We start from the raw sequence: 56,680 nt of genomic DNA, 5'->3' as shown, positions 1-56,680 counted from the left end.
CTCGCGCCTGGGACGACGAGCGGGCCCGAGCACGCGCCAGATGACTCGGGGTCGAAATAACACCGACGGCGGTTGCTCGAGCATGAAGACGGTCCACATGCGATTCGATAACCAAACGTCGGTGTGGGCGCGGCGGGTCAGACGGTTCAAATACCAGTCGAAGATGGCCGTCCGTCGAGGAAGCGATCCCTCGGTTTGTGGAAACTCGAGGTCGGCTCCGATCGTCAGGTCCCACGCGATATCGACGACATCCGAAGCGGCCTCGAAAAAGCGGTGTGCCATCCCGTCGCGCTCGCCCCCCGCAAGGACATGGTGGAGTGCCAATGCCTCTAACGCAGCGACCGACATTCCCTGTCCGTTGACCGGATTAAAGCTGGCGATTGCATCGCCGATAACGATCAGCCCCTCGGGAAACCGCTCGAGAGCTTCGTACCGGTACCGGCGGTTCGACCGGAAGGGATAGAAGGCGATGTTCTCGTCCGTCATCGGGTGCTCGTCCAAGAGGTCCGTTACCGTCGTGGTCGGCAGGCTCGTCGAGAACTCCCTGAAGCCCTCGGGGTCCGTCGGCGGATAGTCGCCATGTACCCCGTGTAAGTTGAGCAGCCATCGATTACCTTCGACCGGAAAGACGAACGCGCCGCGAGTACGAGGTGTCTCGGCTTCCATAGAGATCCCGAGGTGGTCGTCCGCAGGGCGCTCGATGAACGTCGAGGCGTACCCGATGTCGATGGTAACCTCCTCGAGGGGCGGCGGATCGTATCCGCGCTTCTCGAGCCACGCGGGCGTTCGACTCGTCCGGCCAGTGGCATCGACAACGAGATCGGCCGCGAGAATCTCCCGCTCGGAGTGTTTATTTCGAATCACCACCCCTTTGACTGCCGTTGCGTCTTCGTTAGCGACGTAGTCGACGAACCGACAGGGTGATCGCAGGGAAACGTTGTCGAACGAGTCGACGTGTCGGCGGACCAGGTGTTCGTAGAGGGCGCGCGTGGAGAGGTGCAACGATTGGCGGTCCGTAGTCACGAGGGTGTCACCCTGGACGAAGACTTTGAACTCCTCCCCATTTGCAATCACGCCACCGGCATCCAATAACTCGTCACAAAATCCCGGAAACAGGTCCTCTATAGTCGCCCGGCCGCCTTCTAAAAGCACGTGTACGTGTTTTCCCTGTGGAACTCCGGGTCGCGTTTCGATCTCGGCCGTGAGCTGGTCGCGTTCGATCACCGTAACCTCGTCGAACGCATCCGCGAGGACGCGCGTTGTGAACAACCCGGCCATGCTCGCGCCGATTACGACCGCGTGGCCCTTCCGAGAGGCGATCCGATCACCGTCGTACCGCGGGACCGTTGCCAAGGTCATTGGAATCAGCCGTCATGTCGTCTACTTCCCGGAGGGCGTTAATTGTTACCAATTATCAATGAGTGGGGCTCGTACTGCACAAACGCTTTGGAGTCGACATTCCACACCCAATACCACTATTACGTGATGAAATAATCGACCGCTGATTAAGGCGGATTACTACCCGCATTGACCGGAGCACCCGGGTTCCCGTGATACATCACTCGCCACAGTCTGCTGGCGGTTCGAGCGATCAGCATTCCTACTGACTGCTCGAGGGACGGCAAGTCATGTGAAGTATAGAACATGATAAATACTAATTCGGTCTCCTATTAGAAATCTCGACGCGCCGCTCGCGGTGCATAATTCCTCCCGGAAATCGTCGGAGTTTGGTGACAAGTTCGTCCTCCGTTTCGTACGTTACAATCCGCAAATCCCACCGCACTTGCGCTGACCGGATCATCGCACTGATTACGTCATTTTCGTGAGCGAAGACAAGTCGATCGCCATACGTCTCCGAAAACGTCTCGAGAATGCTCCCTGCTTCTTCTCCGACGCCGAAGTTGTGGCCAAGAAAGGGGAGAACGAACGCCGTTGCATTACTGCATCGAGTATACGCTATGCTTTGCGTTGCGGCATCGACCTCCGTCGTATCAACTCCGAGATCCAAAGCCAAGAAGGCGTTCACACCTGGATCCGTCCGTAACGATCCTTGTACCCGTCGCAAGAGCGCTTTGGCCTCGTCGATTTCGTCTTTGCTCCGAAAAAGCTGACGCAGCGGACCGGGCAGGTCGTCGATGTCGATCCGTTCACGTTCCGTTTCGCTCAATACGTAGTTGAGGTTGAACGATTTATACGGGCCCATCAGATAAAGAAGGAACCGATCGTATTTCACGTTTCCAAGTTGACCGCGGATAAAATCGCGCATAATTTCTGTGGTCATACCTACTCATGACTCACTATCTTATAAAAAAGAGAGTTCTCAGTAGTCTTCGGCTTGACAAAATCTAAATGATTGATAGTCGCAGGACAACACAAGATGTCGACCGACAGCAAACGGCCAACCGAGGAGAAGGCCCCGGAGGACCTCCTCCCAGAACAAAGCGTCCTCACCCTTGAGGAGTACGTCTAGATGCACACCGCTGTCGGTCATCGAACCAGATGCGAGATTTGCTATCGGCTCGTCCACGGCGGCGATATGAGCCCCAAGCAACTCGAGGAGGCCCTCGACGTGGACGACAGCACGCTCCACTATCACCTAAACGAACTTCTCGACGTGGGTCTCGTCGAAAAACGACAGCGCACCGAACGGGACCAGGATGGGCTGTACACGTACTACCGGGCCACCGTGTTCGGCTCGGTGACCCTCACGGACGGCGTCGACGAGCTAATCCGGGGCGAACGAGAATTCGACTCGATGTACGATAGCTCGAGCGAGTCGTAGCCGTCCTCCGTCTTCGTATTCGTTCGCAATAGCTAACAGGTTCATCGGCCGGATTTCACGACCTTCTTAACGGTCGGGAGTAAGGAATGATCGATGAGTATTCCCTCGTTCGTCATCGCCATCGCCGGCGGAACCGGGGCCGGCAAGACGACGGTGTCCCGAGAAATCGCCGATGCCGTCGGCGAGGCCGTGACGCGCATTCCGCTCGACAACTACTACAAGGACCTTTCTCACCTCGAGTACGAGGAACGAAAATCGGTCAACTACGACCATCCGTCGGCGTTCGAATGGGAGCTGTTGCGGAGTCACCTCGACTCGCTCTCGATGGGGCAAGCGGTCGAAATGCCACAGTACGATTTCGACGTCCACAACCGGAAGGTGGAGACGACTACCGTCGAGCCGACGGACATCCTCATCCTCGAGGGAATCCTCGCATTGTACGACGAAGAGATCCTCGACATGCTGGATCTTCGGGTGTACGTGATGACCGATGCAGACGTTCGAATCCTCCGTCGGATTCAACGGGACGTGATCGAACGCGAACGGGAACTCGAGGGGGTTATCGATCAGTATCTAGGGACGGTTAAACCGATGCACGAACAGTTCGTCGAACCGACGAAATCCGACGCCGATATCATCATTCCGGAGGGAGCTAATCGGGTTGCGGTTGATCTCCTCACCGATAAGGTGCAGGCAGAACTCGAGACGGAAAACAGCGATCGGAGCAAAGCCGTATCCTTCGACTCCTTGGACGGTCATTCATCGGCCGTCGACACCGAACCCGACCACTCCGGCTGAAAGTCCCACCGCGATCAACCGGGTTAGAGGAGCGGTAGCTGACATGTAGGGGACCGCTATTCTCGCTAGGGGAACCGTTGACAGCGAAAGGGAGATACCACAGCGACTGTCACTCGATTTTCCCGGACAGACACGGATTTTCAACACTCAATTCGAGTAGGTAGTTGCTACAAATGACGGTCATCAGTTTCTAAAAAATGATTGATACGCCGCCTGACGGAGAGGGTCGTATGGTAGGGTTCGACCGGCGACGGTTTCTCACGGCGACAGCGTCCGCAGCAATTCTTTCGTCGATAACCGGATCGGCGATGGCTCGCGACCCAGCGAAAGAGACTGCGGACGCACCTGTATCGGGATGGGAATATCTCACTGCGCCGAGTAGTCTGTACGAAAATTCCCTGCGAGTTGACGACGGCTACCTGCTGGTCGGCGGGAGCGACGTTCCGGACGAGTTCGGAACACAGGGACTGGCGACCAAACTCGCCCAAACCGGAGAACTGGAGTGGGAGGAGACGTACCGATCGACCCCCCAACAGGAGGCTCGAGAGATGGAGCCGCCGACGGGGCCGATTCCCGAAGATTGGCTAACGCTTCCACTCGAAACCGGCGACGGATTCCTGCTGGTCGGCTGGACGTATTTCGACGGAGCCGCGGTATACGTCACTCGCATCTACGATGTGGACGAAGACGGAGCCGTCCAAAGCGAGCAGTCACTCGGCGAACTGGAGGACGCCTCCGCGTTTAGCTATCTTCGAGATGGCATCGAAACCGAAGACGGCTTTCTCTGCTGTGGGGCAGAATCGCCGGGTATCATGCTCGGGAGCGCAGGCTGGCTCGTCGAACTCGAAGGGGACGGATCAGTCGCAGGGTTCACCAGATATCCGGCGACGGAGCGCGACCTCGAGACCACGAGCAGGTCCGACGTGTTCAACGCTATCGCGCCGGCATCGGACGGCTACGTCGTCGCCGGCTCGTACGAACCGGATTCAGAAGCGCCGCCCCGGGGGTGGGTACTCGGTATCGGCGACGATCTGAACGAGCGGTGGGACGACCGCTTCGCTCTCGAGGAAGACGAACCCACGCTCGTCTACGATGTCGTACAAAGCGATGTGGAAAATTATGACTTTCTGGTTGTTGGCGTAAGCGGCGCGGTCGATCGGTTCGGACGCTCGGCGCTCCGCAATCCGGAAGGAACGGGTGATGGGTTTGTGGCGGCGTACACAGACGATGGAACCCAGCAGTGGCTCGAAACGCTGGAAGACACGCCGCTGTTCTGTGCACAACTGACCCCGTCGGGCGTCGTCGCCGGGGGCGCTCGGAACGGGAACGGCTGGGTCGGAACGCTCGATCGGACTGACTTCCAGGCCGATCAGTCGAGTGTCGTCGGCTCCCTCTCTCGAGGACACGACGGTGGAGTCGTCGCCGCCGGGAGACGGGTCGACGGTGAACAGCCTGCAGCTTGGGCGCGAACGGTTTCGGTTTTGGGTGAAGATAAACCGCCGAAAGAGCCTCCGAAAGATGAAACGATCGAGTATCTCGACTGCCAGCGGGTCCGTGTCGTCGGTGATTATACGGATGTTATTTTGAACATCACCTTCGACCCCGGTGACGGCCAGGTTGGGACGATTAGCGAACCGGTCGGCGGTGTCGACGGAGAACGCCGTATCGACGCCGTAGCGGAGTTCGGACTCGATCCTGACAACACCGTCCTCGCGTCCGTCGAACTCTTCACCACCGAGGAGCCCGCGACGCCGGGGCTCGGCGATGAGGTGGTAATAAACCCGGATCTCGAGGCCTGTCTCCAGGAACAGCTCGGACACCTCGATATCGATTCTGGAGAATAGGATCGAGTTGCAGCATGCAAATCTATTTACCCACAACAACGTCAGACGCATAGCTGACGAGCGTCATCGAAGGATCACCGATATTTATATAACCCAACGTGGCAGCGAATTATATGACACGCAAGGAACTGATGAGCCTCCAAGTGGTCGAGAAAATCGCAGATCGTGAGGGCGTGCCATCGACCGAGCTCTCCCCGCCGATTTACGACGTGATCGACACGGACGCTCTCGACTCGCTTTACGACTCGGTATCCTCGGACCGAGTACAGCCGACGCTCGAGTTCACATATAAAGACTACTTCATTCGAATCGACTCGACGGGGCAGGTTCACGTCGAGGAGACCGGCGCAGTCGTCGACCCGGATACGCACGGCCTGAGTTGCTAACGAGGAAAAGTCTCCCCGCTTCCTCCGCCGTCCGCTGCATCCACTGTTTGCCCAGCCTCAGGTGTGGTCGACCTCGGAATGTGCGCCAGTCCTAGAACGTGAGCCGGTTTGGTGACGTGCGACGGGACCCTAATCACCCGCCAGTTCCAACCGGCGGTCGCGTTCGGGCTACCTGATGACGGTCACCGGAACCGGGGCACGGCGAACGACGATTTCGGCGACGCTTCCGAGGTGAAGCTGTGACGCTCCGCCGCGGCCGTAGCTACCGATAACCACATGATCAGCATCGGATTCCTCCGCACACGCGACGATCGATTCCGCGGGGGAACCAACTGACGTTTCCCGTTCGATAGGGTTTGCAATGTCGTGACCCTCGAGTGCCCGGTCGAACAGTTCCGATGCGCGTCGCTGTTCGGTCTCGAGCCATTCGTCGGTCAACGGTTGGTCATCGATATCCTCGGGGTTCGGATCGAACGGGTCGATCGCGTGGAAACAGAGGATGGTGGCTTCAGGAAACCGTTCGAGAGCGTACTCGAGACCGCGTTCGGACTGCTCGGAGCCGTCGAGGGCGACGAGGACGCGTTCGTCGGCGTTCATAGCCAGTCCTTCGAGGAGGAGTACAATAAGGGCCAGCCCGATAGCGAACGGATGAGAATCCGGACGTTCGTAGCCGCTTGCCAAACCGTTATTTACTCCCTCTTTATACGAAAAACGTGATGGACGACAACTGCCAGACCACGGTGAACGCCTTTCTCGAGGAGCACGACCTCGAGAGCCCGCCTGAAAATCACGTTCTGGATCTGTCCGCGGAAGTGGGCGAAATCGCGGGAGCGATCAACGCGTCGACCGAGTACGGTTCGAAACCCGAACGGGCCCAGGTGCCGAGAGACGAACTCGGCGACGCGATGTTTTCGCTGCTCGCGGTCTGTGCGTCGCTCGATGTCGACGCGACCGCCGCGCTCGAGGAGTCGATTGAGAAGTACGAACGGCGGATCGAAGAGTCGGGGAATCCGGGCTCGAGTTGAGAGAGTCGATGCCTTCTCTCATCGACCGCTTCGGGGATAATTCTCCTGCTTTCAGGATATTTGATTCAACAGCAACTCCCCGAAATCCCTGATAACGGAACACCCACGGTATGGAAGCTGACTGGCTCTACTCGGGCTCTCGAAGTGCAGAGTACGGACGAAGAGACTGCTATCGTCCTTGCGGAAGAACGCAAACTGTCGCCACACGAAACCGGCGATCATGCTGTTCAAGAATCGGGAATCGTCGCGGTATGACAGAGGGGACAGGTATTCTCTCCATCGGGATCGAAGACACGTAGATTGCCTTTTTGCCCGAGTCATTCGGGGGGAGCACGGTTGAGCACCGTGATTGGGACTGATTCACTGTGAGGTGTGGTGTCGAACCGGAACCGGTTTTCCCTGCCGCGTCGGGAACGTCTTTTCCGGGGGGTCGTCTAGCCGGTACCGATTCCGTTGGCACGACGAATTCCGAACCCGTTCCGACAACTCATCCTCTGGATCGGACTCGCGCTCGCCCGCCTCGGTTTGATAGACCGCGAGCGAGCGCGCCGGACAACCGATCTTGCGTGGCCCCGAATCGTCACCGGGCTCGCACGAATGTCGAAAAACGCCGTCGACGTCGCGATGGTCGGCGTCGCCGTCGGTTCGGGTGCCATCGCCGGAGTCGGGTTCGCTGCCCCCTACTGGGGGCTCGCCTTCGCCCTCGGCGGCGGCGTCGCGGGCGGAACGATCGCACTGGTCTCACAGCGGTACGGAGCTGACCGCTTCGATCAGATGGGCCAGGCGGTCCGCTCGAGCGTCGTCTGCGTCCTCGCGGTAACGGTACCGGTTGCGGCCGTGTTCTGGGCCTACCCCGTCGAACTCATCTCGCTGATCAGTAACAACGAGGAGGCGATCGAATACGGAGCCGAGTACCTGCGAGTCGTTGCGCTGGGAATCCCCTTCGCGGGGCTGAACCTGATCGGCAGTCGCACGTTCGTCGGGATGGACGACTCATGGACCCCGATGGTCGTCCGAGCGGGCGGCGCGGTCGCGAACATCGTCCTCAACGCCGTTCTTATCTTCGGCCTCGGGATGGGCGTCGTCGGTGCCGCGCTGGGGACCGTCATCGCGAACGTCGTCGTGACCGGCACGTTTGGCGTCGGACTGATCACGGGACGGCTTCCGGGCCTCGAGCCGTTCGACGTCAGCATCAGTCCCGTCGGAAGCTACCTCGACGGGGAAACGATCTGGGACCTGACGACGATCGGACTCCCCGTGCTCGGATCGAAGCTCGTCTGGACGATCGCCGAGTTTCCGATGCTCGCCATCGTCGATATCTTCGGACAGGATACCGTCGCCGCCTACGTCATCGCCCGCCGGATCTGGGGCCTGATGAACACGCCCGGTTGGGGCTTCGGCCTCGCCGCCTCGAGTCTCGTCGGCCAGAACCTCGGGACGGGCGACGAGTACACCGCCGAGCGCTACGGCAGGGAAATCGTCTACTTTTCGACGGCGGTCTATCTGATCGCCGGAGCGATCGTCTTCGTCTTCGCGGAACCGATCGCGCTGGCGTTTACCAACGATCCGGCGGAGCTATCGATACCGACGGCAGTTGGGCTCATACGGGCGGCGTGCGGGGCGATCGTCTTCAAAGGAGTGTACACGGCGGCCGCGGGAGCACTCAACGGAAGCGGCGACACGCGGTGGCCGTTCTACAGCCAACTGCTCGGGATGTTCGGGCTCTCGATCCCCGTCGCGTATCTCGGCGCGACAGCCGTGTCGATCCCGAATATCGGTCCGACTCCGATCCTCGAGCTGACGATTTCGGGCGGAACGATACCCGCACTGGGACTTACCGGGCTCTATCTCACCTTCTTCGCGGAGGCGCTTACACCCGCAGTGATCAACTACTACCGGTTCTCGACCGGCAGATGGAAGGCGATCAGTCGAAGCTACCGCCCCGATAAAGCGCCTGCTGACGACTGAGACGGTCTGCTGTAACGATTTACCGGTGGTGAGTCGAACCGTGTGAGACGAGCCTCGGTGGAGGAGCGAAGCGAGTCAACCGTTGCAACCGCAGGGCGGTCGCGGTTGTACTGGCAATGACTTACAGCAGTCCGTATGATAAAAGCGTATCTACGGGATTCAACGGGTCCGAAGCGAGCGCGACCGGCGGCGCTAGAATCCAGGAACGCCGACGGCATCGAATCCGGTCACGCCGATCGCGGCAAGCGCATAGAGCACGATCAGGACCGTCAACCACGCGAGGAGTCCGATCATCGCGGCAGCCGTCCACTCTCCCGGGTAGCGGAAATTGATGACCGCGATGTACGCGAGAAGAGCTAACAACGGCCCCAGTAACGGAATCCAGCCGACCAGAAAGCCGACAACGCTCCAGATTATCGCACCGATCAGTGCTGTAACGATCGCGTGATCGTAGTCGCCGGCACCGACGATGACGCGAGCACCGACGTATATTCCGGCTGCACCGATCAGGAGGCTCACAACGAAGACGATTGCTGAGGCGACTACCATAGTCGAGGTGTCAACTGGGGGACCGAAGTGGATAATGCTTGCAAACGATGGAACAATGCCACGAGCGACGTCGGTGACTCTCGAGTCAACTATAGGGCCAGCCTACGGTACGTTTGCCGCCTGCACAAATCACGCCCGAATGGAGAGTATATCCGATACCGCTCGTAAATTCGAAACGATAGTCACGACTGTGGAACGATACCTGCGAACTCGAGACGGGAGTGAATGAGGTGGGATATCCTCGGATCAGCTTGCCGACTCGACGTAAGCAAGGAGCGGACTAAGAACGCAACTCGGAGACCGTTCGGGGCTACGTTGACGTATCTGGAGCGTCGAGAGTGCGTATGTTCGATACAATCTTGATCCCGACGGACGGCAGCGAATACGCCAGGGCTGCCGCACAAAAGGGACTCGAACTCGCACAAACCCACTCTGCCCGCGTACACATCGTTTCCGTGGCCGACGCTGGACCGCTCGGGGACATTCGATTACCGGGTGACGCCTCGAGCGCCGAAGACGCAATGAGCGGAAGAGCCACGGAGTACGTCGAAGAAATCGCTGAGAAAGCACAGGAGCACGATATCGAGGTGACGACTGCAGTCCGGACGGGATCGCCGGGAAAACAGATACTCGAGGCGGCCGACGAAGTCGATGCCGACGTGATCGTCATGGGAACCCGCGGCCGGGGCGGGGTACACCGAATGGCGGTCGGGAGCGTCACCGACCACGTCATTCGATTCGGTGACATCCCCGTTTTCGTCGCTAATTCGGGATCCGAACAGTAACGGCGGAGTCAACTCGAAATTCGGTTGATCGCTTTCGTTCGACGACCGATCGACCAGCCGAGCAATGCGAGACCGACATAAATACCGATCGCGGGGAGGACGAAGGCCTCGAGAACAGTTTCGGGAGTGAATCCCATCGAATCCATAAAGAGCGCGATCAGCAGGGAGACAAGAAAGAGACCCAAACCGATATCTGCGGACCGCATCGTCGGTAACTCTCCGGGCGTCGAGTAGATTCGGCCGGTAAGGTACCAGACGATCGCAAACGTGAGCCAGCCGACAACCAGCGTGAGCGCGGTCATGAAGAGATCACCGGGGTAATATCTCGGAAGCACCGAGAGGTGAACGAGGACTGTAACGAGCAACGCGACCCCCAAAAGCGCGTACAACATCGGCGACTGGCTACTCCGGTCCATTCGTATACGAGAATACGAGGTTCCTGGGTTAAAGCGTTCGGCCCGTCGGAAATACACGCTAGTTCGGAATAAACCGTTTCAGAGGGAGGCGCGATTCTCGATCAGTCGTTTCGTCGAACAACACGGACCCTCGAGCGGTCGGAATCTCGAGTTTCGATTATCGAATCGAACACTGATTCCGAAGTGACCATCTGATAGGGTCGGTTGTCAGTCATTTCCGGCCAGCCGCCACCCCGCTCTGGCGACAAACCGGTACACAGGGACAACCGACCCTATGAGACAAGAATCTATTCCGCCGCTGTCGGAGTGACGGATCGACCTGTGATCCGATCGTATTGGCGAGATTCCGTGGTAACGCGAGATTGCGAGTGTCTCGGCCGGGAACGACGACGAGCGGCTCTTCGTCGGCGTTCGTACCGAATCTGGGGAAGATGAGGGCCGTTTTCCATTTCGACGGGAAAACCGCACCATTTTCGCCGACATGAAGGTGATCGGTACAGCCGGAAAGGCCCACTGTAAAGGCCCCGAAAGTAGTACGAAGGGTATTTCTGCGGGAGGGCATACCTTCCCAAGGCTGATATTTACAATACAATTCCATTTTCAAACAGGACTAGTTGTCAGCGATTCAGATTTTGTCGATCGAGTGAACAAACCCACGTCGCCTATTTCGATTGGACAGCGTTTTTGAGCACCGGGCCATCTATCCCCGTACATGCACACGTATTCCGTCTGGTCCAGCGAACGGGGGCCTCAAACCACTGCCATCACCGCGAGCCTCGCTCGAGCCCAGGCCGAGCGAGGTGATCGGGTTCTTGTTGTCGATTTCACACCGCCGGGCGGCGGTCTGACGGAGTACTTCGGCCTCGAGACACAAGACAGATACGAGGAAAATATCGTCTCTCACTTGCTCGAAGAGGATACCGAGCCGTTCGACGAACTCATTCGATCGGCAGAGTCGGGCGTCGACATCGTACCGACCCACGACTATCTCGCGGAACTCGACTCCATCCTCGAACAAAACGCCGTCCTCTCAGAACAGTCCGCACCACGGATCGGCTACGAATACCCGAAAACGGAACAGCTCCACCGAGTTCTCTCTGATTCCAAAGTATTCTACCAATACGATATTATCCTGGTCGATTCTGGAACAGGAATCAATCAGTGCGCCTACAACGGCGTGTACGCCGCCCCAAATGTCCTGATTCCGTTCGAAGCGGGCACACAAGTCGAGACGCTCGAGAGCGAATTCGAAACGATCGAAGAGACGCTCGATTCGATCGAGGTGGACGTGCTCGGAACGGTTCCTACTGGCCTCGAGTCCGACGGGACGGGCGAGTATGCTAACAACATCGCCGACGTGTCAGCCGAACTCCCGGCGACGGGCATCGGAATCGATGACTGTCCGTCGCTATTCGAAGACGTTCGCGTCGCGAAGACGAGCTTCCACGAGTTCGAAGCGAACGAGGAGTACCGACAGCTCGAGGATCACGAACGGGATATCCTGGAATCGGTAGAGGAACTCGCCGAGTACGTCTCGACGGAGCTGAAGCCCCCGTATTGAGCAGGTGGTAGAATAACTGCGAGCGTGCCCGATCCCTTGTTCGAGTGGCGGCCGTTCACGGCGAATATAATTCGTTGGTGTATCACTCGTTGGGATATCGGATATGAGTTGTATATTTGGCAAGAGTTGTTCGAAAAACTATCATATTTCTCATATAATCAGGAAACGACGTCATCGGCCACAAAACGGTGTGCTATATCGGTCCCGAAGCGGGATCGAACCAGAGTGACTCAGTCCAATTCGCTATCCGGTTTGACGACGACCTTGCCGAACCCTTCACGATCCTGAAGCATTTCGTGTGCTCGAGCGGCGTCGCTCATCGGTAACACGTCTCGGATAGCCGGTTCGAACGTTCCGTCCCAGACGAGTTCCATTACGTCGTCGACCTCGCCGGGCGTCGCCATCGTCGAACCCAGGATGTTCAGTTGGTTCCAGAAAATGCGATTGATGTCCGTTTCGGGAGCGCCACCCGCAGTGCCGCCACAAGTGACGAGCCGGCCGCCCTTGGCGAGGCTCTTGATCGAGTCACGCCAGGTCGGTTCGCCGACGTGTTCGACGACGACGTCGACGCCGCGGCCGTCGGTCTCGTCGTGAATCCAGTCGGCGAAGTTCTCCTCCTCGTAATTGCACACGTGATCTGCACCGTGTTCGCGTGCGTACTCTAACTTCTCCGCACTGCTTCCGGTCGCGTAGATTTCCGCGCCGGCGTAGTCGGCGATCTGTAATGCCGCGTGACCGACGCCGCCGCTCGCACCGAGGACCAGCACCGTCTCGCCCGCCTTCAATTCGGCGCGTTCGATCAGCATCCGCCAGGCCGTCTGAAAGACCAGCGTCGCCGACCCCGCCGTCTCCCAGTCGACGTGATCCGGCACTCGGATCAGGTTTTCCGCCGGAATCGCGGCGTATTCACCGTGAACGCCCGTGACGTGTTCGCCGATGATGTGAAAGGTCTCACAGAGCGAGGCCTCGCCGTCGCGACAGAACTCACACTCGCCACAGGAGACCCCCGCGGAGAGGGCGACTCGATCCCCGCTCTCGTATTGGGTGACGTCTTCACCGACCGACTCGACGAGACCTGCCGCGTCGCTGCCCGGAACGTGTGGCAGGTCGAGGTCGAGTCCGGGAAGCCCGCGGCGCACCCAGATATCGAGATGGTTCAGCGCGCCGGCTTTTATGTCGACCAGTACCTCGTCCGGCGCTGGTTCCGGATCCGGAACCGCACCGTACTCGAGTTCCTCGATTCCACCGTGTTCCGTGACTTTGACGGCGTCCATACGCAGACTAGTTGTGTACGCGCGGAATAGTTCTGGTGAAACCGGCGGCGAACGGAACGCAATTTCACACCGCACCCGAAGATTGACTGTCTCAGGCGAGACTCACGGTCTCCTGATACGAGCCGTACGTCTCCTCGAAGACCTGCATGATCTCGCCCATCGTCGTGTAGACCTTCACGGCATCGACGATCGGCGGCATGACGTTTTCGTCTGCCTCTATACACCGCGATAGTTCCTCGAGCGCCGCCTCGACCTCGCCGTCGTCTCGCTCGTCTTTTACGCGCTCGAGTCGCTCGAGCTGGTTCTCGCGGGTTGTCTCGTCGACGTGGAGAATTTCCGGAGAGGTATCCTCCTCGATCGTGTACTCGTTGACGCCGACGACGACCTCCTCGCCGCGTTCGACGCGCTGTTGGTAGTCGTAGCTCGATTCCTGTATCTCGCGGTGGAAATAGCCCTCTTCGATCCCCTGAAGAATGCCGTCTCGGACCGATCCGTCGCCAATTTCTCTGATCTCCTCGAGGTAGGCCATGATCTCTGACTCCATCTCGTTCGTTAGCGCTTCGATCGCGAAGCTCCCGCCCATAGGGTCGACGATGTCCGCGGCACCGGACTCCTCGGCGATAATCTGTTGTGTCCGAAGCGCGACGCGAACCGCATCCTCGCTCGGCAAGGCGAGCGCCTCGTCGAAGCTGTTGGTGTGTAGCGATTGGGTTCCGCCCAGAACGCCCGCGAGCGCCTGAATCGTCACTCGGACGATATTGTTCAGCGGCTGCTGGGCCGTCAACGACTGTCCCGCGGTCTGCGTGTGAAACTTCAGGCGTTTCGATTCCGCCCTCTCGGCGTCGTACCAGTCCTCCATCACGCGGGCGTAGAGGCGACGCGACGCGCGAAACTTCGCGACCTCCTCGAAGATCGAGTTGTGCGAGTTGAAGAAAAACGAGAGGAGGGGTGCGAACTCGTCGACATCCAACCCCCGCTCGAGACAGTCCTCGACGTACGCGAAGCCGTCGGCCAGCGTGAACGCCGCCTCCTGGGCCGCCGTCGAGCCCGCTTCTCGAATGTGATAGCCCGAAATCGAGACCGGGTGGAACTTCGGCGTTTCGTCGACAGCGAACTCGATCGTATCTGTGACGATCGAAAGCGACGGCTCGGGCGGAATCACCCACTCTTTCTGGGCGATAAACTCCTTGAACATATCGTTCTGGAGGGTCCCGCGGAGTTCCGAGCGGGGAACGCCCTGCCGGTCGGCGAGCGCGACGTACATCGCATAGATCACGGCGGCCGAGGGGTTGATCGTAAACGAGGTGGATATCTCGTCGATATCGATCCCTTCGAAGAGAATTTCGAAGTCAGCCAGCGTGTCGACCGCAACGCCTTCCTTCCCGACCTCGCCCTCGCTCATCGGATCGTCGGAATCGATTCCCATCAGCGTCGGCATATCGAACGCGACCGACAACCCGGTTTGACCCTGGTCGATCAGGTATCGAAACCGCTCGTTTGTCTCCTCAGCGGTCCCGAATCCGGCGAACTGTCGCATCGTCCACGTCCGACCGCGGTACATCGTCGGATAGGGGCCGCGCGTGTAGGGCGGTTCGCCCGGAAAGCCGAGATCCGACTCGTACTCCATGTCGGCAACGTCCTCGGGCGTATACAGACGATCGACCTCGTGGTTCGACACGGTCGCGAATCGATCCTTTCGCTCACCGCCCTCGAGTGACTGCTCGAGGGCACCCTCCTCCCAGCGCTTGCGGTGATTGCGAACCGTCTCGAGGTCGTCCGGGTCGTACATGGTCGTCAATGATGGTGTCGATATCCTAAACTCTTGTTCTCGTTCGCTTACAGTTTGCCAAATCGATCCGCTCGAAGCACGAGGAATTTCAGAACTGTTCCAAAGAAGGTATCAGTCCTTCAAGTTTCTCGCGATTATCTTCTTTTGGATCTCCGAGGTGCCCTCGTAAATCGTCGTGATCTTGGCGTCACGGTAGTACCGTTCGACGTCGAAATCCTTCGTGTACCCGTACCCGCCGTGGACCTGAATCGCCTCGTTGGCGACGTCGACCGCCGTCTCGCTCGCGAAGTACTTCGCCATGCTCGCGGCCATCGAATCGACGCCGTCCTCGTTCTTGCGCGCGGCATCTCGAGTGAGCAATCGGGCGGCCTGCACGTTGGTCTGCATCTCCGCAAGTTTCTGTCCGATCGCCTGGTGCTCGATGATGGGTTCGTCGAACTGTTCGCGCTCGTTCGCGTACTCGATCGCGTCCGCAAGGGCCGCCCGTGCGACGCCGACCGCCTGACTCGCGATGGCGATTCGACCGCCCGTGAGAATCGAGAAGGCCGCTTTGAGCCCCTCTCCGACAGGGGTGAGCCGATTCTCCGCCGGAATTCGAACGTCGTCGAACAGCAGCGTCGTCGTATCGCTCGCTCTGAGCCCGAGTTTGTCCTCTTTCTTTCCGACTTCCAACCCCTCTACGTCCTTGGGAACGAGAAACTGGGTGACAGTCGTTGGGTCGTCAGGGTCCGTTTTAGCGAACAGAATAATAACGCCACTCCGTTCTCCGTTCGTGATCCACTGTTTCTTTCCGTTGATGACGTACTCCTCGTCCCGGTCTCCGCTGGTGCTTTCCTCGAGACGGGCCGCAGTCGACAGTGCGGCCGGATTCGAGCCGGCGTGGGGTTCGGATAACGCGAACGCGCCGACGGGACGGCCGGCGGCCATCTCCGAGAGCCACCGCTTTTTGTGTGCGTCCGAGCCGAATTTTCGAATACAGGAGGTCGCCAAACAGTGAACGGAAAGGGCCGTCGCTACCGCGAGGTGTCCCGCTGCGAGCTCCTCGTTGACGATGCTATACGTGAGCTGATCCACATCGATTCCGCCGTACTCCTCGGGGACGGTGAGCCCGGTGAGATCGAGTTCTGCGAGTCCATCCCAGACGGTTTCGGGAAACCGCTGGGTTTCGTCTGCCTCCGAAACGCCGTCGGTGACCTCCGATTCGACGAACTCCCGGACGGAATCCCGAATAAGTCGTTGTTCGTTCGTGAGATCCATACCCAATCAACGAGCGTGTAGATAGTAAAATGGCGGGTCGTAATTGGACGGTTCAACGCTGTCTTTCAGCCTCCCGCCACACGAAAAGCGACGCCGGAACCGAGCGAGTACCAACAGATCGAGTTCGAACGGCCGGAGAACCCATTACGCACATATCGGTGTAATCAAGATGGTATCGATGACGTTCCGTGACTTGACGAAATACCGGATTACATCATAAATTGGAACGGTTGATTGCTCATGGAGGTCGAAACGGTCCCGTTTCTCAACCGACTCGAGAGGGCGTGAATGTGAAGTTAGAATCGGGTAGTCCCGCCGAGGAAACAACCGGCATCCGGAACATTTGTATCACCGGAATGCTATGGTAGACGTATGACAGTTGAGTCGGACAGTCGTCGACGAACGAAAGTCGAACGGGTGATCGACACCTACGATCTCGATGAGTGGGGTGCCCGACTCGAAGCCGAATGGCTCGGTGAAGGTGGGAACCGGACGAGTCTCCGCGATCTCGCGACGGAGTTTAATATTGCCATCCTCCAGGAAGCCCTTCGTGAGGCCGGTGGAACGCCAACACGCCGCGACGTCGAAAACACGTACGAAATTTTGACCGACGACGACGCGACATCCTCGGAGCGGATCCGAAAGCGACGGTCGCTCGAACGAACCGGCGTAAATATCGACGACGTTCGTTCCGACTTCGTCACCCATCAGGCTATTCACACCTATTTGACGACGGTTCGGGAAGCGGAGCTCCCGAAGAACGACGACGACGAATCGCGGCGGGAACGAAAGAAAGAAACGATTCAGCGACTGGCAAGTCGCACGCAGGTCGTTACCGATTCGACGATAGAAGAGCTAGTCCGAGCCGAATTGCTCACCGAACAGAACTATGACGTGCTCGTTTCCGTAACAGTCGTCTGTGAAAACTGCGGAACGACCTACACCGTCGGCGAACTCATCGATTCAGGTGGCTGCGACTGCTCGTCCTAAATTGCGCTTCGAACCGTGACAACCCGCGCTGAAAGGGATGGCGAACGAACAAGATCCTCCGCTGGTGGTGGTTATTTATACAGGGAACACAAACCTCTCTGTAATGTCAACAGCGAAGTCACTCGAATCGACAATCGATCTTACTGCGGAAAATATCGGTGGGATCGACGAAACCTCAGTCACGCTCCACCCCGGTGTTAACGTTCTCACGGGGCGGAACGCGACAAACCGGACGTCCTTTCTCCAGGCGATTATGGCCGCACTGGGGAGCGAACAATCGTCCCTGAAAGGAGATGCAAACGAAGGCGGCGTCGAGTTGACATTCGAGGATAGCGAATTCACTCGATCGCTCCATCGGCAGAACGGCAGTGTCTCCTTCGACGGAAACCCGTACCTCGAGGACTCCGAGCTCGCAGATCTCTTTGCGTTCCTTCTGGAGTCCAACGAGGCCCGACGAGCCGTCGGTCGCGGCGATGATCTTCGTGAGATCATCATGCGGCCGATCGATACCGACGAAATCGAAGCCGAGATTTCGTCTCTCGAGGACGAAAAGCGGGAGTTGGACGACCAGATCGCCGAACTCCAGCGACTCGAAGACGAACTTCCCGAACTCGAATCCGAACGAGTGTCACTCGAAGAGGAAATCGAGCGAGTGAGTGCCCGAATCGACGAACTCGAGACGGAACTCGAAGAACACGAGATCAACGTCGACGAAAGCCGAACGAGAAAAGAGGAGTTAGAAGATGCCTTCGCCGAACTCAGAAGCGCACGCAAGGAGTTCGAATCGGTCGAATACGATCTTGAGACCGAGCGAGAAAGTCTCCAGGAACTCAAACGTGAACGAGACGAACTCGAGGAAGCCATCGAGGAACACACCGCCGAAAACACGGAGTCTCCCGACCGACTCGACGGGCGTATCTCTGAACTGCGAGAACGAAAACGATCGCTCGATTCGAAACTAACCGAGCTACAAAACGTCATCCAGTTCAACGAGAACCGGCTCTCGGGCGATGGGATCGATCTCGACGGGGAGTTATCCGACGACGATTCCGCGGAACTAACCGACCAGTTGGTCGAGGAGTCGGACGAAATCGTTTGCTGGACGTGCGGATCCACCGTCGAACGGGACCGGATCGAATCGACGCTCGAACGACTCCAGTCATTGCACCAGAACACACTTGCTGAGCGAAACGACGTGCAAGACCAGATCGACGAGCTCTCGGAGCGAAAGTCCGAGATCAAAGAAAACGCTCAGCGACGAAGCCAACTCAAACGGAAACTCTCGTCGACCGAAGACGAGATCGAAATGCGCGAGGGCCAGATCGAGGATCTCGAAGCGCAACTGGGCGAATTAGACGAGCGCGTCGAGGACCTCGAGGCGGACGCGGAGTCGTTCGAAGACACCGACTACAGCGACGTTCTCGAGACCCACCGCGAACTCAACCGCGTCGAACTCGAACTCGAGGAGCTCGAGTCGGATCGAAGCGGTGTCGCCGACCGGATCGAGGAACTCGAGGCGACGATCGACGACCGGGGCGAACTCGAAAAACGCCGTACGGAGATCGATGAGGAACTGACGGAGCTTCGAACGCGCGTCGACCGGATCGAGGAGGATGCGATCGATGCGTTCAACGATCACATGGAGTCAATCCTTTCGGTGCTCCAGTACGGAAACATCGATCGAATCTGGATCGAACGCCGAGAGACGAGCGTTCGGGACGGTCGCCGGACCGTTTCAAAAACCGCGTTCGACCTTCACGTCGTTCGGACGACCGACGAGGGAGCGACGTACGAAGACACGATTTCGCACCTCTCCGAAAGCGAGCGAGAGGTAACGGGGCTCGTCTTCGCACTCGCCGGTTACCTCGTTCACAACGTTTACGAGGAGGTCCCATTCATGTTGCTCGACTCGCTCGAAGCTATCGACTCCGATCGAATCGCGTCGCTCGTCGAGTACTTCGAAGAGTACGTCGATTGCCTCGTCGTCGCCTTACTCCCGGAGGACGCCCAGCCCCTCCCCGAATCACATCACTACGTGACCGAAATCTAAGCCACCGTATCCTTTTTGTTGACTTGAGCAACCCTATCAGTGGCGACGGCCAAGTCGATCTCGACGAGATGAGCGTTACACAGATATGTGTGTAACGCGTTCTACAAAAGTGCCAAATCACACATATATAAATAGTGAGGGAGTAAATATGAAAAGAGGAATTGACAGGTGTTAGTACGAGCAGTGGAGAGAACCCCCATGGAGATTGTTTGAGAAGCCGACTTCAGTTATCAATTACTCGAATACAGAAAATATCACGGATTAGTCTACCAATTAGACACTTCGAAACTGCTCGGAGATGATCTTATAGATAGACAAATCGGTTAGACAGAAAAGCAGAATATCGGGTGGTCGTCGATCGAATGGGAGTCGTAGAAAGCGATGGTCACTGCGACCTACGACGCTTCACGAAGCCGGTCGAGGAGCGAATCGAGATCGATCGTCGTAACCGCCAGCGAAATGTTCTCTCCGCGAGCGAGTTCGGGTGCGAACTCCCACAGTTCGTCTTCGCTTACGCCGTGAAGGACGACGGCATTCGGCGTCGGGTTGATAACACGAAGGGCAATGAGAGCCCCCTTTCCCGACGTGTTGTTCGTAAACACCAGCGCACGGTTGGTACTTTGTCCGTAGAGGTTGTAGAATTCGCTGCTCGAGAGGTGCCGAATAGCTTCGACGCTGTCGACGACCGTGTGTCCCGCAACTGTATCGTGGCTTCCCGCTGCCAATTCCGTTGCCTCGATGGTTTCGTAACACTGCTGGAGCGAGACGTTTGCACGGTACTCGTGGAGATCCAGAATGATATCGCTATCCAGGCCGGCTGATAACGCTCGAGCGTGTTGACGGATATGTTTCCCGCCTCGGTACTCGTCGATATCGAGCAACGCGTTGACTGTGCGTCGGATCGTTCCGCTTCCGGGATTTTCCCTGCGTCCGGTTTCGTAATCGGAAATCACCGAGACGGAGACGTCGAGTTCAGCAGCGAGGTCGTTCTGGGCGATTTCGAAGTCCGTTCGCCATTTCCGGAGCGTCGCACCGGGGTTCTCGCTTAACGCGATTTCTCCTGCGATTTTTTCGGCTAGCTTATCCCGCGCTTCGACCATCATATGTAAGTAATGTGCCAATCAGTACTTAACGATGCCGAAAGAGTGCTTTTGCCGTCAGCGAAGGAGTTTCACTCCGGAAAGCAAGGACGGGTTCAATTCATCAACCTAGTGGTGTGAATTGTAGAACGGAACCGATAGTGTGGGTACTCAGAGAAACAGAGTTGGCTACGGACTAATCAGTCATATATCAAATTAGAAGGATTTATCCCCGGCCGAAGTAACTCGGTCGTTGCGAGGTTGCTCAGGATATTACTCACCTATTTTATTGTTTACAAAACCGAAACTGCAGTCGAAGCGTCTCTTTCACCCAGTAAACAAATGAAGTCACGGGACTATGTCGTAATCGTAAAACAACGAATTTATGATTATTGGGTTGAGATACTTCAATGAATGTACGACCTCACTGGATTCCAACGCGACCTGCTGTTAGTAATCGAAGGACTGGACGAACCTCACGGGTTAGCGATCAAAGACGAACTCGAGGGGTACTACGAGAAGGAGATTCACCACGGACGATTGTATCCGAATCTGGACACGCTCGTCGAGAAGGGGCTAGTCGAAAAAGGAGAACTCGATCAGCGGACGAACTTCTACTCGACTACGCGGCGTGGTCGCCGAGAGATCGAAGCACGACGCGAGTGGGAAAACCAGTATATCGACGCGTGAAAATCGAATCGGTGAGCAATTCACCGCAGTCTTTTCCGAGGCGCCCGCTGGTAGTCCGGAGGGTTCGATAGTGCTGTACCGTGCTTTTCTCGAGCGTCGATTTTGGGCACCACGTTTCCGCGGTCGGGGGACAGGATCGGGGTGGTGAAATTCACTGCACTAAACTGTCCTTTAGTACAGTGGTATGCATAGCGGCCGAATACGCAGAATATGGGCGAGAGAGAATACTTCGCGCCCAAATCTAAAATTGTACATTCTATAACGCTATATGAAATTCAGCGGAGCCAGTAACAACGGATCTGCATAAAACGGTGGACCACAACGCCCCTTCGTGTACAGGATCCGAGCCGTCGAATCGAGTCGAATCTCCCTCCTCTTCCATCCCGCAATCACAGCACACTTACTCCAATAGTCCGTATCGAATCGATATGGACACAAAGGTCACGGAGAACGGTGGGAATCTGTGAGACGGGTGTATGGGAAACGGCTCGGTCGTCAAGAGCGAATCGACCACCGAAAACGAGCGGAGCTCGAGAACGAGCAGAAAAATGCTCGTTGACGCGCTCAAATACCCAACCAGAGGAACGCCGGCCCTCGGCGTCGCGGGAATCGTCGTCGCCATCGCCATCGGCTATCGATACACCGTAGCGTTCGTCCCATCGGTAGCCGCCCTTGTTCCCGGCACCGCGACGATGATTGCGTTCGCCGTACTGGTTGGATACCTGTCTCACGTCCTCGTCGACGACGACCGGGCACCACCGCCGCTCAAGGTGGGGGCGTCGCTGCGATCCGGTTTCAAATCGTTGGGTATCTCGGTCGTTTTTCTCGCAATACCTCTCGTGCTCATGTTCACGACGGTGTCCTCATTCGTCGAAGCGGGATCCGACGGGGGCGAGATACCGGCGGTGTTCATGGTGAGTTCGACGGCGATGTTGTTCCTCTTCCTTGTGAGTGTCTACGCGCTTCCGGCCGCGGTAGTAGCCGCGACGAAAGCCAGTACGATGCGCGCTGCGTTCGATCGCGAGCAGGTGTTCCCTGCACTCAGAGAGCTACCGTACGTCACCGCCTGGATCACGGGCTTTACGCTGTTCGTCATCGGACTCGTACCCGTCTCGATTACGATTGGATCGGCCGATGTCGCCGGACTACTCTCCTCGCTGTTCGGCGCGTATCTCGTCCTCGCCGGCAGTCGTATCATCGCCACCGGATACAGGCGAGCGACGACGAACAGCTGACACGACGAATGTTGATTTTTCGTTATGAAAAGTCACGGATAGCGAAACGATCGAAAACGGCAGACGAATAGCGTCGGGTGTCTCCCTCAGAGCTGTGGCGCCTGGGACTCGGCCGTTTCGAGACGCCGGTTGTGCAACGCTTCACCGGTCTCCCCGTGGAAGAGGTGGATCGCATCTTCAGGAATGTGTGCGGTCACCGTCTGTCCGCTCTCAAACTGACGCATTCCGCCGATCGTCGCGATAATCGATTCCGCTTCCCTCGACGAGTCCTCGCTGTCGAACTGAAGGTAAACGATATTCTCGTCACCCATCGGTTCAATGACATCAATCGTCGCCGCAACATCGTGTTTATCCGATGGAGGGTCCTCGGAGATGCCGATGTCCTCGGGACGAATCCCGAGCACCGGGTCCGACGAATCCGAAACCTTCGTCGCGATCTCATCGGAGATCGAATAGTCGAAGAGATCGGCTTGCAGGATCGTCTCGTCGGCTTCACTGTGAAGATCCGTATCGATGAAGTTCATCGATGGTTCTCCGACGAATCCGGCAACGAACAGGTTCGCTGGCCGGTGGTAACAATCGAGTGGCGTCCCAACCTGCTGAAGCGTTCCGTCGTTGAGGATTGCAACGCGGTCACCCATAGTCATCGCCTCGGTCTGATCGTGGGTCACGTAAACCGTCGTGGTATCGAGTTCCTCCTGAAGGCGCTGGAGCTCCGTTCGCATTTCCGCTCGAAGTTTGGCATCCAGGTTAGAGAGCGGTTCGTCCATCAGGAAAACCGACGGGTCACGAACGATCGCTCGACCGAGTGCAACGCGCTGTTGTTGCCCACCCGAGAGTTCCCCCGGTTTTCGATCCAATAATTCCTCGATACCCATCATCTCAGCCGTCTCTTCGACGCGCTCGTCTATCTCGTCGTCGGGCATATCCGTCGATTCCTCGAGCCCGAACGACATATTCTCTCGAACGGTCATGTGCGGGTAGAGGGCGTACGACTGGAACACCATCGCGATATCCCTGTTCTTGGCGGGGATATCGTTTATCACTCGGTCATCGAGACTGATTTCGCCCGAGCTAATCGACTCGAGCCCGGCGACCATCCGGAGCGTCGTCGACTTCCCGCAACCGGACGGGCCGACGAGAACGAGGAACTCGCCGTCGTCGATATCGATCGATACCTCGTCGACGGCAACGATTTCGTTCCCGTCGTCTTCCGTGAATACTTTCGTAACGTCGTTGAGTTTCGTTTGAGCCATTATTGGAACCTCCGTGCGGGCAGATCCATCTGTCTACCGATCATACGCGAACCCCCTCCGCGAACTTGTCTGCGAACAGGAGATAGACGATCAACGTCGGGATTGCCGTAATCAGCGCACCCGCCATTCGAAGCGGGTAGTCGACACCCTCGAGCGCCTCACCGAGCCCCGACAGGATCAATGTCGCCGAGGCGGCGGAATCGTTGACGCTCCCGATGATCGTCAGCGAGAACAGGAACTCGTTCCAGATCTGGGTGAACTGGAAAATAAACACCACTGCGAACATCGGTATCGAGAGCGGCAACACGATGCGTCTGTAGATTCGCCAGACCGACGCGCCGTCGAGCCTCGCAGCCTCGATCATCTCCCAGGACATCGTTTTGTACTGGGATCGGAACAGCAACGTACAGATCGGTATCCCGTACGCGGTGTGGGTGATGATGAGCTCGAGAATCGTCGCGTGGTGTGAGGACAGAATCAGTCCGAGCCTGTGGTCAAGCATCGCGTACTGCGACCAGAACTGGGTGAGCGGAACGATAACCGCCTGATACGGGATGAAGATCCCCGCGATAAAGAGGACGAAAACCGCAACCTGCCCGCGCCAGTTAACGAGCGTTAGTCCGTACGCGGCCATGCTTCCCAACACCGCACAGAGAACCGTCGCGGGAACGGTGAACAGGAGACTATTGATGAGTCCCTGTGAAAGGGCGTTAAACGCGAACTCCCAACTCTCGAGGGTTGCACCGTTGGGACCTGGCGGCGCGAACGGTTGCGTGTTGATCAACGCATCGGAGGTCTTGATCGACGTAACGAATCCGGATTGGACTGGGACCAGATAAAAGAGGACCAGTCCGACCAGTGACGTATACAGACCTGCCTGAGTGAGTGAGATTCGATCGAGTACACGCTCGTCATCGGTGCTTTGACCTGCCGAAAGTGTTTCTTCGCTCATAGGTTACCTCGCTTGTACTGGGTGTACAGGTACGGCGCGATCACGGCCAGTGAAAGGATGAACAGCGTCAGTCCGATCGCGGAACTGTAGGCCCACTCGGAGTTATTGAATCCCTCGCGCATCATCTTGGTCGCAAGGATATCCGCTCCCTGTCGAGGCCGGTAGCCGTCGAAGACCGCGTACAGGAAGTCGAACGCCTTCAGTGCGAACAGCACCAACACGACCGTTGCACTGACTATCGCGGGACGCAACTGCGGAACAATTACGCGCCAATACATCCGGAACGTTCCCGCACCGTCGACTCTCGCGGCTTCGTACTGCTCGGTCGGAATCGACCGGAGCGCAGCAAGATAAATAACCATCGTATAGCCGCTGAACTGCCATACAAGTGCGAATATGACGGACCCAAGCACCAGTCGCGGGTCGCCAAGCCAGTTGTACGGTCCGAGACCGAACAATCCGATGAACTGATTAACGATTCCGTCATTGACGTTGTACATCCACCGCCAGAACTGCGCCGTGACGATGAACGACAGTGCAAACGGAAGCAGGTATATCGTACGGAACGCTCGACCGAAGCGAATCTCGCGGTCGAGCAAAATCGCCAGTACGAGTCCGAGAGCTAAACACGCGATCGTAAAGACGACGAGAAGGACGACTGTGTTCCAGGTCGCCTCCCAGATAGCCGGGTCCTGAACCATCCGCGAGTAGTTTTGGAGTCCAAGGTTGGTATAATCTGGACCGCCGAATCCGGAGTAATCCGTCAGCGAAAGAAGGAAGTTCCAGCCGATTGCCCCGTAGACGAACAGACCCATAAGGATGAGCGGGGGCCCCCAGAACGGCGCCGACTGAAGGAAATCACTATCGAGCCACCGCTTAACGGTCGAGCGTTCGTCTGTCGTACCACCATCCGTCCGGATGCGTCGCTTGTTCCGTATGGCACGTAAAATCGCTACAAGACGTTTCATGTGGTTTGTGAATTATACCGCGTTCATGAAGCCTTCGGTTGCATCGTCGACGTCGAATGGATCGGCGAAGTTATTGTTGAGAACTTCCTCGAGAGACGACTGCGTGCTCTGGTCGACGGCGAGTCCGTGGGCGAGCGTTGGCGGTTTTTCGGAGGCGGTCTCGAAGTCCTCGATTGTTTCCGTGAGGTATTCGTTGAACTCCTCCGTCGGGACACCTTCCCGAGTCGGGATTGAACCCTTGTACTGGTTAAACTCGACCTGTGCGGTTTCTCCACCGGCGAACCGGAGGAAAGTTGCCGTCTCCTCCGGGGCCGGGTTATCACCGGGGTAGATGAACGAATCGATGTGCAATCCGTACATGTCTTCAGTACCCGGGTATCGGATGGCGTCCCACTCCTCACCGTACTCGATGTCTTCGTTATTGATGTAGGCACCCGCAACCCAGTTACCTTCGTGAATAAACGCGGCATCGCCGCCCATGATATCCTGGTTAACCTCGGTGAAGCCGACCGAGGCTGCGTCGTCGTTGATGTAGTTATCGAGGATTTCCTCGAGGGTTTCGAACGTCTCGCGGACTGCGTCTTCGTCTCCATCGCCCGCGATGAAGTCCATGTAGGCATCGTATCCCTGCGTACTGAGCATGACGACCGCCCAGGTTTGCAAGATCGCCCACGCCTCGAGCGACATTGCAAGCGGCGTCGCGTCCGTTTCGGAATCGACCGTATCGAGCGCATCGATCAGCGCATCGATATCGTCGAGTGAGTCCGGATCGACACCGGCGTCCTCGAGAACTTCGACGTTGTAGAAGAGGTCGTTCATTCGGTGGGAGCCGATCGGAACGGCAGAATACCCACCATCGAACTGGCAGGCCTCGACGGCTTCCTCGACGTGTGCGTCCGCAAGATCAGCTTCGTCCCACACCTCCGACTCGATATCCCCGAGAACGCCGTCGTACTGTTCTAAGTTTGCACCTGGCCAGCCGGCAAACGAACCCGGCGGGTTGTCGCTGTTGAACCGCGTTGCAACCGTCTGATCGAGGTTTTCGTTTCCGCCACCACCGATCGCCTGGTCGTCGAGATCGATATCCGGATGTTCCTCTTCGAACGCGGCGAAAAGTGCTTCTTCGGCTTCTGCACCGTCTCCACCGGTCCAACCATGGAGGACCTCCAACGTGTTTTCGTCGTCCTCGTCTCCCGTGAGACAGCCTGCAAGTGCCATCATCCCGGCAGCACCTGTTACCCCTGCACCCTTTAGCACCCGTCGTCGCGAATGCGTGTCATTATTGGACATAATACGCTCATCTATGCTGAGGGATCAATCTTACTTAACGTTTATGATGATATTCGTATTTATCACCTTTTATAAAACGAGACGAACGTGCGCTCGAGAGGACCCATCAGCGAACTATTCGGTCCTCACCACTCAGCGAACTATCCGTTCCTCACCACTCAGCGATGCTTCCGTCGTCGTGGCGCCAGATCGGATTGTGCCAATCGACGTCGTTTTCTGCCTGTTCGCGGATGTACTCCTCGTCCAGTTCAATACCGAGACCCGGTTTATCGGGAACGGTGACGTACCCCTGCTCGTAGTCGAACACGTCGCCGTCAGCCAGATAGTCGAGGACGTCGTTCGTTTCGTTGTAGTGGATATTCAGGCTCTGTTCTTGAATAAGCGCGTTCGGAGCACACATATCCACTTGCATACAGGAAGCGAGGGCAATGGGGCCGAGCGGACAGTGCGGGGCGAGCGCCACATCGTACGCTTCAGCCATCGACGCGATCTTGTTCACTTCCGTGATACCACCCGCGTGCGATAGATCGGGTTGGATAACGTCGACCGCACCGTCCTCGAACACCGACTTGAAATCCCACCTGGAGAACATTCGTTCACCGGTTGCGATCGGAATGGTCGTATGGGACGCGATTTCGGGCAACGCGTCGTTGTGTTCGGGAAGAACGGGCTCTTCGATGAACATCGGTTCGTGGGGTTCGAGCGCTTTGACGAGCCGTTTGGCCATCGGCTTCGAAACCCGACCGTGGAAGTCGACGCCGATATCGATTTCGGGGCCAACGCTTTCTCGAACTTCCCGAAGTCGGTCGACGGCAGACTGCACAGCCGCCGGATCGTCGAGGCGCTGAATCTCGGAGGTTGCGTTCATCTTCAGCGCGGTAAAGCCCTGTTCGACTTTTTCGGCCGCCGCCTCGCCGACATCTGATGGTCGATCGCCACCAATCCACTGGTAGACCCTGATTCGGTCTCGGGTCGCACCGCCCAGCAGTTCATACACCGGGGCATCGTAGTGTTTGCCCTTGATGTCCCACAGAGCCTGATCGATACCCGCGATCGCACTCATGAGAATCGGACCGCCGCGGTAAAAGCCACCGCGGTACATCGTTTGCCAGTGGTCTTCGATTTCAAAAGGGCTCTCGTTTAGAATATACGCGTCCATCAGTTCCTCTACTGCCGATCGAACGGTCTTGGCACGCCCTTCGATGACTGGCTCTCCCCACCCGACGAGACCATCGTCGGTCTCGACGCGCAAAAACAGCCATCGCGGCGGAACTTCGTACAGTTCGTAATCAACGATTTCGGTCATGGTAGTACGACTCGTTCTGAAGGTCAAAAGCGCATCACATGTACTTGTCGGTCGAATTCGCCAAACTGCGGCAGTTCACGATCAGTTCTACAACGAACAGAAAGACACGACGAGGAAAGGACCGCAGGACCGGCAATATCGTTCTCGAGAGGAGAACAGATTTATCACGCTAGACACCTATCGATCCATACGGATGGGAGACGGGACGTACACTATCAATGCGACGCAGACGAGTTTTGAAATTCTGGAACTGATTCGAGACGAGGGAGGGCTGACAACGACGGAGATCGCAGACGAGATCGACCTCGCAAAGAGCGCTGTACACAAGCACCTCCAGACGCTGACCGACCTCCAATATTTAACTCGAGCGGAGTACGAATACTCGCTCGGACTGCGATGTTACACGCTCGGGGTCGCTTCACGAGACGCCCACGTCCTATTCGAACCGGCAATCCCTGCGGTCGAAAATCTGGCGAGCGTAACCGGCGAACACGTGAGTATTGTCGTCGTTGAAAACGAGACAGCGTACTATCTCTACTCGTGTACGGGTCAGAATCAACAGAGTCAGACCGAGCGCGACGGTGAAATGGTGGATCCATACCGCTCGACAGCCGGCCACGCGATTGTCAAACGAAGTTCACAAACAGCGTACACTCCCGAAAAGACACATCCCGACACGAGGATCTCTCACGAGCAGGGAATCACGTTTTCGATCCAGACGGGTGAATCGCCCCAAAACGCCATCGCAGTTCCCGTTACCGGGCCCGACGAGCAACCGATCGGTGCCCTCGAAGTGACTGGTCCAGCTCGGCGAGTCAGCGGGAAACGATTGAAAGAAGACTTTGCGGGACTCGTCATTAGTGCCGGAGCCGCTATCGAAAAGCGCGTTCGAAAGAATCGCTCCGAAAGCAGTTCAAAATAGTAACTATTATAGTTGTTCTCGTTAGGATAACAAGTACGAGCCGCGACGTAGTAGACGAGTTAGTCCTTATCGTTACATATATATGATTGTAATAGATTCGATTAGCGATTTTCCCACACGGAAACGAGAACGGTTGTTCTCGAGACGAGAACACAATGGCTCCTCGAGTGAGAAACGACGTTCTCCTAACAGGTGTGCTATGAATCACTACGAAAAACAGTACTATGAAATATAAATCGGATTAACTAACAAAATAATTATATTTGTGAAAACTCGAATACGGGCACAAATTCTGAGTCTAATTGAGTTTACAATGGTTTGGAGTTTTTCCTTCAAAATATACATTCCAACCATACATATAAACTATTTTAGTTTATTGGAAACTGCGATCACCCTATGTCTTATTGACAACATTTCAATAGATCTGTGTAGAGGGAGCGGTCAGCGATTCAAAAGGGACGGAACACCGAAACACAAATTTATAGGATGGATCCACTAGGAAACGAACGAATGGCTTGGGATGGGTATTCAAGTAACGATCTCCGTTTACAGTCAACAAAACGGTATCCAAAACGTCGCCCGCGAAGCCAGCGAGACGAACAATGGTGGCGATAAATCCATGTCAAAAGTCAATATCTCGGACGCCGTGGATGCATACTTACAGCGCAAGTCGGTTGGTGATAGCGCTGAGTCTGGGTCCGGAGCCTACGCGTCGAACGCCGAATCGATCCTCCATCGGTGGGTAACGTGGCTCGAGACGGAACAAAACACGACAGCGTTGCTCGCGCTCGACCGGCGGAATCTCGAGGCGTACGCCCGAGAGCTGGCAGATCGAACGGAGCGGGGAAAGTACGCCCCGTCCACCGCTCGAACGTATTACGCAGTTGTCCGCGCGTTTCTGTCGTGGTGTGTCCGGGGTGGATTACTCGAGACGAATCCAGCGTCCACCCGGAACGCGCAGGCGATTCTGCCGGTCGAAACCGACACGCAAACAGACGAGTTCTGGACGGACCGCCAACGGCAAACACTCGAGGAGTACGTTCGAGCGAGAGCGCTCGAGTCACTCCACGAAAACGAGGGGAATAGACGGAGTCGGCTTCGAGAGTACGCGGTCGTCGCGCTGTTAGCGCACACTGAAATTCGGGGCTCGGAGCTGTTCCGCGCACCGGATGACACTCGACGCACCGGTGCGACGTGGAACGAGGTGGACTTTTACACCGGAACGATACAGGTTCTCGGAAAATCACAGCGCTTCGAGGCCGTCCCCCTCCCAGCACGGGCTCGAACCCCCCTCCGTCGGTACCGAATAGCGCTCGACCCGCCGACGAACGAGTGGCCGTTATTCCCGACGCGACACGCACCTTCGATCGCCAACCACGTTCGCGAGGCACTTGCCGAACGCGGATACGACGAGGCTGAGATCGACTCCCTGTTCGAGGAGACGACGGCAAAGTCACTCCTCCGGGAGCACGCTATCACGCCGCCGGCCATCACGACCGAAGGGGCTCGAACGATCCTCAAGCGCCTCTGCAAGGACGCCGGGATCGACGTCGACGGCGAATATCTCACCCCGAGCGGCGTCAGTCGCGACCTCGAGGCCCCCCGTCGCCGAGCCGCGACAGCTCCAACGAACTCACTTCGCGTCTCCTTTCTCGAGCAATCGATCGCCCTCCGAGAGGATCACTACCGAGTGATCGACGTCGCTTCGTCGAACGAGTCGCGGAACGATTGAACTCGAGACAACTCGCTATGCAGTGAAATTCTCCGTACTGATGATGGCTGTACTCGCTGAGAGCGACAACGAAGGCGATAACGGACGAATCCTGTCGATCTATACGAGAAGGAGGAGCATAATTGTCAAGATCACCGTTAGTATCAAGACGGTGAGCCCGATACTCGCCCGGAGGTGAATCGTCGACGGTCGACCGCCATCTGCAGGCTGGCGTTCCTCGAGTTCGACCATCCAGTCCGGCATGCGGCGACCGAGCGCGTCGACGGCCAGCACGGGGTTGTTACCGATCCAATAGACCTGGCGGACGAGGCCGACCGCGGCCGCGTCAACTGCGCGGTAGGTGTCCGTGACGGCGACCATCGATCCGCGACCGACGTAGTAGGTAGCCGGATTGACAAACATCGCTGGATCACCGAGGTCGAGTTTCGAGAGCGGCTTGCGGATGATCTTGAAGCCGACGACCGAAACGGTTGCCAATACGAGGAAGTCGAAGAGGTGGCCGGGGCTGTACGGATGCAGTGTCGTTTCAAAGTCCGGGGTGACGACCGCTGACCCGTCGACCAGTGGCAAGAGGTCAGTAAAGACAGGCCAGCCAATTATCGGTAGGCCGAGGACGAGACAGGCGCCACCGACGGAGAACATCGCTACAGTCTGGCCCGTTTCTGCGTCCTTGACCGTCCGATCGCTCGGCCCGTGAAGGAAGACGTAGAAGCCGAGTTTGATGAACGAAAGGAACGTTCCGATCGCACCGATAAAGAGCAACCAGTACAGCGCCTGATACTCCGGACCGCCGTAGTATCCCGGATCCGCGGCGTCGAGAACCATTCCTTTACTCACGAATCCGCTGAAGCCAGGAACGGCGGTAATCGAGAGCGCACCGACGAGGAACGCAATCGCAGTGAGCGGCATCTCCTTCCAGAGCCCACCCAGTTTGTACAGGTCGTTCTCCCCGGTTCGATAGATGACGACGCCGACGGCCATGAACAGCAGACTCTTGTAGAGAACGTTATTGAACAGGTGTCCCATCGCACCGGCGATACCGATGGCGGACCCAATTCCGATCCCTGCGACTATGTACCCGAGCTGGGCCTGAATGTGGTAGGAAAGTAGAGCCCGCATGTCGTGTTGAAGGAGAGCGAAGACGACGCCGTAAACGGCCATCAATCCGCCCATATACGCGAGATACAGATGGCCATCGGGGAATGCGCGGTAGAGGATCAACGCGCTTGTCTTCGTCGTGAATGCCGCGAGGAACACCGATGTCGCGAAGTGGGGCTTTGGATACGTGTCCGGAAGCCAGGTGTGAAACCCGACAAACGCGACGTTAACACCAATTCCGAGGACGGCCAGCAGCGCGGGCACCGTGTGTGCGATTCCGACACCGTCAGCAACGCCAGCACCGTACGTGAACTCGCCGACCTGCGCGTAGTGAGCCGTAACGGCGAACAGCAGGAGGCTCCCGCCGATACCGTGGGCGATCGCGTATCGGTACCCCGATCGGATGGCATCACCGCCGTAGTTCCAGATCAAGACCGTGCTCGTTACAGCCATCAGCTCCCACATGAACACCAATACGAGCCAGTCGCCAGCGAACGTCGCACCGATCGCCGAAGCAACGTAAGCGAGCGCAAAGGCTCCCTGCACTCGAGACGCCCCACTCGAGTAGGCGTAGATTACGGCGAACGTGCCGAGAAAGCCGAGCCCGAGCCCGACCAGTCGACTAAATTCGTCGACAAAGAACGGCTGAATGTCCGCGAATCCGAGGAACGTCGTCGTGAGGTACGCACCGTCTGGAATTAGGTACGCGATAACCGTCACCGCTGCGAGGCTCAACGCCCCGAGCGCGTAACCGAGCACCCTCGGGAGGACGAGCATGAACAATGCGGCTGCGAAGACGATCAACGGTGGATACGCGTGCGTAAGGATATCGAGTTCTGTCATGGGAGCACCTCTCCGGTGACTTCTTCGACGACGAAGCTAACTAGCTCGAGGAAGATCGCGTGATCGGGAACGACTCCAAGTACGACCGCACCGGTCACGATCACGGAAATCGGCATCAGCATGAGCCACGTGCTCTCGCTGAACGGCGAGTGGCGTTTCCAGCCACCCGACGGTGCACCGCCATGGTGATGGCCGTGTTCGGCGTGATCATCATCTGCGTGGTGATCGGTCTCGTTGTGAACGTCAGTGTCCTCAGTTCGGGCGTCGTCGCCATCACCGGCCGGTGGACCGAACGGAACGTCCGCATCGCTTGGATTCATATCGACCGCGAATCCGTCGTCCTCGTCGGCCGCTTCGTCGCTTTCACCGTCTTCGTCCGCGTCACGGTCACCACCGTCGGTCGCGACGTCTTGCTCACCGGGCATCACGCCGTAGGATTCGCGCTTGCCACCCGGCGGGAACTCGAGCAACGGTTTCGCGTCGTGGCGATCCTCGCTCTCGAAGAACGCGGTGTAGACGACCGGCCAGAGGTACGCGATATTGAGTACACCCGAAATGATCAGCGCGAGTGCGAAGGGCCAGTAGCCGACATCCATCGCGCCGATGAGCATGTAGAACTTGCTCACGAATCCGGCGACGAGCGGGATACCGGCCATCCCTGCCGCGCCAATCGCGAACGCTGACATCGTAAGCGGCATGCGTTTGCCGATGCCGGCCATCTCACTGACGTAATCGGTGTGTGTCTCGACGTGGACCGCACCGGCACAGAAGAACAGGGTGAGCTTTCCGAACGCGTGGGCGGGGATATGGAACAGCGCTCCCAAAATCGCGATCGGTTCGAGCATCGAGAGCCCGAGGACGATGTAGGAAAGCTGTGCGGTGGTCGAGTACGCCAGCCGACGCTTGAGGTGGTCCTTTCGGAGCGCGATGATACTCGCGGCGAGTAAGGTAAACGCCGCCAGTATCGCGACGGGAACGTTCAACCCGACTTCGCCGACCACCGGCACCGAGAGCGGGAGATCCTGAATCGTCTCGACGCCGTACACGTCGAGGATCACACGCGCGACCCCGAACGCACCGGACTTGACGACCGCGACCGCGTGGAGCAGTCCGGAAACGGGCGTCGGCGCAACCATCGCGTCGGCGAGCCAGGAGTGAAGTGGCATTACCGCCGCCTTCACGCCGAATCCGGCGATCAGAAGGAAGAACGCGGCCTGCGCGTAGATCTGGTTGTCCTCCTCGCCGGCAGCTTCGGCAACCGCTTCCATGCCGCCGGTCTGGAAGGCGACCGTGGGATCGCCGATGCCGGAGGTGAGCCAGTAGATCATAACGGTGCCGGCCAGGAGGAAGACGCCGCCGCCGAAGAACGTGTACGTGAGGTACTTCCGGCCGGCGATCCGGGCCTCGTCGTCCTCGTTGTGAGCGACCAGCGGGTAGGTGACTAACGAAAGAAGTTCGTAGAAGACGAAGATCGTCACCAGATTCGCCGAGAACGCGATCCCGACCGCGGTCGACAAACTCGCCGCGAAGGCGGCGAAAAACCTCGTCTGGGCATGTTCGTCGAGTCCGCGCATGTAACCGGCCGCGTAGAACGAGGTGAAGATCCAGAGGAAACTCGCGAGCAACGCAAACAGCATGCCGAGTCCATCGGCCTCGAGGGCGAAGTCGATCCCTGCAACGAACTCAACACCAAGCGAGTCCGAAAGACTCCACCGGTAGGTGTCGCCGCCGAGCACACCGGGAAGCATACTCACGACGATTCCAAATTTCGCGAGCGCGGCAAGCACGGACCAGCTTTCACGAACGTTCGGATAGCGATACGACGCGATAATCAATACCATCGCGATCGCCGAGACCAATACGGCCGCGAGCGGGCGGATGGACGTAATCGGATCAGTCATCAATTAAACACCTCATCGACGAACGGCTCGAGCAGTTCGAAGAACACGTCACCGGCGAATCCGAGGATGACTGCGATAATCGCAACGGAGACCACCAACGCAAGCATCCCGAGCGAAACTGCGTCCGGGGAGCCTCGAGTCTGCGAACTGGCACCACCGTCGGTGGCCACCGGAGATCCTGCGTCAGTCGAGCGATGCGAACCGGGATCAACGTTGCGGGCCGGTGTAAAGTACATCTTCTCGAGCAGGCGAGCGGCGTAGGCGAGCGTCAACATCGTACTGAGGAAGATGACTGCCGCGACCGACCAGGCCTGTGCCTCGACCGCGCCCACGGCGATGTACCACTTGCCGATGAAGCCGACTGACGGCGGGATGCCGATGAGCGCGATGAGCAAGACGGCCATTCCGGCAGCCGGGACCGGTCGGTGGTGTGCCAGCCCGGCGTATTCGTCGACGGTTCGTGCACCGTAGCCGATGGCGATGACGCCCGCGGCGACGAACAGCCCGGCTTTCATCACGCCGTGGCCGATCAAGTGAATAATCGCTCCAGTTAGTGCGGTCTCGGTGACGACACCGTACGCGGCGACGACGAGACCGAACTGCGAGACCGACGAGTAGGCGAGCATCCGTTTGACGTCCTGCTGGATCACCGCGAGGGTGCTCCCCGCGATAACGCTGATCGATCCGACGGTAACGACAATTTCCCTGGCGTAGGGCGTCTGAATCAAGAATTCGGGTCCGAAAACGTCGAACATGATCCGAGCGAGCGCGTACGCCGAAACTGTCGACACGAGGGCGGCGATCAGCGGCGTCACGCCGTCCGGAGCGTGTTGATACGCGTCGGGTTGCCAGGTGTGAAGCGGCCACTGTGCGACCTTGATCGCGAAGCCGACGAACATAAAGGCGAAGGCGGCTCGGATGAGATTCAGCTGTTGGTCGTCGAGTCCGCCGTTCTGGATGACATCGGCCAACTCCATCATATTCAACGTCCCGGTTGCCATGAACAGGAAGCCGACGCCGATCAGGTAGATCGATGCGCCGACGGTACCGAGGATAAGGTACTTGAGAGCCGCGACGGCCGATTCGGGACCGTCGCCGCTCGAGATCAGGGCGTACGTTCCGAGCCCGACGATCTCGAGGAAGACGAACATGTTGAACACGTCGCCCGTGAGCGTGAGTCCGAGAAGACCGCCGACGAGCAACAGGTACCCGGTGTAGAACGTGTTTCCGCGCGGACCGGCGAGGCGGGTAAACGCGAGCAAGCCGGCCGCTGTCGCCGTGATGAGGACGACGATGAGCATCGAGAGCTGGTCAGCGATGAGGACGATCCCGAACTGCTCGTCCCAACCGCCGAGTCCGTAAATCTCGGCCGATTGGGTGCTATAGACCCGCTGGGCCAGGATCAGGCTGGCCGCGAAGAGGCCCGTCGTAGTAAGTGCGGTAACGGACCAACCAGTTCGCTCGAATCGAAGGCCGAGCACGATGGGGAGCGTGGCCAAGAGGATTGGAGCGACGACGAGCAATACCGGGATCAGTTCGACGTTACTCATCGGATCGCACCTCCCGAAGGGTGTCCTCGCGGAGCGTTCCATACTCCGAGTAGATTCGAACGATCAGTGCTAGTCCGACCGCGGTGAGTGCGATCCCGACGACAATCGCCGTGAGCACGATCACGTGGGGAAGCGGACTCGCGACGAGGAGTTCGCCCGGGTTTGAATCGGCGGGCACGACGGGCGAAGACCCGCCCTCGACGTAGGCCACCGAAACGAAGAACAGGAATATCGCCGTCTGGAACAGGTTGACCCCAATCAACTTCTTCACGAGGTTCTCGTTGGCGATCATCATGTAGAGTCCCACACCGAGCAGGACGAACATCAGGACGTACGCGTACCGTGTAGCGAGTAAGTCAATCATCGTCAGTCACCTCCGAAGGATCTCGAGTGCGGCGTTCGGGTGTAAAGCCCGCCGCCGTCGCGAAGAACAGCGTGACGACGACGCCGGCGACGATCAACGCGATCCCGCCGATCTCGATCGCTTCCATTCCCCAGACCGTTCCGTCGGGGATACCGAGTTCTGTCTCGAACAATCTGTACTCGAGGAACGATCCGCCGAGGGCCATCGTCGCGAGGCCGACGCCGACGAAGATGGCAACACCGCCGGCGACGAGGCCGACGATCGCGGAATTTTTGAGCCACTTTCGAGTCGGCTCGATGCCGAAGGCGAACGCGAGCATGAGGACCGTAACCCCGATAATCGCACCGCCCTGGAAGCTCCCGCCGGGCGTGTCGGCCCCGTGGAGGGCCATGAACATGCCGTACGTGAGCGTAAACGGGGCGATGATCTTCACCGAGGTCAGGATAACCTGGCTCTCCGTGTAGGTGTCATCGTACTGGTCGGCCATCAGACGAACACCTCCCGTTTGAGGACCAGCAGAACGGCGATCCCTGCGGCGAAGACGACGACCGCCTCACCGAAGGTGTCGAACCCACGGTAGGACGCGAGGACGGCGGTGACAGCGTTTTGCACGCCGGTGTCGTCGTACGCGTTCTGGATGTAATACTGAGTGACTTCCTCGTTCGCCCACGCTGGAGCGGTCTGAGAGCCAACCTCGTACATGTCGGGCAACACGGTTGCCAACATGACGAGAACGAAGCCGCTCACGACGACAACCGCCGGGACGTTGATCCGCTCGAAGAGTTGGTCAGTTGGTGGCCGAGAGGTTCGCGCAATCGTCAAGAGGAGGAGTATCGTCGTAACACCAGCGCCGATTGCTGCCTCGGTCATCGCGACATCGGGTGCGAGCAGGTACGTATACAAGATCGCCATTCCGAGACTATAGGCTCCGAAGACGACGATCGCAGAGAGCACGTCACGAAACAGCGCCGTCGCGATAGCCGTGAGCAGGATGAACACCGCGAGCGTGTACGCGACGAGACTCATTGGTCATCACCCTCGGTATTGTCGTCGTCTTTTTCCCACGGCGTAACGCCCGACTCCGCCGCCGAACGGGCGATCGCGTGGGCCGCTGTTGGGTTCGTGATGAATACGAAAAACAGCAACAGGACGGTATAAGCCGTCGCGTTCTGCCAGCCAAGCGCCAGCGCGACGGCCGCGAGTGCCAGCCCCGCTCCCAGGGTGTCAGTCTGGGATGCGGTGTGTGCACGCGCGAAGATATCCGGTAACCGAAGGACACCGACCGTCGAGACGAGCGTGAAAAACAGTCCGAATGCTAACAGGATGACGATAGCCATGAACTGCACGTCCGTCAACAGGGTAACGATATCGGTCATAGGACCCCACCCCGTTCGACCGTGAACTTCGAGATGGCGATAGCCATCAGGAAGTTGAGCAACGCGTAAATGAGCGCCACGTCGAGGAACCACGGCTGATCGAGCCCGGCTGCGAGCAGGGCGAGGATCACGACCGTGTTCGTCCCGAGGACGTTCACGGCAAGCAGTCGATCCTGGGTCGTCGGCCCCGCGACGGCGCGGTAGAACATTGCGATTGCGAGAACGACGAACAGGGCTGCCGCCACGAGAAAGATGTCATTAATGAGTTCAGTAGTCATAGGTCCTCACCCTCGATTATTTCGGTGTCTCCACGTTCTTTCGGCGTCGCGATAGACGCGGAGTCGCGACCGTGGAACACGAACCGGACCGCACGCTCGAGACTGCCGTCGAACAGGTCCTCACGTGCGCTCGGAATCAGCGTGTGCACGATCAGCCGTTGATCGTTCGCTCGCACGGCAAGCGTTCCGGGTGTAAGCGTTATGCTGTTTGCGAGCGCGAGCAACGGAAGTCCACTGCGAACGCGGGCATTTACCCTCGTTAGCGACGGGTCGATCGGCATCGACGGTCGCAGGATAACGACCGAGATCGCCAGGTTGGCCTTGACGATTTCGAAGATCAAATACGGCACGTAGAGGCCAAATCGGAGGGTCCGAAGCGGAGACTTGATCCGATCGGGGGCGACAGTGAAGGTGATATTTGAGAGCGTGAGAGAGACGATACCCGCGACGGCCGCACCCGTTACGAGATCGAACCAGTACGTCGGATCGCCCAGAATAAGGTAGAATCCGTAAGAAACCCAGAAAAGTGCAAACATTCGGTCGAAACTCGCCTGTCCGACAAGTCGTTCGTGCTTGGCCGGTCGTTCGACCGGAGCTTCGTCGTACTCGAGCCCGACGTTCGACAGTTCACGCTCGAGCGGTTGGAGCATCGGTGCGGTCACGCCGGGTTGGTATTCAGGATCGAGGACGACGCAATCGATACCATACTCGCCCGCATAGGTTGCAAACTCTTCGGCGTACTCTCGAGGACCAAATAGGTACTCTTTCGTCCCGAGAACGGCCGTGTGAACCGAAACGCTCACACTGCCGGCGTCCTCGTGGACCCAACTTGCCGCCCGTTCGAGGAGTTGTTCGGCTTCGCCAATAATCGATTCGCCTGCCGGGCCGTCACCGTCATGTGGGATCGCAACCACGAGGTGACACTCGAGTTCGTCGGCGTCCTCGAGAGCGGACTGGACGGCGTACCCGACCGTCTGACGGACAGTAACCGTGTCCGACAGCGGAACGAGTATTTTGTTAGCCGCCACGGCACGTCCCTCCGGGAGACCGTCGTGTGTTTGTCATAGCTTTACTGCTGTTACTCGACCCAAGCGGTACCCGTAGGAAAACTATTTCGTTATGAACCGGAGACGCAGGCGGGTTTGCGGAAATATCTGCAGTGACCGCCGTGAGACGTGGTCGCGACGAAACCCATTATTGACCGAATAGTGAGATTTTGATTAGATATCGAAACATTTAGTCACTTCCCACATATGTCAATTCATCTCATTTAGTGGAAAACACCCCGGCGCGCCGGCAGAGATAAAGTAGACTTTTATTAGATAAAGCATATTTGAGTACCATGCCAGTGAACCGAGGATTGCAATCGAACGGTGGCGACGAATGAAGCGACGGACGGACGAACAGCGTGAGCGACTCGAGCAGTTCGTCTTCGTCTGTACGAACGACCGAGATTCGGAGCACGCCTGTTGTGGCGACGTCGGCGCGACCGAGACGCTCGAGGCCATCAAATCCTGGCTCCGAGAGCGAAACGCCTTCTGGTCCCCGATCGGCGTCACCACGACGGGTTGTCTCGGACTCTGTAGTGAAGGAGGGACGGCGATAACGATTCAGCCCCGAAACGAATGGTACTCGGATATCCAGCCTGAGGACGTTCCAGCGTTGCTCGAGGACGAGTTCGGTCCGGACGCAGAGTGGGTTGGCGAGTCGCCTGCGGATAAGAGTCGAAACGAATCTTGACTGTTCGATATTCCCATTGCTCGAGTCGCCGGAGAGAGATCCACGGGCCGCAAAAATCCCGCTGACGACGAGAAACGTCGGCAGTGAAGCACAAGAACGCCGCCCGCATTCCTTGCTAACTCGTTTGGACGCCGAAGGCAGGACTGAGTCAGGAATTTCCCACCGGAATTGATGTTCGAAGAAGGACGCCGAAGCGGCTCTCGAACGGAGAGAAGACGTCCTTCGAGAGGTTTACTTATCCGGCGTTCGCACCGGTATTCATGAGCATCTACTCGAGAATTCGGCCGCTCGCGTTCAAACTGCCGGCCGAGACGGCCCACGAACTCGGGAAGGGGGCACTCCGGGTGGCACAATCGACGCGGCCGACAAGAGCCGGGCTGGCCGCCGCATACCGGTTCGAAAACCCCGCTCTCGAAATCGAACGGTTCGGAACCAAATTTTCGAACCCGGTCGGCGTCGCGGCCGGGTTCGACAAGAACGCGGAAGTGACTCACGCGCTGTCGGCGCTCGGGTTCGGGTTCGTCGAAATCGGAACCGTCACGCCCTATCCACAAGAGGGCAACCGGCGGCCGCGCCTGTTCCGTCTTCGGGAGGACGAGGCGATGGTCAACCGAATGGGGTTCAACGGTCACGGAATGGAACGCGTCAAGGAACGACTCCAGCGAGACGGGCTCCCGTCTATTCCCCTTGGTGTCAATATCGGCAAAATGAATACCTCGGGCGAGCGCGAGGCGATCGAAGACTATCGGCGCGTTTTCGACCGACTCTCTCCGTTTGCGGACTACGTTGTCGTCAACGTTTCCTGTCCAAACACGCCCGAGGAGTTCGACGAGTCTTCCCCCGAACACCTTCGGGCAGTTTTCGAGACGATCGAAGTCGAAAACGACCGTGACGTTCCGATCCTCGTCAAAATCGGCCCCGATTCCCCCGAGGAATCGATACTCGACCTGGTCGACATCGTCGAGGAGTTCGAGCTCGACGGGATCATCGCAACGAATACGACGACGAGCAGAGACGGACTCGAGTCGCCGAACCAACAGGAGTGGGGCGGGCTGAGCGGCGCTCCGCTTGAGGATCGGTCTACCGAAATTATTCGAACGATCGCCGAGCACACCGACTTGCCGATCGTCGGCGTCGGCGGCGTCGATTCGGCCGAAAGCGCCTACGAGAAGATCAGGGCCGGCGCTTCGCTGGTACAGCTATACACCGGTTTTGTGTACAACGGCCCCTCGACCGCGAAAGCTATCAACAAGGGGCTGGCCGGCTTACTCGCACGCGATGGGTACCGATCCGTCGAAGAAGCGGTGGGTGCCGATATTTCGTAACGCTCACCCCGCGGCCCTCGAGTTCGACAATCACCGTTTCGAGGTCCCCAGGTCTACACCTACAGTTTATCTACACCTACAGTTTGTGACGAAACGCTCGTAACGCGTTGTGGCCGGTGTCCGTCAGGGAGACCTGTTTGGATCGGCCGACGGATTCGACCTGAACATATCCGTTGTCGACGAGCGGCGTGATCACCCGGTTGTTTAACAGCGCAAATTTCGCTTTGTCGTTCGCAGGCTCGGATCTCGTGATGAAATCGAGTCCGGCTTCCTCTGCGAAGGTGATCAGATCGCTCTTTTTCGGCGTGTACGTCGAATCGTCCGTATCGTCGATGTAGTTCAGTATCTGTACCTGATCTTCCGTCGGCGTCTCGAGGGGGTACGACGGGAGTTGCTCGGCAACCCGCATCCCCTTCGTCCGCGGCGTCTCTTCGACGGGATGGGATCTGGACTCCGGGTGGACGTAATAGCCGCTCGCGTCGGTGGCCATACAGGCCAGCGCGGCACCGATCGCGGCCAGTTTTGGGCCGCTCGAGACATTGATTCGAACGATGTCGTCGGCATAACTATCAGCGATCGTCGTGATTTCGCCCAGAACATCGTACATGTCTCCGAGATCGATTTTGCGGAAATTGACGGAAACGCCGTGTTCGGTGAGTGTCGTTTCTAGCGCCGTGTGATAGTCGAGGCGTTCCTGCTGGGGGTCGCGGAGCAGATAGAGTATATCCGCGTTGTACTCCAGAACGGGCTCTTTGATTCGATCGAACTCGTATCCCAGCGGGGCGATGTGGACCTCGACGATTGACCGAAGTTCCGTGTCTCGTGTCATTATAGATAGTATAGATAGTAACTATACTATAGTAGTATCGTTTGTATTGATAGTATTGTAACAGAATTGAATATGTGTTGCGCTGTACGATCAGGTATGATTCAAACAACCGAAACACCCGAGACCGAGATCGACATCGCCGACGTAATGTCCCTTCTTAGCGACGAATACGCAGCAGGGATCCTCGAGGCGCTCAAAGAGAGTCCATCGACAGCGGCCGAACTGCGAGAGCGCTGTGAGGGTTCGAAGGTCACCATCTACCGACGATTGAACAGCCTTGAGGACGCGGGCCTCATCACGTCCGGTGTGAGCGTCCAGGCTGACGGCAATCACTGTAAGGTCTATTACCCGGTCGTCGACCGAGTCACGATCACGATTACTAACGAAGGGTTCGACACAAAAATCGATCGACGGTAGGCACTCGCTCCTGAAGAACGGATACCTGCCCCGGAAGATCTGCGTCCAACTGATACCCGGCTACTGAAAGTCCCACAGGAGCTCAGCCGCTTCTTTTCGTTCCCGATACTCCTTGCGAGCCCACGATACCGCGTTCGGGGTGTCGTTATAGATAATACCCTCGATGCCGGCAGAACCGTAAACGGTGATTCCAGCATATTCCTCGTCCGGAAGATCAAAAATCCAGACCGCGAACGAGTCGTCCAAATCCGTCAGAAACAGGGAGCCGTTATCGCCTTTGACGAGTTCGCGTAACATCTGAATGCGACTCGCGTCGAGAGAGTCGAACACCGCGTCATCTAATACGAGTTCACAGAACAGCCCCTGATTTTCCACGGATCGGGAGATGTCATCGAAGAATCTCGGAAAGACAGCGGGACCCGTTCCATACATCGCATTTGCAGCGTTGACAATCTCGTCGCTCCGCTCGAGCACCTTCCACGGGTGTCGCGGATCAGCGACGTTGATCGTTGCGCCACGGAGAAGGTCGAGCGAGACCGAATCAAGGCCAGTAACGTCCAACAACGGCGTCGCATCCTGAATTTGGTCGATTATTGTTCTGAATTCGAGACGGGCCTCGAGTGCCAGTCGACCGGTTTCAGTCAATTGAAATCGAGAATCGACTTTCTCGACACAGTCTCGTTCCAGCAAATCAGCGATACCGCGATCGACCGTCGATCGAGAAACTGCGATACGGTCGACGAGTTCGGGTTTCGTACCGGGGGCGTCCACCAGCGCCTCAAGTAATTCCTGTCGCCGAAGGAGTGCCCGTTCCATTGTATCTTCGACCACCAACGTTGGTCCTAGAATGGATAGGGGCTCGTATATATCCCGTGGCCGAGGGTCACTAATTACGGAAAAACACGGGCAAGAGAGAGAGAACTACGACGAATACTCTTTGAGAATACAATCGTTGGCTGTTGCGTACGTCCCAGCTTCGATACGCCTACGTCGCCGTCGTGACACTATTCTATGATGTGCTAGTTTCCATCTCGCCTGGTTCGAGCCTAACGGCGTCGAGACCGACCGGTTCCCGCACAGGTGTTGGGACCGATATCGACTTCGTGATAGACACCTGAACGACCGCGCTTTTCCGAAACGGGTTCCGGTGTTTTTGATATCGAGCGAGAAGCATCAGCAAGAAGGGGGTACTCGAGGGCAATCACGCGCCGTCGTCGAACAACCCCATATCGTCAGCGATTAGATCGGCCAGTGAATCGGCGACGTCGGGATCGACGACCGCCAGTTCCTCGCCATCGTGCAATCGCTCATTGTGTCCCGTGAGCGTCTCCGCCAACTCGGAAAGGGCTACTCGAGCCGTCGTCTCACACTGTTCGCAAACGATTGGGACGTGAGGCTGGTCCTCGGAGTCGTTCGGCATAGACACCGGATCGTTCGCTGGTATCCATGAAAACGTCCCCGGTTTCCGCGCTCCGTAGTGAGGACACTGGATTCTTTACCGAACGCGTTAGAGGTCCCGTATGCACGTCGTCGTCAACGCTGCGATGAGCGCGGACGGAAAACTCTCCTCGAGGCGCCGCGAACAGGTTCGAATCAGCGGAGACGAAGACTTCTCCCGCGTCGACCGCCTCCGTGCCGACAGCGATGCAATCGTCGTCGGCGTCGGAACGGTACTCGCAGACGACCCCCGGCTTACCGTCAAAGGGAGCGGGCACCGGGAGAGCCGCGTTGAGGCCGGAGAGTCAGCAAATCCTGTGCGCGTTGTCGTCGACTCGAACGCCAGAACGCCGCCGGACGCACACGTCGTCGACGACGAGGCTCGAACGTTTCTCTGCGTCGCCGAAAGCGCGCCGGTCGAACGACGGATGGACCTCTCCGAACGGGCGACACTCATCACGGCCGGTGACGACCGCGTCGACCTCCTTCGCGCCTTCGCGACGCTCCAGCAGGAAGGGCTCGAACAAATTATGGTCGAAGGCGGCGGTGAACTCATCTTTTCCTTACTCGACGATGGGTTGGTCGACGAGCTATCGGTCTTCGTCGGCCCGCAGATCATCGGTGGGCGCGATGCGCCCTCGCTCGCCGACGGGGACGGCTTCGTCGAAAACTATCCAGAGCTCTCGCTCGAGGAAATCGAGAAACTCGACGACGGCGTGCTTCTGAAATGGGACGTTCTGTACTGACGGCGATTCGATCCGGTGGGAATCGAATCAGCGGTCGATCGGAGCGGAGTTTCCCGTCACACCTTTCCTCGTCGACCACTGAGTAAGGGTATGGCGCAAGCGACATTCGGTGGCGGGTGTTTCTGGTGTGTCGAAGCGGCGTTCGAGCAACTTGACGGGATAGAGTCGGCGACGTCGGGCTACGCAGGCGGCGACACCGATACCCCGACCTATCGCGAGGTCTGTTCGGGAACGACTGGCCACGCCGAAGTCGTGCAACTGGAGTACGATCCGGAGACGGTCAGCTACGAAAAACTGCTCGAGGTGTTCTTTACGATTCACAACCCGACGACTCGCGACCGAGAGGGACCCGACGTCGGCTCACAGTATCGGTCGGCCATCTACGCTCACGATGACGAACAACTCGAGCTCGCGGAGTCGTTCGTCGAGGCACTCGAGGCCGAAGGCGGGTACGATGACCCGATCGTCACGGAAATCGAACCGCTCGAGACCTTCTACGAGGCAGAACAGAAACACCAGAATTACTTCGAAAAAAATCCGAACGACGCCTACTGTTCGATGCACGCGGCACCCAAAATGGAGAAGGTTCGCGAGCGATTCGCCAAACAGAACGCCTGAACGACTCCGCCCAAAACCCCTTGAAGATGGGGCTTAGGCTCTCTATTTAGCTAACGACGACTCGGTTCTGATGGGCAGTGGATTCTCTCCCATCTCCATGTGTGTGGTTCCCCACCCACTCGGTGTATCCACACCCACTCGGTGTCTCACGTGACGAACGCCCGTATCCTTCAACGGACTGTTCAATATTGGCCATTTTCCATATATATTAGAGATGCTATAAAGAAGTTGACTATACTGTGGCTAATCGATCTACGCTTCGTGCTCGAGATACTGGCGGCCCTCCTCGGTCTCCGCGAGGATGTCATCGAAGATCGCCGCCTCAGTCTGGAACTTGTGGACGCTGTGAAGCATCGTGTTATGGAACTCGGAAATGAGGTCCCCGTGGGCTTTGAAGAACTCGTGTACCCAGCGTTCCATCTGATCGTTCGTTCTGAACTGGGTGATACAGTGCCAGTGATAGTTGCTGTCTGCGGTGAAAAACATCAAAATATGCGGATCGTTCATCAGATCTTCGTAGCACTCTCTCCAGTTCTCCTCGAAGTTCGGAAAGTTGAACGCGATCCGGAACTGATAGTGCCTGAAAATCTCTCGGTTCGGAAGGATTGTCTCTCGGAATATTTCTTCTTCGGACATCGTCCGAAGGATTTCATTGATACGATTGTGTGAAAGGGTAATCCCGTACTCGGACTCGAGAACCTGACTGAGTTTCCGTGTCGATGCCGTGGGATGGTCCACTCTCGCTTTGAGAATAACGATGTCGCGCGGCGAGACGTCAAACGAATCGTCTTCTACCATTGTAGTTCTAGGTGGTCCAGTCGTAATAAAAAGTTACCTACAATGAGAGCGCATCGCTCGCTCGGTGAAACGCTCTCCCAGAGTTATCAATTTTGAGTATTAATATTTAATTTGTCAATTCTCAGGGGAGCCGTCATCGACTGGCACATTTCGAGACGGTCGAAAACCGATGGGGCGGCGGAATCACACGACATTTATACGGGGCGAAACCACGTCTACAGTACGTTACCAATGAGTTTTACGCGCATCTGGACAGTACGGTTCTCGGATACGGATCCGTTCGGTATCGCTCACTACCCTCGCATGATCGACGCGGTTCACGAAACTTCGGATATGTGTATGGAAGCCATCGGCTGGCCGTTCTGGGAGCTGTCCCAAACCCATGAGTTTGGGTTGCCGCTCGTTTCGATGGACTTCGATTTCAACCGACAGATAGCGGCCGGTGACGACGTCGCAATTGAACTGCTGCCAACCGTCGGTGAAACGAGCGTGCAGTTCGAATACACGGCCACTCACGACGGCGATATCGTGTTCGAAGGAACCGAGCACCGAGTCTGCGTTCCCATCGGAGGCGATAGCGGAATCGAGATTCCCGACGACCTTCGGCGTTCGCTAGAAACCGTCGACATCCAACTCGAGGGAGACTAATACTGCCGGCTGTACGTCGTTCACGATTCTCGTCGCCCCGGGGGTGCGAGAATCTTCACATCGTTACAGCCGGCAGTATATGGACGATTCGTCGACGAATAACTCCGGACACGTCCTCTTACGGTTGCGAATCACCCGCCGAAGGGGAACAAGGTCGTGTCACACATCTGAGGTGGCGAAAGCGATCAGCGACACTGGAAGGAGCCGTCTCCTTTATGCCGAGTTTTGTATTACATATAACGATAGAAATGCATATAACTCAGTAGTTGAAATACGTTAGTAGAATAGAACGTGTGGGAGAACGTACTTCGGTCGCGCAATCGACCCACCGGAGTGACGACAGGAAACGAGATCACCAACCTATGAAAACGATACTGTTGTGCATCGACACGAGCGTCGAACGAACAAAGACTCAAGTAGCGTCCATTACGAGACAGCCCTTCGAGGAAAGCCAAACGACGGTTCACATCTATCACGTCTTCCGTTCCGACGGCGAAAATGCGGACGTCGAGAGCCTGAGTTCCGTGAAGAAAGCCACAGAACTGCTCGAAGAAGAGGGGTTCACGGTCGAGGTATCCCAATCGGGTGGAGATCCAGCGCGAGATATCATCGAAAAGGCAGAGACTCTCGAGGCCGAGTCAATTAGCCTCGTCAGTCGAAAGCGAACGCCGACCGGGAAAGCACTCTTCGGGAGCGTGACACAACAGGTGATCCTCGAATCGGACACGCCGGTGCTCGTCTGTACACCGAAGTAAGCTGTCACGGCTTCCGTGATCCGGTGATACTCTAGCCGGGACGTTGTGACGTATTTGCCGTATTCGGGGCGTTATTGCTCACTCATGACGGCAACGACGGGAGAGGAAGCGCCCAATAGTATCGACTGGGTTACGCTTCCGAAGAGCGCTTTGCCTACGGGCGAGCGCTTCCGTCCGCCCACGACGAGATATCTGGCGGGCAACCGCTCTGCGACCTCGAGAATTTCCTCGGCCGGATCACCGACTCTGCCACGAGCGACGACTCGGTCGGTGGATTCAAGAACGTCGCCAGCGGTTTCGCGAGCGGTCGTTTGTGCCTCTCGAGCAGCGTCGTCGACGTAGTATTCGGGTTGGTTCTTTGCTCGGGCCTCGAATCGGTCTTCGGTCATGACGGAAAGGACGACCAGTTCGTCGTCGAACGCTCGAGCGAGATCGTCGGCCGTCGTCAGGACCGCTTCGGTCGAGTGATCGTCGTCGATTGCACAGAGGATTGCCATACGGTAGCATTCGACTGGAGTCTACTAAACGTTTAGGCAAACGAACCGTTCACCGACGTGATAGTGCACGTATAGAAGTGGCTGTCGGTAGTCGCGACGGAGTACCGCGGGAGCCACCGCGGTTGCAAATCGGCTCGAATCTCGACCACATTAAAATTTTCTAACACTAACTATAACTGCCAGGGGTGAGAGTTTTCTGTCATGGGTACAGAGAACGCAGACCACGAGACGGATCCGCATATTCCAACGCTCGAGCAGGTACTCGAACTCGACATCGAAGTCGACGATCCCATCGAAATCGGCGACACGGGCGATGGTCGACGGCGCATCATTCCGATTAGTGGAGGAACCGTCTCCGGACGGTGTGAGGGGACGGTCCTGGCCGCGGGAGCCGACTACCAGCTGTACCGGACCGAACGCGCGACCGAACTCGTCGCCAAGTACGCGTTCGAAACGGACAACGGGTCCCGCGTTTACGTCGAAAACGAGGGGATTCGCTATGCTTCGCCGGAAACCAGCAAGCGACTTCGGGATGGAAAGCCCGTCGATCCCGACGAGGTCTACTTCCAGTCGGTCCCCTCCTTCGAAACTGCCGATTCGGATCTCGAGTGGTTGACACAGAGCGTGTTCGTGGCGTCCGGTACTCGACAACCGAACGGAGTGAAGTTATTCGTGTACCGGGTCGGCTAATCGCGAATCGGCTGTTCGATTACCGCGTTCGAACAAAGTGTACAACTGACAAGTATATTATTAACCGGGACGAGAGCGTTTCGAATCGTGAGTAACCCGAGAGAGCGGTTGCGGTTCACTCACCTACCATCGTCGACGTACACGACACCGTCTTCGACGATCACGTCGTACGACGGGAGAACGATACCGTCATCTGCGACGTTTTCGCCCGTCTCGAGGTCGAACGACCAGCCGTGCCACGGACAGGAGATGATCTTCTCGTCGCTGAACGAGCGCTCTACGCGTTCGCCGGGGCCGACGAACTCGCCGACGAGCTTCCGTGAGACGGGACCCGTACACACCGGCCCGCCGTCGTGCGGACAGGTGTTTCGAAACGCGTAGAACTCGTCTTCGTCCCGGACGACGCCGACCTCGACGCCGCGAACGTCGACCAGTTCGTGGTCGCCCTCCTCGAACGATTCGGCCGCCTTGACCTCGACGAGTCCCTCGTCGCTCATAGGTCGAACACCTCCACAGCGTTCCCCGCCAAGATAGCCTTCCGCTCTTCGTCGGAGATGAAGGGGAGATCTGTGATCGTCGACGGGCTATCGAAGTCCCAGTGCGGGTAGTCCGACGCGTAGAGCAACCGATCGGTCCCCAACATATCGAAACACAACTCGAGGAGGTCGGGACTGGCCGAGACCTCGAGTGGCTGGGTGCCGAAGTAGTAGTCGGTGATATACTCGCTCGGTCGCTTCTCGAGCAACGGCGCCTCTTCGGGCCGTTTCAGGTACTCCTCCTCGAGGCGACTGATCAAACCAGGAACGTACGTGACACCCGATTCCATGAACACGATATCGAGATCCGGGAACTTTTCGGGGACGCCCTGACACGTCACGCTGACGAGTTGGGACATGTTCGACTCGAGAAAGCCGAGCGTGTGCGTCTCGAGCATCTCCTGATAGCCCGCTCGGACGTAGTCATCCAGTCCCGATCCGCCTGTGTGAAAGACCACTGGGTAACCAATTTCCTCACACCGTTTGTACAGCGGGTCGTACTTCCGGTTGCCGAGGGGGGGATTCGCGCCGGCGGTGATGAAACACGCCCCCTTTATCGCCGGTTCGTTTTCGACTCGGTCGAGGATCTCGAGGGACGTTTCGATATCGCTGTAGGGAAGCGGCGCGAGTCCGTACACGCCGTCGTCCGGATCGAGAACCTCCTCGAGCATGTACTCGATGTGGGCTTTCGCAAACGCCTGCGTGCGTTCGTCATCGGTTTGTACGCCGCCCATTGCGAGTGCGAGATGAGAGATCTGGATGCTCTGGTCGACGTCTAGAAACTCCATTCCCTCCCGAACTCTGTCCGGCGTTTCGGCTTTATCCGGGTAGTTCGAGTGTTCGCGTTCGATCTTCCCGTAGGCCTGGCGGTCGCCGGTCGACGTGGGGAAAAACGAACTCAGATTTTGTTTGACGCCCGCCGCGTCCCAGTTGCTCTTCTCGTATTTCGTCTTCCAGGGCTCCTCCATGTACTCGACGATATCCGTAAACGAGTCCTGATAGTGCCAGTCGCAGTCGACGACACGGTGTTCCGCCGCGTCAATCATCCTAGTTCACCCATGGCTGGTAGTACCACACATATAACGAGTCTCCATTTGACTATAAAGATTGTGCAGGTTCGATGCAACCAGTGCCGCTCCAGTATCTGCCGAATCCCATTTTCCGGTGCAAACGACGGCTAAAGCTAGTTTTCGTCCCCGCCACGAGTACATACTCTCGGTTGGAAGTCGTTCACAATTCTCGCCGCTCGGGGGTGCGAGAATTCACACATAGTTACAGCCGAGAGTGTCAGAATTCTCCTGTATCCGCGCGAACCGACTCGAATGCGTCGGCGAGTTGGGCGTGTTCGGAGTCGGCGAGTTCCCACTCGTGGATCGCCGTGACGCCACCGGAGTCGAGGGTAACTGGAACGCTGAGACAGCCATCGTCGAAGCCGTATTCGCCCGCCAGCGGCGTCGAGAGACATCCCGGAGAGGTAGTTTCCCCGGATAGTATGGAACGCACCACTCTCGTCACACCGGCGCTCGTGACCCATCTCGACGTTTCTGACGCACCTCGGCGCGACGCGATTTCGAACGGCACCGATCGAACGTACTCGAGGATCTCGGACTGCTGTTCGTCAGTCAGCGAAACCGGATCGTCACCGATTCGGGCTCTCGAGAAGATGGGAACGATTCCTTCGCCGTGTTCGCCCATCACCGGACAGGAAACTCGGCTCGGATGAACGTTTTTGCGATCCGCTATCGCGTACGCAACGCGGGCCGTCTCCGAAAGCGAGTAGCCGATGAACTTCTCGCGGGGCCAACCCGATTGCTTCCAGAGCCTGTAGGTGATCCGATCGATCGGATTCGTCAACACCACTACCGGAACCGGATCGACCGACTGGAGCTGTGAGGCGACATCGTCGGCGATCGAGCGGTTGGCCTCGAGTTCCGCCTCGCGGGCCCCGCGATCCGTAGCGTCGTCGGGTCGGGGTGCCGCGGCGGTTAGAACGACGACATCTGGATCGAGAGAACCCATTTCGTCGGTTCCGATACCCCGGACCGTCCCGTAGGACTCCGCCGTCGATTCATCGACCGGAGCGTTCGTGACGTGATACAGCGAGTGGGTGATATCCATCGCGTGGGCCCACGCCGGTTCCGGCGCTTTATCAACGAGTGATATATCTAGCGCCGGGTCCAGCGACGCCAGCGTGTACGCAACCGTCGAGCCGATCGTACTCGCACCACCGATTATTGCGACGTGCATTGTTCTCAAATCTCATTCTGGAATGTGGGCTTGGGACACTTATAGCATTTCATACGACGAATCCCGACCACCGCGAAAACCAAACTCGACCGATGATTCGTTGCGACCGGGTTATACTGCCGGCAGTAACTATGTGAAGGCCTCACACCCCCGGGGCGACGAAAATTGTGAACGACGTACAGCCGGCAGTATTAGTTCACGTCCACGAGAGGATTCGAAAGCGAATCAGTCGAAGCGCCCGGTCGAGGATGAATCCGAGGATCATGATCGCGATCAGCGTCGCGTACACTTGCACCGAATCGAACGATCGCACGCCCTGGATCTCGATGTGACCCAGCCCACCACCGCCTGCGACCATTTCGAAGACGAACGTGATGATGAGCGATATCGGTAACGCGATCTGAATGCCGGAGATGATACCGGGGGCTGACGCGGGCACGATCACTTTTCTGAGGAGTTGGCGATCCGAAGTCCCCATCATTCGTGCCGACCAGATGAGGTTCTCATCAACGTCTCGAGTCGCGTTACGAACGTTGATCGCGACGGGCCAGAAACAGCCGATAGCGACGAGGATAATCTTCGCGAGATCGCCCGTCCCGAACCAGAACAGGAAGACAGGAACGAGTGCGATGACCGGAACCGGATAGCCGACCTCGATGATCGGATCCCAGAACCAGCTCGCGACGCGATTTCGTGCGCTCAACACACCGACGAGAATTCCAAACACGCAGGCGATGACGAGGCCGACGAGCGCGCGTCGAACCGTCAGGTAGCCGTGGTGGACGAGCGTCCCGTCCAGCGTCATCTCGTAGAACCGAACGATGATATCTGAGAGCGGCGGCAGGAAGTAATAGTGGACCATGCCGAGTTGGGTCACGATTTCCCAGAGGACGAGCACGATAACGAGCGAGTAGATCGACTTTCCGACGTTTATCGCATCGCTGCGATCGACGGCGAGTTTGTTGCTTACGTCCATCGAACCACCTTCCGTTCTAACCATTCGTAGCCACGGACGGCGAAGAACGCGGCCGCCGAGATAATCACGAGGACGGCGAACATCTGCGTGTACGCGCCGACCTCGCTGTAGCGCAGAATTTCGAATCCGACGCCTTCGTTCGAAGCGATCAACTCCGCGCTCACGAGCGCGATGAACGCGATCGGGATCGCTTGCCGAATCCCCGTGAGAATACTCGGGATCGTTGCCGGAATAACGACCTTCAGTGGAATCTTCCACGAGGGCATTCCCATCATCTGGGCCGACCAGATGAGATTCTGGTCGACGTTCTGGGCCGCGTTGTAACTATTCAAGACGATCGGAAGCAAGCAGGCGAGGAAGACGATCAGGATCGCCGTCTCCGTTCCAACGCCCAGCCAGAGTATAGCAAGCGGGACGAGCGCCGCTTTCGGAATGGGGTAGATCAGCGCCAGGAAGACCTCGAAGAAGTCTTCGACCGGATCTGACCGTGCCATCCCGACGCCCAGTAACACGCCGATCGAAATGCTCAACGCGAGTCCAACGCCGACGCGGTACAGCGATATCTGTAAGTGGGAAATAACGTCACCAGTCGCAAGCAACTCCCAGGTGACGTACGCAACCTCCGACGGCGGCGGAAGGATCGCACTGGGGACGAAGGTCCCGCTGGCGAACTCCCAGAACCCGGCCGCGATCAGCAACGGGATCCACTCGAAGACGAACCAGACGAACCGCTGGAACGGAGCGGGCAACGTTTCCTCGAGGTCCGTCAATCGAAAGTCGGCGTAAGACATGGGTTTAGAGTTGTGCCTCCGGTTGTGTCTCTTCCCGTAGCGACTGCCATACCTGATTTTTGGTTTCGGTGTACGCATCCGACATGATGATGTCTTCTCTATCCTGCGTTCGATCGACGTCGATCTCGATGGTCGTCTTTTTGGTCCCGGGATGGCGCGTCATGATCATCACGCGTTCGGAGAGGTACACCGCCTCTTCGACGTCGTGAGTGATGAACATCACCGTCTTCTCGACGTCGCGCCAGATCTCGAGGAGGTGGTCCTGAAGCAGTTCACGGAGCGGCTGATCCAGCGCGCCGAATGGCTCGTCCATCAGGAGTATCTTCGGATCGTACGCGAGGGTTCGCGCGAGTGCGACCCGCTGTTTCATCCCGCCCGACAGCTCCTTCGGGTACTTATCCTCGAACCCGTCGAGATCCATCATATCGATGAACTCCTGTGCCGTCGCCCGCCGCTGTTCTTTCGGGACGCCGTCCTGTTCGAGCCCGTACGTGACGTTTCCCATCACCGTTCGCCACGGAAACAGCGCGTAATCTTGAAAGACGACCCCTCGGTCGGTTCCGGGGCCCTCGATCGGTTGTTCGTCGACGGCGATAGTCCCCGTCGACTCCTCGAGAAATCCGGCGACCAGATAGAGAAGGGTGCTTTTTCCGCACCCGCTCGGTCCGACGACGCTGAGAAACTCGCCACTGGGCACTTCCAGTGAGAGATCGTCGATCGCCTTCGTTCGTTCGTCCCCCGACTCGTACACTTTTTCCAGATTCGATATCGTTACGTGTCCTTCGACCATTTTGAGTGGTAGTAGTATAACATCCTATTTGAATATTGTGCGACTCGGTAACAGAGACCTATCATCCTACGTGATATACTCGTTGGTGTAGTGATCCCCTACGTCAAAGTGGTCAGCGAGGATCTCGAGATCCGCCAACTCGTCCATGATCCCCTGTAGTTCCTCGTCCTGAATTTCGATCTGGTCCCTGTAGTAATCGTTCTCGGTCATGAAGAACTCATCTAGCTGTCCCTCGTCGATTTCGAAGTGATCCGACGCGAGCGAAATTACTTCGTCTCGATTCTCTTCGATGTAGTCGACGATATCGAGGTAATCGTCCCCCCACGCCTGAATCTGGTCTTCCTTTTCTTCGAGCGCGTCGCCGGTCGCGACCGTGTAGGCGAACGGGTAGCCGTCCTCGAAGTCGTCGCCAAAGGCGTCCTGACTGTCGAACACGAGGTTGAAATCTTCGTTTCGCGGCGCGACCGCGTACAACCCCGGAAAGATTGCGGCGTCGAAGATGCCGTCTTCCAACCCTTCGACGAACGTCGCAAATCCCTGCTCGTTATACTCGACGTCTTGGTCCGAGTCCAGCCCAAGGTTATCCAGCTGTTTTTCGAACACCGCGTGGATTCCTGTCCCGGTCGCGTTCACGCCGAGGGTCGCCCCCTCGAGATCCTCCGGTTCCATCACGTCCGAGTCGGGCAACGAGTAGATCTCAAAGCCGAAATAATCAGGGTGAGCGTCCCAGAAGTCGGTCGCGATCGCGGTCAGGCCGCTCGGAACGGCGTCCCCGATGATAGCACTCCCGAAGCTTTCAGTCGTCACCAGGGACATGTCCGCTTCGCCCGCCGCCAGCGCGTTGATCGAGTCCGGCGTGCTCGAGTCCTGCGAAACTTCGAGTTCGTACTCCTCGCCGAGTCCGTCGAGTTCGTCCTGGATTTCCGGAATGTCGAGTAACGATCCCAGATTCTCGACCGGCACGACGAAGTTAAACCGGAGCGTATCCTCGTCGTCTCCCCCGAGACAACCCGCTAATCCCGCCAACCCAACGGTTGTGGCTGCTGCACCAGTCTTGAGGATAGTCCTCCTGCTATGTGGTGGCATATCGAGGATATTACCCCCAGTCCGATAAAAGGTTTGTGGTGAATTACCATGTCAGATGATAGTGTACACCATGATCCTGTCACGTTGGTTTGCTACGGAGTTGATTGAAAACCGATGAGACCCCCTCGAGTCGTTAAAACCCGTATCCCCGCGATTGACGCACATTCGAAGTGTTCGTCCCGAGGATTTTCCGTCACCGTCGCCCGAATAAATCGGAAAGAAATGCCACTATAGACAGATACATTAAACTGATTAGGCCAAGTTCAGGCATACCATGGACGACAGTCCGCGATCAGTTCCACCTGTGTCCGAAGACGTCGGTGTCGATCCACTTTCCCAGGGGGACCTCGAGATCGAGACGTATCAGGTGATACGTCCGGACGGGTCCTTCGATTCCGACCGAGTACCGGACCTAGACGACGAGGCGCTTCGCGATCTGTACCGCTGGATGCTCCTTCAGCGCGTGTACGACAATCGAGCGACGAAACTCCAACGCCGGGGGAAACTCGGAACGGTCGCTTCAGGACGGGGCCAAGAAGCCGCGATCATCGGCAGCGGCTTTGCGCTCTCCGAAGACGACTGGATCTTCCCGTACGGGCGCGAAGCCGGGGCGATGTTGATGCACGGGCTCTCGATGCGGGACTTGCTCCTGTACTGGCGCGGCATCGAAGACGCCTCGAAGATGGAAGGAGCGAACGTGTTCGGCCTGGCAATCTCGATCGGATCGCACATCCCGGTGGCGACTGGCAAAGCCTGGGGAATGCAACTCGGCGACGAAGACGCCGTCTCGTTCGCAAACCTCGGAGACGGCGCGACCTCGACCGGCGCATTCCACGAAGGGATGAACTTCGCCGGCGTGCTCGGGGTGCCGGCCGTGTTCTTCTGTCAGAACAATCAGTACGCGATCTCGCTCCCGTTCGACGGGCAGACGAACTCGAATACGATCGCCCAGAAGGCCCTGGCCTACGGAATGGACGGGATTCGAGTCGACGGCAACGACGTCCTCGCCGTCTACAACGCGGTCTCGACCGCTCGAGAACGGGCGCTCGAGGGGAACCCGGTGTTAGTCGAAGCGGTCACCTACCGTCGCGGTGCCCACACGACGAGCGACGATCCGACCCGGTACCGAAGCGACGACGAGGTAGAAGAATGGAAAGATCGCGATCCGCTCGAGCGCTATCGGTCGTTCCTCGAGGAAACCGGGCGCTGGGAGGAAATCGACGAGGATGCGATCGAGCAGGAAGTCGAAGCCGAGTTCGACGAGGCAGTGCAAGCGGCGGACGCCTTCGAAGAGCGCGCCATTGAGGAAATCTTCGCGTATCTGTACGAAGAGACGCCCCCGGAACTCGAGCGCCAACTCGAGGAGTTCCGGGAGCTACTCGAAGAACGACCGGACATGTACGAGTACATCGAACAGCGGCCAAAGGGGTGATTCAATTG

Annotated in this window: 57 protein-coding genes and 1 pseudogene (1 of these 58 cut by a window edge); 23 read left to right on the top strand and 35 right to left on the bottom strand. The window is 57.7% G+C overall.

Annotation, left to right across the window (positions count from 1 at the left end; translation table 11 throughout):
* Window positions 1–1,359, bottom strand: the 5' portion of a protein-coding gene (locus tag QNM96_RS18565) for an FAD-dependent monooxygenase (RefSeq protein ID WP_283838228.1). The gene continues 42 nt to the left of window position 1, outside the view; the window shows 1,359 of its 1,401 coding nt (coding positions 1–1,359); its start codon is at window positions 1,357–1,359; its stop codon lies beyond the left edge, outside the window.
* A gap of 295 nt (window positions 1,360–1,654) precedes the next feature.
* Window positions 1,655–2,281, bottom strand: a complete 627-nt coding sequence (locus QNM96_RS18560) for a hypothetical protein (RefSeq protein ID WP_283838227.1) — start codon at window positions 2,279–2,281, stop codon at window positions 1,655–1,657.
* 96 nt (window positions 2,282–2,377) lie between these two features.
* Here QNM96_RS18560 and QNM96_RS18555 point away from each other — a divergent pair.
* The 4 genes and pseudogenes from QNM96_RS18555 (at window position 2,378) to QNM96_RS18540 (ending at window position 5,810) form a co-directional block, all read left to right on the top strand.
* Window positions 2,378–2,782: pseudogene (locus QNM96_RS18555) on the top strand (helix-turn-helix domain-containing protein).
* Between the two features lie 93 nt (window positions 2,783–2,875).
* Window positions 2,876–3,580, top strand: coding sequence for a uridine kinase (gene udk, locus QNM96_RS18550; protein ID WP_283838225.1), 705 nt, complete (start codon window positions 2,876–2,878; stop codon window positions 3,578–3,580).
* A gap of 230 nt (window positions 3,581–3,810) precedes the next feature.
* Window positions 3,811–5,424, top strand: coding sequence for a hypothetical protein (locus QNM96_RS18545; RefSeq protein ID WP_283838223.1), 1,614 nt, complete (start codon window positions 3,811–3,813; stop codon window positions 5,422–5,424).
* Between the two features lie 113 nt (window positions 5,425–5,537).
* Window positions 5,538–5,810 (top strand): HalOD1 output domain-containing protein, encoded by a 273-nt coding sequence (locus tag QNM96_RS18540; protein WP_283838221.1) that lies wholly within the window; start codon window positions 5,538–5,540, stop codon window positions 5,808–5,810.
* A 168-nt stretch (window positions 5,811–5,978) separates the two neighbouring features.
* Here QNM96_RS18540 and QNM96_RS18535 read toward each other — a convergent pair whose 3' ends face one another.
* Window positions 5,979–6,407 carry a universal stress protein gene (locus tag QNM96_RS18535; protein WP_283838219.1) on the bottom strand — a complete coding sequence of 143 codons (429 nt, stop codon included), beginning with the start codon at window positions 6,405–6,407 and terminating at the stop codon, window positions 5,979–5,981.
* Between the two features lie 119 nt (window positions 6,408–6,526).
* On the opposite strand from QNM96_RS18535, the gene QNM96_RS18530 reads away from it, so the two are divergent.
* Both QNM96_RS18530 and QNM96_RS18525 read left to right on the top strand, forming a co-directional pair.
* Window positions 6,527–6,835 carry a MazG nucleotide pyrophosphohydrolase domain-containing protein gene (locus QNM96_RS18530; RefSeq protein WP_283838216.1) on the top strand — a complete coding sequence of 103 codons (309 nt, stop codon included), beginning with the start codon at window positions 6,527–6,529 and terminating at the stop codon, window positions 6,833–6,835.
* A 453-nt stretch (window positions 6,836–7,288) separates the two neighbouring features.
* Complete coding sequence (locus tag QNM96_RS18525) at window positions 7,289–8,803, top strand: MATE family efflux transporter (protein ID WP_283838215.1); 1,515 nt, start codon at window positions 7,289–7,291, stop codon at window positions 8,801–8,803.
* 192 nt (window positions 8,804–8,995) lie between these two features.
* Here the strand turns inward: QNM96_RS18525 and QNM96_RS18520 are convergent, their stop codons facing one another.
* Window positions 8,996–9,352 (bottom strand): hypothetical protein, encoded by a 357-nt coding sequence (locus QNM96_RS18520; RefSeq protein WP_283838214.1) that lies wholly within the window; start codon window positions 9,350–9,352, stop codon window positions 8,996–8,998.
* A gap of 344 nt (window positions 9,353–9,696) precedes the next feature.
* Between QNM96_RS18520 and QNM96_RS18515 the strand changes: the two genes are divergently transcribed.
* Window positions 9,697–10,137, top strand: coding sequence for a universal stress protein (locus QNM96_RS18515; protein ID WP_283838213.1), 441 nt, complete (start codon window positions 9,697–9,699; stop codon window positions 10,135–10,137).
* An 8-nt stretch (window positions 10,138–10,145) separates the two neighbouring features.
* Here QNM96_RS18515 and QNM96_RS18510 read toward each other — a convergent pair whose 3' ends face one another.
* Window positions 10,146–10,553, bottom strand: coding sequence for a hypothetical protein (locus QNM96_RS18510; protein ID WP_283838212.1), 408 nt, complete (start codon window positions 10,551–10,553; stop codon window positions 10,146–10,148).
* Between the two features lie 712 nt (window positions 10,554–11,265).
* On the opposite strand from QNM96_RS18510, the gene QNM96_RS18505 reads away from it, so the two are divergent.
* Complete coding sequence (locus QNM96_RS18505) at window positions 11,266–12,114, top strand: ParA family protein (protein WP_283838211.1); 849 nt, start codon at window positions 11,266–11,268, stop codon at window positions 12,112–12,114.
* A gap of 230 nt (window positions 12,115–12,344) precedes the next feature.
* On the opposite strand, the gene QNM96_RS18500 is transcribed toward QNM96_RS18505, so the two are convergent.
* The 3 genes from QNM96_RS18500 to QNM96_RS18490 all read right to left on the bottom strand — a co-directional run bounded on the left by QNM96_RS18500 (window position 12,345) and on the right by QNM96_RS18490 (window position 16,434).
* Entirely contained in the window at window positions 12,345–13,388 is a 1,044-nt protein-coding gene (locus QNM96_RS18500) for a zinc-binding dehydrogenase (RefSeq protein WP_283838209.1), read from the bottom strand.
* A 91-nt stretch (window positions 13,389–13,479) separates the two neighbouring features.
* Window positions 13,480–15,177 (bottom strand): methylmalonyl-CoA mutase family protein, encoded by a 1,698-nt coding sequence (locus QNM96_RS18495; protein ID WP_283838208.1) that lies wholly within the window; start codon window positions 15,175–15,177, stop codon window positions 13,480–13,482.
* A gap of 111 nt (window positions 15,178–15,288) precedes the next feature.
* Window positions 15,289–16,434: an acyl-CoA dehydrogenase family protein gene (locus tag QNM96_RS18490; protein ID WP_283838206.1), complete on the bottom strand. Its 1,146-nt coding sequence runs from the start codon at window positions 16,432–16,434 to the stop codon at window positions 15,289–15,291.
* A 372-nt stretch (window positions 16,435–16,806) separates the two neighbouring features.
* On the opposite strand from QNM96_RS18490, the gene rdfA reads away from it, so the two are divergent.
* The gene (gene rdfA, locus QNM96_RS18485; protein WP_283838204.1) at window positions 16,807–17,424 is read left to right on the top strand and encodes a rod-determining factor RdfA; all 618 of its coding nucleotides are present in this window, start codon (window positions 16,807–16,809) and stop codon (window positions 17,422–17,424) included.
* 103 nt (window positions 17,425–17,527) lie between these two features.
* Window positions 17,528–19,474: an archaea-specific SMC-related protein gene (locus QNM96_RS18480; RefSeq protein WP_283838203.1), complete on the top strand. Its 1,947-nt coding sequence runs from the start codon at window positions 17,528–17,530 to the stop codon at window positions 19,472–19,474.
* 395 nt (window positions 19,475–19,869) lie between these two features.
* Here the strand turns inward: QNM96_RS18480 and QNM96_RS18475 are convergent, their stop codons facing one another.
* Window positions 19,870–20,577, bottom strand: coding sequence for a helix-turn-helix domain-containing protein (locus QNM96_RS18475; RefSeq protein WP_283838202.1), 708 nt, complete (start codon window positions 20,575–20,577; stop codon window positions 19,870–19,872).
* Between the two features lie 390 nt (window positions 20,578–20,967).
* Between QNM96_RS18475 and QNM96_RS18470 the strand changes: the two genes are divergently transcribed.
* Window positions 20,968–21,243: a helix-turn-helix transcriptional regulator gene (locus QNM96_RS18470; protein ID WP_283838200.1), complete on the top strand. Its 276-nt coding sequence runs from the start codon at window positions 20,968–20,970 to the stop codon at window positions 21,241–21,243.
* Between the two features lie 476 nt (window positions 21,244–21,719).
* Window positions 21,720–22,478, top strand: a complete 759-nt coding sequence (locus QNM96_RS18465) for a DUF4013 domain-containing protein (RefSeq protein ID WP_283838199.1) — start codon at window positions 21,720–21,722, stop codon at window positions 22,476–22,478.
* Window positions 22,479–22,564: 86 nt separating this feature from the next.
* On the opposite strand, the gene ugpC is transcribed toward QNM96_RS18465, so the two are convergent.
* The 5 genes from ugpC to dgoD form a co-directional block, all read right to left on the bottom strand.
* Window positions 22,565–23,734 carry a sn-glycerol-3-phosphate ABC transporter ATP-binding protein UgpC gene (ugpC, locus tag QNM96_RS18460; RefSeq protein WP_283838198.1) on the bottom strand — a complete coding sequence of 390 codons (1,170 nt, stop codon included), beginning with the start codon at window positions 23,732–23,734 and terminating at the stop codon, window positions 22,565–22,567.
* Window positions 23,735–23,774: 40 nt separating this feature from the next.
* Complete coding sequence (locus tag QNM96_RS18455) at window positions 23,775–24,686, bottom strand: carbohydrate ABC transporter permease (protein WP_283838197.1); 912 nt, start codon at window positions 24,684–24,686, stop codon at window positions 23,775–23,777.
* Complete coding sequence (locus QNM96_RS18450) at window positions 24,683–25,654, bottom strand: sugar ABC transporter permease (protein WP_283838195.1); 972 nt, start codon at window positions 25,652–25,654, stop codon at window positions 24,683–24,685. Before QNM96_RS18450 ends, QNM96_RS18455 begins: the two co-directional genes overlap by 4 nt.
* Window positions 25,655–25,666: 12 nt before the next feature.
* A complete protein-coding gene (locus tag QNM96_RS18445) occupies window positions 25,667–26,944 on the bottom strand; it encodes an ABC transporter substrate-binding protein (RefSeq protein ID WP_283838193.1) in 1,278 nt (425 codons plus the stop codon).
* Between the two features lie 151 nt (window positions 26,945–27,095).
* Entirely contained in the window at window positions 27,096–28,250 is a 1,155-nt protein-coding gene (gene dgoD / locus QNM96_RS18440; RefSeq protein WP_283838192.1) for a galactonate dehydratase, read from the bottom strand.
* A gap of 193 nt (window positions 28,251–28,443) precedes the next feature.
* On the opposite strand from dgoD, the gene QNM96_RS18435 reads away from it, so the two are divergent.
* A complete protein-coding gene (locus QNM96_RS18435; protein ID WP_283838191.1) occupies window positions 28,444–29,172 on the top strand; it encodes a helix-turn-helix domain-containing protein in 729 nt (242 codons plus the stop codon).
* A gap of 619 nt (window positions 29,173–29,791) precedes the next feature.
* Window positions 29,792–30,904, top strand: a complete 1,113-nt coding sequence (locus QNM96_RS18430; protein ID WP_283838189.1) for a recombinase XerD — start codon at window positions 29,792–29,794, stop codon at window positions 30,902–30,904.
* 99 nt (window positions 30,905–31,003) lie between these two features.
* On the opposite strand, the gene QNM96_RS18425 is transcribed toward QNM96_RS18430, so the two are convergent.
* From QNM96_RS18425 to QNM96_RS18385, 9 genes are read right to left on the bottom strand one after another with little or no spacing between them, the layout of a single operon-like run.
* The gene (locus QNM96_RS18425) at window positions 31,004–32,845 is read right to left on the bottom strand and encodes a Na(+)/H(+) antiporter subunit D (protein ID WP_283838188.1); all 1,842 of its coding nucleotides are present in this window, start codon (window positions 32,843–32,845) and stop codon (window positions 31,004–31,006) included.
* Window positions 32,842–34,746 (bottom strand): proton-conducting transporter membrane subunit, encoded by a 1,905-nt coding sequence (locus QNM96_RS18420; protein ID WP_283838186.1) that lies wholly within the window; start codon window positions 34,744–34,746, stop codon window positions 32,842–32,844. The genes QNM96_RS18425 and QNM96_RS18420 overlap by 4 nt, the downstream gene beginning before the upstream one ends.
* A complete protein-coding gene (locus QNM96_RS18415) occupies window positions 34,746–36,296 on the bottom strand; it encodes a proton-conducting transporter membrane subunit (RefSeq protein WP_283838184.1) in 1,551 nt (516 codons plus the stop codon). Before QNM96_RS18415 ends, QNM96_RS18420 begins: the two co-directional genes overlap by 1 nt.
* On the bottom strand, window positions 36,289–36,660 hold the full coding sequence (locus tag QNM96_RS18410) for a cation:proton antiporter subunit C (protein ID WP_283838183.1): 372 nt from the start codon (window positions 36,658–36,660) through the stop codon (window positions 36,289–36,291). The genes QNM96_RS18415 and QNM96_RS18410 overlap by 8 nt, the downstream gene beginning before the upstream one ends.
* Entirely contained in the window at window positions 36,653–37,147 is a 495-nt protein-coding gene (locus tag QNM96_RS18405; RefSeq protein ID WP_283838182.1) for an MnhB domain-containing protein, read from the bottom strand. The genes QNM96_RS18410 and QNM96_RS18405 overlap by 8 nt, the downstream gene beginning before the upstream one ends.
* Window positions 37,147–37,686, bottom strand: coding sequence for a DUF4040 domain-containing protein (locus tag QNM96_RS18400; RefSeq protein ID WP_283838181.1), 540 nt, complete (start codon window positions 37,684–37,686; stop codon window positions 37,147–37,149). The genes QNM96_RS18405 and QNM96_RS18400 overlap by 1 nt, the downstream gene beginning before the upstream one ends.
* Window positions 37,683–38,018: a monovalent cation/H(+) antiporter subunit G gene (gene mnhG, locus QNM96_RS18395; RefSeq protein WP_283838280.1), complete on the bottom strand. Its 336-nt coding sequence runs from the start codon at window positions 38,016–38,018 to the stop codon at window positions 37,683–37,685. The genes QNM96_RS18400 and mnhG overlap by 4 nt, the downstream gene beginning before the upstream one ends.
* A gap of 14 nt (window positions 38,019–38,032) precedes the next feature.
* Window positions 38,033–38,314 (bottom strand): cation:proton antiporter, encoded by a 282-nt coding sequence (locus tag QNM96_RS18390; protein WP_283838180.1) that lies wholly within the window; start codon window positions 38,312–38,314, stop codon window positions 38,033–38,035.
* Window positions 38,311–39,342 carry a monovalent cation/H+ antiporter subunit E gene (locus QNM96_RS18385; protein ID WP_283838179.1) on the bottom strand — a complete coding sequence of 344 codons (1,032 nt, stop codon included), beginning with the start codon at window positions 39,340–39,342 and terminating at the stop codon, window positions 38,311–38,313. The genes QNM96_RS18390 and QNM96_RS18385 overlap by 4 nt, the downstream gene beginning before the upstream one ends.
* A gap of 355 nt (window positions 39,343–39,697) precedes the next feature.
* Between QNM96_RS18385 and QNM96_RS18380 the strand changes: the two genes are divergently transcribed.
* A complete protein-coding gene (locus tag QNM96_RS18380; protein WP_283838178.1) occupies window positions 39,698–40,054 on the top strand; it encodes a (2Fe-2S) ferredoxin domain-containing protein in 357 nt (118 codons plus the stop codon).
* Window positions 40,055–40,314: 260 nt separating this feature from the next.
* Window positions 40,315–41,379 (top strand): quinone-dependent dihydroorotate dehydrogenase, encoded by a 1,065-nt coding sequence (locus QNM96_RS18375; RefSeq protein ID WP_283838177.1) that lies wholly within the window; start codon window positions 40,315–40,317, stop codon window positions 41,377–41,379.
* A gap of 76 nt (window positions 41,380–41,455) precedes the next feature.
* Here the strand turns inward: QNM96_RS18375 and QNM96_RS18370 are convergent, their stop codons facing one another.
* A complete protein-coding gene (locus QNM96_RS18370) occupies window positions 41,456–42,208 on the bottom strand; it encodes a DUF6293 family protein (RefSeq protein WP_283838176.1) in 753 nt (250 codons plus the stop codon).
* Between the two features lie 96 nt (window positions 42,209–42,304).
* On the opposite strand from QNM96_RS18370, the gene QNM96_RS18365 reads away from it, so the two are divergent.
* On the top strand, window positions 42,305–42,625 hold the full coding sequence (locus QNM96_RS18365) for a winged helix-turn-helix domain-containing protein (RefSeq protein WP_283838174.1): 321 nt from the start codon (window positions 42,305–42,307) through the stop codon (window positions 42,623–42,625).
* Between the two features lie 60 nt (window positions 42,626–42,685).
* Here QNM96_RS18365 and QNM96_RS18360 read toward each other — a convergent pair whose 3' ends face one another.
* Together QNM96_RS18360 and QNM96_RS18355 are read right to left on the bottom strand one after the other, a co-directional pair.
* A complete protein-coding gene (locus QNM96_RS18360) occupies window positions 42,686–43,441 on the bottom strand; it encodes a hypothetical protein (protein WP_283838172.1) in 756 nt (251 codons plus the stop codon).
* 385 nt (window positions 43,442–43,826) lie between these two features.
* Window positions 43,827–44,045: a hypothetical protein gene (locus QNM96_RS18355; protein WP_283838171.1), complete on the bottom strand. Its 219-nt coding sequence runs from the start codon at window positions 44,043–44,045 to the stop codon at window positions 43,827–43,829.
* A 100-nt stretch (window positions 44,046–44,145) separates the two neighbouring features.
* Here QNM96_RS18355 and QNM96_RS18350 point away from each other — a divergent pair, with 100 nt between their 5' ends.
* Window positions 44,146–44,808, top strand: coding sequence for a 2,5-diamino-6-(ribosylamino)-4(3H)-pyrimidinone 5'-phosphate reductase (locus QNM96_RS18350; RefSeq protein WP_283838170.1), 663 nt, complete (start codon window positions 44,146–44,148; stop codon window positions 44,806–44,808).
* A gap of 90 nt (window positions 44,809–44,898) precedes the next feature.
* Window positions 44,899–45,426, top strand: a complete 528-nt coding sequence (gene msrA / locus QNM96_RS18345) for a peptide-methionine (S)-S-oxide reductase MsrA (RefSeq protein ID WP_283838169.1) — start codon at window positions 44,899–44,901, stop codon at window positions 45,424–45,426.
* A 252-nt stretch (window positions 45,427–45,678) separates the two neighbouring features.
* On the opposite strand, the gene QNM96_RS18340 is transcribed toward msrA, so the two are convergent.
* Window positions 45,679–46,224: a helix-turn-helix domain-containing protein gene (locus QNM96_RS18340; protein WP_283838168.1), complete on the bottom strand. Its 546-nt coding sequence runs from the start codon at window positions 46,222–46,224 to the stop codon at window positions 45,679–45,681.
* Window positions 46,225–46,455: 231 nt separating this feature from the next.
* Here QNM96_RS18340 and QNM96_RS18335 point away from each other — a divergent pair, with 231 nt between their 5' ends.
* Together QNM96_RS18335 and QNM96_RS18330 are read left to right on the top strand one after the other, a co-directional pair.
* Complete coding sequence (locus tag QNM96_RS18335) at window positions 46,456–46,872, top strand: acyl-CoA thioesterase (protein ID WP_283838166.1); 417 nt, start codon at window positions 46,456–46,458, stop codon at window positions 46,870–46,872.
* A gap of 362 nt (window positions 46,873–47,234) precedes the next feature.
* Complete coding sequence (locus tag QNM96_RS18330) at window positions 47,235–47,627, top strand: universal stress protein (RefSeq protein ID WP_283838164.1); 393 nt, start codon at window positions 47,235–47,237, stop codon at window positions 47,625–47,627.
* Window positions 47,628–47,698: 71 nt separating this feature from the next.
* Here QNM96_RS18330 and QNM96_RS18325 read toward each other — a convergent pair whose 3' ends face one another.
* Complete coding sequence (locus QNM96_RS18325) at window positions 47,699–48,124, bottom strand: universal stress protein (RefSeq protein WP_283838162.1); 426 nt, start codon at window positions 48,122–48,124, stop codon at window positions 47,699–47,701.
* Window positions 48,125–48,325: 201 nt separating this feature from the next.
* On the opposite strand from QNM96_RS18325, the gene QNM96_RS18320 reads away from it, so the two are divergent.
* The gene (locus QNM96_RS18320) at window positions 48,326–48,814 is read left to right on the top strand and encodes a DUF3237 domain-containing protein (protein WP_283838161.1); all 489 of its coding nucleotides are present in this window, start codon (window positions 48,326–48,328) and stop codon (window positions 48,812–48,814) included.
* Between the two features lie 119 nt (window positions 48,815–48,933).
* On the opposite strand, the gene QNM96_RS18315 is transcribed toward QNM96_RS18320, so the two are convergent.
* The 7 genes from QNM96_RS18315 to QNM96_RS18285 all read right to left on the bottom strand — a co-directional run bounded on the left by QNM96_RS18315 (window position 48,934) and on the right by QNM96_RS18285 (window position 55,240).
* Window positions 48,934–49,311 (bottom strand): Rieske 2Fe-2S domain-containing protein, encoded by a 378-nt coding sequence (locus tag QNM96_RS18315; protein ID WP_283838159.1) that lies wholly within the window; start codon window positions 49,309–49,311, stop codon window positions 48,934–48,936.
* On the bottom strand, window positions 49,308–50,396 hold the full coding sequence (locus tag QNM96_RS18310) for an amidohydrolase family protein (protein WP_283838158.1): 1,089 nt from the start codon (window positions 50,394–50,396) through the stop codon (window positions 49,308–49,310). The genes QNM96_RS18315 and QNM96_RS18310 overlap by 4 nt, the downstream gene beginning before the upstream one ends.
* 241 nt (window positions 50,397–50,637) lie before the next feature.
* Window positions 50,638–51,597: a lactate dehydrogenase gene (locus QNM96_RS18305; RefSeq protein WP_283838157.1), complete on the bottom strand. Its 960-nt coding sequence runs from the start codon at window positions 51,595–51,597 to the stop codon at window positions 50,638–50,640.
* A gap of 196 nt (window positions 51,598–51,793) precedes the next feature.
* The gene (locus QNM96_RS18300) at window positions 51,794–52,573 is read right to left on the bottom strand and encodes an ABC transporter permease (protein ID WP_283838156.1); all 780 of its coding nucleotides are present in this window, start codon (window positions 52,571–52,573) and stop codon (window positions 51,794–51,796) included.
* A complete protein-coding gene (locus QNM96_RS18295) occupies window positions 52,564–53,364 on the bottom strand; it encodes an ABC transporter permease (RefSeq protein ID WP_283838155.1) in 801 nt (266 codons plus the stop codon). Before QNM96_RS18295 ends, QNM96_RS18300 begins: the two co-directional genes overlap by 10 nt.
* A 4-nt stretch (window positions 53,365–53,368) precedes the next feature.
* Window positions 53,369–54,154, bottom strand: a complete 786-nt coding sequence (locus QNM96_RS18290) for an ABC transporter ATP-binding protein (protein WP_283838154.1) — start codon at window positions 54,152–54,154, stop codon at window positions 53,369–53,371.
* A gap of 66 nt (window positions 54,155–54,220) precedes the next feature.
* Window positions 54,221–55,240: an ABC transporter substrate-binding protein gene (locus QNM96_RS18285; protein WP_283838153.1), complete on the bottom strand. Its 1,020-nt coding sequence runs from the start codon at window positions 55,238–55,240 to the stop codon at window positions 54,221–54,223.
* Window positions 55,241–55,514: 274 nt separating this feature from the next.
* Between QNM96_RS18285 and pdhA the strand changes: the two genes are divergently transcribed.
* The gene (pdhA, locus tag QNM96_RS18280; protein ID WP_283838152.1) at window positions 55,515–56,672 is read left to right on the top strand and encodes a pyruvate dehydrogenase (acetyl-transferring) E1 component subunit alpha; all 1,158 of its coding nucleotides are present in this window, start codon (window positions 55,515–55,517) and stop codon (window positions 56,670–56,672) included.
* Window positions 56,673–56,680: the final 8 nt, after the last annotated feature.

Origin of the sequence: Halostagnicola sp. A-GB9-2 (assembly GCF_030068615.1) — an archaeon.
Lineage (GTDB): Archaea > Halobacteriota > Halobacteria > Halobacteriales > Natrialbaceae > Halostagnicola.
The sequence above is the reverse complement of the archived record's forward strand: the minus strand, read 5'-3'. Positions and strand labels throughout refer to the sequence as shown.

Coding starts and splice junctions, on each gene's coding strand:
- msrA (WP_283838169.1), top strand. CDS start 44,899: ATGGCGCAAGCGACATTCGGTGGCGGGTGTTTCTGGTGTGTCGAAGCG.
- QNM96_RS18445 (WP_283838193.1), bottom strand. CDS start 26,944: ATGTCCAATAATGACACGCATTCGCGACGACGGGTGCTAAAGGGTGCA.
- QNM96_RS18455 (WP_283838197.1), bottom strand. CDS start 24,686: ATGAGCGAAGAAACACTTTCGGCAGGTCAAAGCACCGATGACGAGCGT.
- QNM96_RS18415 (WP_283838184.1), bottom strand. CDS start 36,296: ATGAGTAACGTCGAACTGATCCCGGTATTGCTCGTCGTCGCTCCAATC.
- QNM96_RS18500 (WP_283838209.1), bottom strand. CDS start 13,388: ATGGACGCCGTCAAAGTCACGGAACACGGTGGAATCGAGGAACTCGAG.
- ugpC (WP_283838198.1), bottom strand. CDS start 23,734: ATGGCTCAAACGAAACTCAACGACGTTACGAAAGTATTCACGGAAGAC.
- QNM96_RS18335 (WP_283838166.1), top strand. CDS start 46,456: ATGAGTTTTACGCGCATCTGGACAGTACGGTTCTCGGATACGGATCCG.
- QNM96_RS18305 (WP_283838157.1), bottom strand. CDS start 51,597: ATGCACGTCGCAATAATCGGTGGTGCGAGTACGATCGGCTCGACGGTT.
- QNM96_RS18490 (WP_283838206.1), bottom strand. CDS start 16,434: ATGGATCTCACGAACGAACAACGACTTATTCGGGATTCCGTCCGGGAG.
- QNM96_RS18520 (WP_283838214.1), bottom strand. CDS start 9,352: ATGGTAGTCGCCTCAGCAATCGTCTTCGTTGTGAGCCTCCTGATCGGT.
- QNM96_RS18310 (WP_283838158.1), bottom strand. CDS start 50,396: ATGATTGACGCGGCGGAACACCGTGTCGTCGACTGCGACTGGCACTAT.
- QNM96_RS18350 (WP_283838170.1), top strand. CDS start 44,146: ATGCACGTCGTCGTCAACGCTGCGATGAGCGCGGACGGAAAACTCTCC.
- QNM96_RS18410 (WP_283838183.1), bottom strand. CDS start 36,660: ATGATTGACTTACTCGCTACACGGTACGCGTACGTCCTGATGTTCGTC.
- QNM96_RS18545 (WP_283838223.1), top strand. CDS start 3,811: ATGGTAGGGTTCGACCGGCGACGGTTTCTCACGGCGACAGCGTCCGCA.
- QNM96_RS18530 (WP_283838216.1), top strand. CDS start 6,527: ATGGACGACAACTGCCAGACCACGGTGAACGCCTTTCTCGAGGAGCAC.
- QNM96_RS18340 (WP_283838168.1), bottom strand. CDS start 46,224: ATGGTAGAAGACGATTCGTTTGACGTCTCGCCGCGCGACATCGTTATT.
- QNM96_RS18380 (WP_283838178.1), top strand. CDS start 39,698: ATGAAGCGACGGACGGACGAACAGCGTGAGCGACTCGAGCAGTTCGTC.
- QNM96_RS18405 (WP_283838182.1), bottom strand. CDS start 37,147: ATGGCCGACCAGTACGATGACACCTACACGGAGAGCCAGGTTATCCTG.
- QNM96_RS18450 (WP_283838195.1), bottom strand. CDS start 25,654: ATGAAACGTCTTGTAGCGATTTTACGTGCCATACGGAACAAGCGACGC.
- rdfA (WP_283838204.1), top strand. CDS start 16,807: ATGACAGTTGAGTCGGACAGTCGTCGACGAACGAAAGTCGAACGGGTG.
- QNM96_RS18435 (WP_283838191.1), top strand. CDS start 28,444: ATGGGAGACGGGACGTACACTATCAATGCGACGCAGACGAGTTTTGAA.
- QNM96_RS18560 (WP_283838227.1), bottom strand. CDS start 2,281: ATGACCACAGAAATTATGCGCGATTTTATCCGCGGTCAACTTGGAAAC.
- QNM96_RS18505 (WP_283838211.1), top strand. CDS start 11,266: ATGCACACGTATTCCGTCTGGTCCAGCGAACGGGGGCCTCAAACCACT.
- dgoD (WP_283838192.1), bottom strand. CDS start 28,250: ATGACCGAAATCGTTGATTACGAACTGTACGAAGTTCCGCCGCGATGG.
- QNM96_RS18285 (WP_283838153.1), bottom strand. CDS start 55,240: ATGCCACCACATAGCAGGAGGACTATCCTCAAGACTGGTGCAGCAGCC.
- QNM96_RS18430 (WP_283838189.1), top strand. CDS start 29,792: ATGTCAAAAGTCAATATCTCGGACGCCGTGGATGCATACTTACAGCGC.
- QNM96_RS18535 (WP_283838219.1), bottom strand. CDS start 6,407: ATGAACGCCGACGAACGCGTCCTCGTCGCCCTCGACGGCTCCGAGCAG.
- QNM96_RS18475 (WP_283838202.1), bottom strand. CDS start 20,577: ATGATGGTCGAAGCGCGGGATAAGCTAGCCGAAAAAATCGCAGGAGAA.
- QNM96_RS18495 (WP_283838208.1), bottom strand. CDS start 15,177: ATGTACGACCCGGACGACCTCGAGACGGTTCGCAATCACCGCAAGCGC.
- QNM96_RS18400 (WP_283838181.1), bottom strand. CDS start 37,686: ATGAGTCTCGTCGCGTACACGCTCGCGGTGTTCATCCTGCTCACGGCT.
- QNM96_RS18360 (WP_283838172.1), bottom strand. CDS start 43,441: ATGGAACGGGCACTCCTTCGGCGACAGGAATTACTTGAGGCGCTGGTG.
- QNM96_RS18540 (WP_283838221.1), top strand. CDS start 5,538: ATGACACGCAAGGAACTGATGAGCCTCCAAGTGGTCGAGAAAATCGCA.
- QNM96_RS18480 (WP_283838203.1), top strand. CDS start 17,528: ATGTCAACAGCGAAGTCACTCGAATCGACAATCGATCTTACTGCGGAA.
- QNM96_RS18370 (WP_283838176.1), bottom strand. CDS start 42,208: ATGACACGAGACACGGAACTTCGGTCAATCGTCGAGGTCCACATCGCC.
- QNM96_RS18290 (WP_283838154.1), bottom strand. CDS start 54,154: ATGGTCGAAGGACACGTAACGATATCGAATCTGGAAAAAGTGTACGAG.
- QNM96_RS18320 (WP_283838161.1), top strand. CDS start 48,326: ATGGGTACAGAGAACGCAGACCACGAGACGGATCCGCATATTCCAACG.
- QNM96_RS18295 (WP_283838155.1), bottom strand. CDS start 53,364: ATGTCTTACGCCGACTTTCGATTGACGGACCTCGAGGAAACGTTGCCC.
- QNM96_RS18325 (WP_283838162.1), bottom strand. CDS start 48,124: ATGGCAATCCTCTGTGCAATCGACGACGATCACTCGACCGAAGCGGTC.
- pdhA (WP_283838152.1), top strand. CDS start 55,515: ATGGACGACAGTCCGCGATCAGTTCCACCTGTGTCCGAAGACGTCGGT.
- QNM96_RS18375 (WP_283838177.1), top strand. CDS start 40,315: ATGAGCATCTACTCGAGAATTCGGCCGCTCGCGTTCAAACTGCCGGCC.
- QNM96_RS18510 (WP_283838212.1), bottom strand. CDS start 10,553: ATGGACCGGAGTAGCCAGTCGCCGATGTTGTACGCGCTTTTGGGGGTC.
- QNM96_RS18470 (WP_283838200.1), top strand. CDS start 20,968: ATGTACGACCTCACTGGATTCCAACGCGACCTGCTGTTAGTAATCGAA.
- QNM96_RS18420 (WP_283838186.1), bottom strand. CDS start 34,746: ATGACTGATCCGATTACGTCCATCCGCCCGCTCGCGGCCGTATTGGTC.
- QNM96_RS18515 (WP_283838213.1), top strand. CDS start 9,697: ATGTTCGATACAATCTTGATCCCGACGGACGGCAGCGAATACGCCAGG.
- QNM96_RS18365 (WP_283838174.1), top strand. CDS start 42,305: ATGATTCAAACAACCGAAACACCCGAGACCGAGATCGACATCGCCGAC.
- QNM96_RS18390 (WP_283838180.1), bottom strand. CDS start 38,314: ATGACTACTGAACTCATTAATGACATCTTTCTCGTGGCGGCAGCCCTG.
- QNM96_RS18355 (WP_283838171.1), bottom strand. CDS start 44,045: ATGCCGAACGACTCCGAGGACCAGCCTCACGTCCCAATCGTTTGCGAA.
- udk (WP_283838225.1), top strand. CDS start 2,876: ATGAGTATTCCCTCGTTCGTCATCGCCATCGCCGGCGGAACCGGGGCC.
- QNM96_RS18300 (WP_283838156.1), bottom strand. CDS start 52,573: ATGGACGTAAGCAACAAACTCGCCGTCGATCGCAGCGATGCGATAAAC.
- QNM96_RS18330 (WP_283838164.1), top strand. CDS start 47,235: ATGAAAACGATACTGTTGTGCATCGACACGAGCGTCGAACGAACAAAG.
- QNM96_RS18315 (WP_283838159.1), bottom strand. CDS start 49,311: ATGAGCGACGAGGGACTCGTCGAGGTCAAGGCGGCCGAATCGTTCGAG.
- QNM96_RS18465 (WP_283838199.1), top strand. CDS start 21,720: ATGGGAAACGGCTCGGTCGTCAAGAGCGAATCGACCACCGAAAACGAG.
- QNM96_RS18425 (WP_283838188.1), bottom strand. CDS start 32,845: ATGACAGAACTCGATATCCTTACGCACGCGTATCCACCGTTGATCGTC.